Source organism: Rhodococcus olei, assembly GCF_039540555.1.
In the GTDB taxonomy this organism is placed as follows: domain Bacteria; phylum Actinomycetota; class Actinomycetes; order Mycobacteriales; family Mycobacteriaceae; genus Rhodococcus_G; species Rhodococcus_G olei.
The window spans coordinates 400,473-457,353 of sequence record NZ_BAABFB010000029.1 but is presented as its reverse complement, the minus strand read 5'-3'; the positions used below and the strand labels follow the sequence as shown (position 1 = coordinate 457,353).

Below are 56,881 nucleotides of genomic sequence, written 5' to 3'. Positions count from 1 at the left end.
CCGCTCCACCACTCCCGTTCGGGCGACCACGGCGCGGTCGGCAGCGGCACCGGGACGTCGAGGTCGATGTCCCGGACCGCCGCTTCCGTCTCCTCCGCGGCCCGTGCATAGTCCGCGAGCAGTGCCGCGAGCGTCTCGTCGGCGCCGACGGTCCAGGACGCCGTCCCGGCCGCCATGTCGAACTCCGCGTTCTCGTCGCGCTCCACCAGCGTGCGGACCCACCCCCGCTCGGTACCCGTGACGTGCTTGAGAAGCGCGATCAGCGTGAGCTCGCCGGCCGTCGATCGCGTCCGGGCGCCGACCTCGTCGAGGCCGCGGAAGGTGATCAGGAACGTGCGGCGCTGCTCGGCGAGCAGGTCGAGGACGTCGGACTTCGCGGTGTTCCGGGAATCGGTGGTCATGGCGATTGCTCTCCCCCAGGGTCGGTGCGGTCGTGTCGAACCGGACGCGTCCACGCTACGACCACGGTCCGACAGAAACACGCGCACTCGCCGTCCGAGGCGCGAATGTTCGCCACTTTACTCACGTTTCGGGAAGAGCCGTCGCGATCGCGACCGCCCCGCGGACTCAGCCGAACGCCTCCTGGGCCGCGGGCAGCGCCCGTTCACGGTCGCCCGGGACCAGGCCGATGCGGGTACGCCGGTCGAGGAGGTCGTCGGCGTCGAGGGCGCCCTCGTGGGTGACCGCGAACGCGAGTTCGGCTCGGGTGACGTCGATTCCGTCGGCCACCGGGTCGAGCGCACCGGCCAGCGCGACCGTCGCGGATTCGCCGCCGTACCGGGCGACCAGCGACGCCGGCAGCCCCGAAGGCGCCGGTCCGGCCCCGACCACCGACAGGTTCGTCGTGACACACGACCCGGCCCCGATCCCACCCGCGCGCACCGCGGCGTCGACCGCGTCCTGCGCCATCTTCCGGTAGGTGGTGAGCTTGCCGCCGACGACGCTGATCACACCGGTTCCCGACGTCAGGACCGCGTGGTTGCGGGACAGGTCCGCGGTGGCCCCGTCGCCGGTGTCGAGCAACGGTCGCAGTCCCGCGTAGGTCGCGAGCACGTCCGCCCGGGTCAGGTCCGCACCGAGCGCGGTGTTGACGGTCGACAACAGGAAGTCGATCTCGGAGTCGGTGGCGACCGGGACGTCGGGGATCTCGCCGGGCGCCGCCTCGTCGGTCAAGCCGAGATACACCCGGCCCAGCTGGGCGGGCAGGGCGAACACGAAGCGGTTCGTCTCGCCCGGGATCGGCACGGTCAGCGCGGCGGTCGGGTTGCCGAGGCGCTCCGCGGACAGCACCAGATGGGTGCCGCGGCTCGGCTTGAGCGCGATGTCGGGGTCGACCTGTCCGGCCCACACCCCGGCGGCGTTGACCACCGACCGGGCCCGGACGGTCAGTTCCTCGCCGGTGAGTTCGTCGCGCAGCCGGACCGAGTCGCCGGTGACGCCGTGGGCGGCGACCCGGGTCAGGATCTTCGCGCCGTGCCCGGCGGCGGTGCGCGCGATCGCGACCACGAGGCGGGCGTCGTCGATCAGCTGGCCGTCGTACGCGAGCAGTCCACCGCGCAGACCGTCGCGGCGCACCGCCGGTGCCAGGCCGATCGCCTCCGACGCCCCGATCCGCCGTGACCGCGGCAACACCGACGCGGGGGTCCGCGCGGTCGCGCGCAGGACGTCGCCGGCCAGGAAACCGGTGCGCACCAACGTCTTCTCGAATCGGCCGACCGACGGCAGCAGCGGCACCAGCTGGGGCAGCGCCCGGATCAGGTGCGGCGCGGTACGCGTCATCAGGATGCCGCGTTCGACCGCGCTCTCGCGGGCGATGCCGACGTTCCCGCTCGCCAGGTATCGCAGCCCGCCGTGGGCGAGCTTCGAACTCCACCGGCTGGTGCCGAACGCGAGGTCGCGGCGTTCGACGAGGACGGTGCGCAGTCCGCGGGAGGCGGCGTCGAGCGCGACCCCGACGCCGGTGATGCCGCCACCGATGACGAGGAGGTCGATCGGCGCGCCGTCGCCGAGCTCGGCCAGCTCGCGGCTGCGACGGTCGGCGTTGAGCGCGGTGGCGGTGGGCCCGATGGCAGAGGGCACGTGAATCTCCTAGCTCCGTGCGGTCAGGTAGGCGTCGACCGCGGTGGTCAGTTCGGTGACGAGGACGTCCGGCGGGACGAGTTCGGCGACCATGCCCGCGGACTGCACCGCGGACTGCGTCATCAGCAGCACCATCGTGGTGATCACCGTCGGGTCGCCGGCCCGGATCGACCCGTCCGCCTGCCCGGCCGCCACGACCGGGACGAGGTGCTCGATGATCGCGCGCTGGCTGGCGCCGAGGCGGTCGACGATGTAGGTGATGAGCAGTTCCGGATCGGATCGCAGGATCTTGACGAACAGCGGGTGGGTGCGCACCGTGTCGGCCATCTCCGCGACCGCGAGCACCAGTTGCGCGCGCATGTTTCCGGCCCCGGAGGGGGACGGCATCGCGAGCCCGATCTCCCGGGTCAGCAGGTCCGCGACGATCGCACTGGTGTCCGGCCAGCGCCGGTAGACGGTCGGTCGGCTGACGCCGGCCCGGCGGGCGATCTCGGCGAGGGTGGTGCGCCGCACCCCGAATTCGAGCACGCAGGTGCGCGCGGCGTCGAGGATCTGGTCGTCGACGCCGCGCGGCTCGCCGGTCACCGATTCTTCGTTACGGATAGACATCGTGTGTAACACTGTAACGCATGACCGACACGACAGCATCCGGATCGTTCGAACGTCCGGCGGCAGCGGCACCGACGATGGAGTGGGACGCCTGGGGACTCGGCGAGTTCCGCAAACAGCTCTCGCCGCAGGTCCTCTCCCTGCTCAGCGCCGCCCTCGGGGTCCACGCCGAGCAGTCCGCCCCACCCGCCGAATCGGACGTGGTCCTGCGGCCGAGCACCCTGACCGAACCCCAGCGCACCGCGCTCGGACACGTGCTCGGCGCCGCGAACGTCCACACCGACGACGCCACCCGGCTCCGCCACGCGGGCGGCAAGTCCACACCGGACCTGTTGCGCCGCAAGGACACCGGATCGCAGGATGCCCCCGACGCCGTGGTGCTGCCGGGCTCGCACGACGAGATCCTCGCGCTGCTGCAGTGGTGCTCCGACAACGCCGTCGCGGTGGTCCCGTTCGGCGGCGGTACGAGCGTCGTCGGCGGAGTCGACCCGGAGCGCGGCGGATTCGCCGCCGTCCTCGCGCTCGATCTTCGGCGCCTCGACGCGCTCGTCGACCTCGACCCGGTGTCCGGGACCGCGACGCTGCAGGCGGGTGTCACCGGGCCGCAGGCCGAGGAACTCCTCGGCAGGCACGGCTTCTCGCTCGGACACTTCCCGCAGAGCTTCCAGTTCGCGACGATCGGCGGGTTCGCCGCGACCCGCTCGTCGGGGCAGGCGTCCGCCGGCTACGGCCGCTTCGACGACATGGTCCAGCGCCTGCGCGTCGCCACCCCGACCGGCAGCCTCGACCTCGGTCGCGGCCCGGCGTCCGCCGCGGGCCCCGACCTGCGGGAACTGTTCGTCGGGTCGGAGGGCACGTTCGGCGTCATCACCGAGGTCACCCTCCGGGTGCACCCGATCCCCGAGACCACCGCCTACCGGGCCTGGTCCTTCCCCGACTTCGCGACCGGGGCGACCGCACTGCGCACGGTGATCCAGACCGGCGCCGCCCCGACCGTGATGCGCCTGTCCGACGAGGCCGAGACCGGTGTCAACCTGGCGCTGGCCGGGGACATCGGTGGCGACGCGCCGACCGCCGGATGCCTGGCGATCACCACCGTCGAGGGCACCGACGCCCACGTGCGGGCCCGCTCCGAGGAGGTCGCCGCGCTGCTGGCCGCGGCGGGCGGCACCGACCTGGGCGAGCAGCCGGCGCGGTCCTGGGAGCACGGCCGCTTCGACGCGCCCTACCAGCGCGACGCGCTGCTGAACGCGGGCGCGATCGTCGAGACCCTCGAAACCGCGACGACGTGGTCCAACCTCGTGGCGCTGCGCACCGCGGTCACGGCCGCCCTCACCGAATCCCTTGCCGCGCAGGGCACCCCGCCGCTGGTGATGTGCCACATCTCGCACACCTACGCGACCGGTGCGTCGTTGTACTTCACCGTGGTGTGCGGCCAGACCGAGGACCCGCTGACGCAGTGGGCCGCGGCCAAGCAGGCGGCCGGTGACGCGATCGTCGCCACCGGGGGCACGATCACCCACCACCACGCCGTCGGACGCGACCACCGCCCGTGGATGACCGCCGAGGTCGGCGACCTCGGCGCGACCGTGCTGCGCGCGGTGAAGGCGGCGATCGACCCCGCCGGAATCCTCAACCCTGGCAAGCTCATCCCATGAGATCCGTCACGGTCCTGACCAACCCGGCCGCCGGGAACGGCCACGCCCCGGAGGCCGCCGCGGCGGCGATCGCCCGGCTCCGCGCGGTCGGCGTCGAGGTCACCGAGATCGAGGGGGCGTCCGCCGCGGAGGCGCTCGCGTTGGCCCGGGACGCGGTCGCCGCGGGCACCGACGCCCTCGTCGCGGCCGGTGGCGACGGTCTGATCAGCATCGCGTGGCAGGCGCTCGCGCAGAGCGGCACGCCGCTGGGGATCATCCCGGGCGGCACCGGCAACGATCACGCCCGGCTGTTCCAGATTCCGGTCGACGACCCGGTCGCGGCCGCCGACGTCATCGCCCGGGGCCACACCCAGACGATCGACCTCGCGCGGGTCGGCGACCGCTGGTTCGGCACCGTGCTCTCGAGCGGCTTCGACTCGCTCGTCACCGACCGCGCCAACCGGCTGCGGTGGCCCCGCGGTCCGATGCGGTACAACGTCGCGATGGTGGTGGAACTGGCGCAGTTGCGGCCGATCCCCTACCGGATCGTGCTCGACGACCGGACGATCGAGCTCGACGCGGCGATGGTCACCGTCGGCAACGGCACCTCGTACGGCGGCGGGATGCTCGTCACCCCGAACGCCAGCGTGACCGACGGCCTGCTCGATCTCACGGTGGTGGCGGCGGGCAGCCGGCTGCGGCTGGTGCGCCTGTTCCCGACCGTCTACAAGGGCACGCACGTCGAGCTGCCGGACGTGCAGACCTTCCGGTCGCGGCGGGTCCGGCTGGAGGCCCCCGGCATCACCGCCTACGCCGACGGCGAACCCGTGGCCCCGCTGCCGATCGACATCCAGGCCGTGCCCGGGGCGGGTCGTGTCCTCGTCGGCGAACCGGCCCGCTGACCCACTCCCCTGTCGTTGAACGGGGGTTCACGGCTCGATTCCGACACCGGAATCGGCCGTGAACCCCGTTCAACGCTTCCGCGGGACGGGTCAGAACGTGTACAGCTCGAAGCCGACCGCCCGCTCCGCCGCGAACCCCTCCTTCGGGCCGGTGGCCATCGCGATCTGGGCGGCGGCCTGCTCGGCGACGGACGTGCCGGACAGCTCCGCGAGGTAGCGGGAGTGCTGGGACAGCGACGCGACGGCGGCGTCGACGGTCTCGGTCACGTCGACGGCGTGGGTGACGCCGACCATCACGTTCACCGCGACCCACCGCACACCCGACCAGCGCGGCTCACTCAGTTCGGGGAAGATCCACTCGTTGGCGGCGTCGGAGACCGCGTCGAGCGCGGCCTGCCCGACGGCCCGGTGATCGGCGCTGTTGCGCATGCCCGGCGCCCAGGTCTCGCGGTGGTTCATCGTGATCACGAACTCGGGACGGTGCCGGCGGATCGCCGCCGCGAGCGAACGGCGCAACCCGAGCCCGTACTCGACCCGTCCGTCCGGGTGGCCCAGGAATTCCACCTCGCTCACCCCGACGACCGCGGCCGAGCGGCGTTCCTCCTCCTCGCGGATCGGTCCGCACTCGGCCGGCGCCAGCCCCTCGATCCCGGCCTCCCCGCTGGTGGCCAGCACGTACCGGACGTCCTTGCCCTGCGTGGTCCACCGCGCGACCGCGGCCGCGCACCCGTACTCGATGTCGTCGGGGTGCGCGACGATCACCACGCCGCGCTGCCAGTCCTCGGGAATTGTGTCGACGGTAGCCGGTTCCATGGGCCTCAGCATGCCCTCCGGGTCGCCGATGTGCGCGCCGCCACGCGCAGGCCCGCGGACCCGCACGGCGGCGCCTACCGGATCCGGGTCGCGTCGCCCGAGTCGCTCCCCGAGAACGCCTTCACCAGCAGGTACACCCCGAACACGACGGCGCTGACCGCGAGGATCCAGAACAGGCCCTTCACGAGCACCCCGACCAGGGCCAGCGCGATCCAGATCAGTGCGACGACACCGACAATCTTCAAGAACACGGCGGCTCTCCGTTCTTCCCTCCGAACCACCACCTGTTGGTGGCCCGTCGACGTCCAGCCTGTCACGGCACGGACCACAAATCACCAGCTCAGCGGCAAGATCAGGGAAAGATCAGGGACATCCCCGATGCCGTCGATCCGGGCCCGGACGGGGTGGAGCCGACCGGACTGTGACGTGTCTGGCATAAGCTCGACCGGTCCCCACCGCAAGGAGCTCTGCACCACCGTGTCCACCCGCACCACCGGCGCCTCGACCTTCACCGCCCGCGACCTCGCCCAGGTCGCGGTGTTCGCCGCCCTGATCATCGCCCTCGGCCTGCCCGGCACCATCACGATCGGCGGCTCCGGTGTGCCGATCACGCTGCAGAGTCTGGGTGTGATGGTCGCGGGTGCCCTGCTCGGGCCGCGCAAGGGTGTGCTCGCGGTCCTGACCGTGATCGTCCTCGGTCTGGCGCTGCCGGTCCTCGCGGGTGGACGCACCTCGTTGACGTCCCTCTCCGGCCCGACGGCCGGCTTCCTGATCGGCTGGATCCCGGCCGTCGCCGTGATCGGCTGGCTGACGGTCAAGGCGCTGCCGCGCTACAACGTGATCGTCGGCACCCTGATCAACGTCCTCGGCGGAATCGTCGTGCTGTACGCGTTCGGCATCGCCGGGATGGTGCTGCGCACCGACCTCACGGTGTGGGCCGCCCTGTCCGCGAACGCGACGTTCCTGCCCGGTGACACCCTCAAGGCGGTCGTCGCGGCCGTCGTGGCCGCGCAGGTGCACCGCGCGTACCCCGCGCTGCTCAGCGGCCGCCGGGTGCCCGCCACCCCGGCCGCCTGACCTTCTCCCCCCGATGAGCGAGATCCGTTTCCGCTCCGTCGCGCATCGCTACGGCGACCGCGACGTCCTCGGCGGCGTCGACGTGACCCTGACCGAACAGCGGATCGGGATCGTCGGCGCCAACGGCAGCGGCAAGTCCACCCTCGCGCGGATGATCAACGGGCTGGTGGTCCCCACCGCCGGGACGGTCACCGTCGACGGCCTCGACACCGCACGTGACGGCCGCAAGGTGCGACGCAAGGTCGGGTTCGTGTTCACCGACCCCGATCACCAGATCATCATGCCGACGGTCGCCGAGGACATCGCGTTCTCCCTCAAGCGGTCCGGCCTGTCCGCCGCGGACCGGGACGCCCGCGTCACCGACGTCCTGCGCCGATTCGGCCTCGCCGGGCACGCCGACCACCCCACCCACCTGCTGTCGGGTGGACAGAAGCAGCTGCTCGCGCTGGCCGCGATCATGGTGACCGACCCCGAGGTGATCGTCGCCGACGAACCCACCACGCTGCTCGACCTGCGCAACTCCCGCCTCGTCGCGGAGACGTTCGCGGCGCTGCCGCAGCAGCTGGTCGCGGTGACCCACCACCTCGACCTGCTCACCGGGTTCGACCGGGTGCTCGTCGTCGACTCGGGCGGGATCGTCGCGGACGGCACCCCGGCCGAGTCGATCGGTTTCTACCGGCGGCTCGTCGGATGACCATGCTCGGCCTGTACCACCCCGGCCGCTCGGTGCTGCACCGGCTGCCGGCCGGGGCCAAGCTGGCCGGACTGGTTCTCGCGCTGATCGCGCTCGCCGCCGTCGTGCGGACACCGTGGCAGCTCGTCCCCGCCGCCGCAGTCGTGACCGCCGGTTTCGCGGCCGCCCGGATCCCGCTGCGCGTCGCGGTGGCCCAGCTCCGGCCGGTGATCTGGATGCTCGCGTTCATCGCCGTGTTCCAGGTCGTGTTCACCGGATGGCGACGCGCCGCGGTGGTGTGCGGTGTTCTGCTGCTGTCCGTCGCCCTCGCGGCGCTGGTGTCGCTGACGACCCGGGTCCTCGACATGCTCGACGCCCTGCACCGGGTGCTCGGTCCGCTCCGTCGGTTCGGCGTCGACCCGGACCGGGTCGGCCTGGTGCTCGCGATGACGATCCGCTGCATTCCCCTGCTCGCCGGTCTCGTCGGCGAGGTGACCGAGGCCCGCAAGGCGCGTGGTCTCGGTTTCTCCCTCCGCGCGCTCGCGGTCCCGGTCGTGATCGGCGCGCTCCGCACCGCGGACGCGATGGGCGAGGCACTGGCCGCCCGCGGCGTCGACGACTGACCTCGCGCGGGACCGGCATCGGGGTGTCGGCGCGTCACGCTCGGCGAAGTCCGGGGCGGTCTGCCACCGCCGGCACCTGCGACCCCGGGAACGCGCGAGGGCCCGGTAGGACGGTCGTCCCACCGGGCCCTCGCGTGGGTCGGCTGCTACTGCGCGGCCGGGCCGGCCGCGTCCGGCTTCGGCGCCGCCACCGGGGCGGCGGGAGTCGCGGGGGCGGCGGCCGGGGTCGCGCCGCCACCGGCGGGCAGCGCGTCGCCCTTCATCGACGCGCGGATCTGCTCGAGGCGGCTGTGCCCGGCCATCTGGACGCTGGCCTGCTGAACCTCCATCATGCGACCCTGCACCGAGTTCTGGGCCAGCTCCGCGGAGCCGAGAGCGTTCGCGTAGCGCTGCTCGATCTTCTCCCGGACCGCGTCGAGGCTCGGGGTGTTGCCGGGCGCCGCGAGGGTCTGGTCCATCGACCGCAGCGAATCCGACACCCGCTCCTGCATCTTCGCCTGCTCGAGCTGGCTGAGCAGCTTCGTGCGCTCGGCGACCTTGGCCTGCAACGCCATCGCGTTCTGCTCGACCGCCTTCTTCGCCTGCGCGGCCGCCTGCAGCGACTGGTCGTGCAGCACCTTCAGGTCCTCGACGGACTGCTCCGCGGTGACGAGCTGCGCGGCGAACGCCTCGGCGGCGTTGGTGTACTGGGTGGCCTTCTCCATGTCACCGGCCGTGGCGGCCTGATCGGCGAGGGTGACGGCCTGGCGGGCGTTGGCGTTGAGCTTCTCGACCTCGTCGAGCTGACGGCTGAGCTTCATCTCCAGCTGGCGCTGGTTGCCGATGACCGATGCGGCCTGCTGCGACAGCGCCTGGTGCTGACGCTGCGCGTCCTCGATTGCCTGCTGAATCTGAACCTTGGGGTCCGCCTTCTCGTCGATCTTCGAGTTGAAGAGCGCCATCAGGTACTTCCAGCCCTTGACGAACGGGTTAGCCATTGGTCTGATCCTGCCTCCATCTGCTGCCGCGTCATCCGCGACCCGGTGCGCGACCCTCGCGCACCGTCTTGTGCACTGCCCTCACCTGCTGCCCGGACCCACCGCACGCGAAACCGATGGTCCGAAATCGAATCTACCGCGTGGTCGGCCGGTCGTACCGTATCCGCACCGACACCCGGATCGGTGCGAGGCAGGTCACGCCGCCGCCAGCGTCGCGGTCGGCGGCGCCGGGATCACGACCCGGGTGTCCCCGTCGATCCGGGGCGCCGCCGCGTGCACCGAGGCCTGCGCGGGCGCGGCCTCCACCGGCGCCGCCGCGCGCTGAACCTCGTTGTCCGACAGCGTCTCGCTCACGTCGTGGAGCACGTCGGACAGCGGCACGTCCAGCGCGTCGCAGATCGCGGCGAGGAGCTCGCTCGACGCCTCCTTGCGGCCCCGCTCGACCTCGGAGAGGTAGCCGAGACTGACCCGAGCCGAACTCGACACCTCGCGCAGGGTTCTGCTCTGGGCAACCCTCGTGCGCCGCAGACTGTCACCGATCGCTTCTCGCAACAACACGGTCATCTGGCACCTCCTCCATCTGCACCCGACTGTTCGTTCAACGAGCCGTGGTGACGAATTGGTTCCCGACCCTATCCCGAGGCGCTCGCGCGCACGTGACCGAGGAGGTCCGACACGGCCGCGATCACCGCGCCACGCCGGATCTCCCAGCGACCGCCCGGCAACGCGAGCTCCCGCACCCGCACCCCGGCCGGCCCCGCGACGCCGAGGAACACGGTCCCCACCGGTGTCCCGTCCTGCGGGTCCGGGCCCGCGACGCCCGTCAATCCGACACCCCAGTCGGCGCCGCACCGGCGGGCGGCCCCGGACGCCAGTTCGGCCGCGGTGCTCGCCGCGACCGGTCCGTCCACGGCGAGCGTGGCCGGTGCGACGCCGGCGAGTTCGGACTTGAGTTCGGTGGCGTAGACGATCAGACCCCCGCGCAGCACGACGCTGGCACCGGGCACCCCGGCGATCGTCGCGGCCAGCAGCCCGGCGGTCAGCGATTCCGCGGTCGCGACGGTCTGCCCGCGGGCGGTCAGTTCCGCGACGAGTTCGGCGGCGCCGGTGCCCGCCGCGAGCGGGTCGACCGCGGTGACCGGGCCGGTCACCGCGCCGGGTGGTGTGCGTGCACCCCGGCGCGCAGGCGCACCGCCTGCACCACGTAGTCGAGTCCGGTGACGACGGTCAGGATCACCGCGGCGCCCATCACGACGGCCGCGACCGTCGCCCACGCACCGGACAGCGGGAGCAGATACAGCCCGATCGCCAGGGTCTGCACCAGGGTCTTGACCTTGCCGCCGCGGCTGGCCGGGATCACGCCGTGCCGCAGCACCGCGAACCGCAGCAGCGTGACGCCGATCTCGCGGGCCGCGATCACCGCGGTCACCCACCAGCTCAGGTCGCCCAGGATCGACAACCCGACCAGCGCGGCGCCGATCAGCGCCTTGTCCGCGATCGGGTCGGCGAGCTTGCCGAAATCGGTGACCAGGCCGTACTTGCGGGCGAGCTGCCCGTCGATGCGATCGGTGATCGCGGCGAGCGCGAACACGGCCGTCGCCGCGATCCGCCAGGCCGTGTCGTGCCCGCCGCCGGCGAACAGTGCCAGCAGGAACACCGGGACCAGCACGATCCGCAACACCGTCAGCACGTTCGCGATGTTCAGCAGCGGAACCCGGTGCCCGTGGGCCGTGCCGGTCACGTCAGCCGCGGGCATCACGTCGCCGTCCGGCGCCCACCGCTCGGCGGTCATCCGCGCACTCCCCGGGGCACGCTCCGACGGAGTGCGCCGGGACGAACGTCGAGGCGGGCGAGGACAGGTCGGGACGGCACACGGCCCAGAATATCGTTTGATGCGCCGACTACTGTGCACCCCATGACCTCAGGCCCTTCCGAGTCCGATCCCGCCGCACCCGTCGTGCGACGCGCACGCACCTCCGACGTCCCGGACATCAAGCGCCTGATCGACATCTACGCCGGCCGGATCCTGCTCGAGAAGAACCTGGTGACGTTGTACGAGGCGGTGCAGGAGTTCTGGGTCGTGGAGCTCGACGGCGAGGTCGTCGGCTGCGGCGCCCTGCACGTGCTGTGGGCCGACCTCGGCGAGATCCGCACCGTCGCCGTCGATCCGCGTGTCAAGGGCCACGGCGCCGGTCACCTGGTGGTCGGACGGCTGATCGAGGTCGCGCGGCAGCTCGAACTCGAACGGGTCTTCGTGCTGACCTTCGAGGTCGGCTTCTTCGGCAGGCACGGGTTCGAGGAGATCGAGGGCACGCCGGTCACCGCGGAGGTGTACGCCGAGATGTGCCGCTCGTACGACACCGGTGTCGCCGAGTTCCTCGACCTCAGCTACGTCAAACCGAACACCCTCGGCAACACCCGCATGCTGTTGACGCTGTGATCCCGCCCTTTGATCCCGACCGAAAGCGAGTTCCGATGACCGTCATCGCCGTCGAGTACACCTACAGCGACGCGACCGCCGCCGCCCGCGACGAGATCCGGCCCGACCACCGCGGGTGGCTCGCCGGCCTGATCGACGCCGGCACCGTGCTGAGCACCGGCCCGTTCGCCGACGGCAGTGGTGCGCTGATCCTCGTCTCCGCGGCGGACGCCGAGACGGCCCGCGAGCTGTTCCGGACCGATCCGTTCCAGCAGGCGGGCCTCGTCGACAGTGCCCGGTTCACCGAGTGGACGCCGGTGATGGGCGCGTTCACCGACCGCTGACCGCGACGCCGGACCCGGCCGCCCGGTTCGTGCGGCCGGGTCCGGCGACCGGGTCAGGCGGCGGTCTTCGCCGGCTTCTCGCCCCGGGTCTTGAGCAGGCTGGCGACGGTCGTGACGACCAGGACGCCGAGAATGACGAGCAGCGAGGCCCCGGTGGAGATCTCCGGGACCGCGACGTGCTCGCCACCGTTGACGAACGGCAGCGTGTTCTCGTGCAGTGCGTGCAGGACGAGCTTGACGCCGATGAACGCGAGGATGATCGCGAGCCCGTAGGACAGGTAGACGAGGCGTTCGAGCAGGCCGCCGATCAGGAAGTACAGCTGCCGCAGGCCCATCAGCGCGAACGCGTTGGCCGTGAAGACGATGTACGCCTCGTTGGTCAGGCCGTAGATCGCGGGGATCGAGTCGAGCGCGAACAGCACGTCCGTGAAGCCGATAGCGACGAGGGCGAGCAGCAGCGGGGTGACCATCCGCTTGCCGTCGATCCGGGTGACCAGCTTGTCGCCGTCGAACTCCTCGGTGGTCGGCAGCACCTTCTTGACGACCGCGATGATCCTGTTCTCGCGCTCCTGCTCGACCTCCGCCTCGTGGCCGGACTCCTTGACCAGCTTGATCGCGGTGTATACGAGGAAGATCCCGAACAGGTAGAACACCCAGCTGTAGGCGTTGATGGCGGCGGCACCGACCGCGATGAACGCGCCGCGCAGGACGAGCGCCATCACGATGCCGATCAGCAGCACCTTCTGCTGGTACTCCCGCGGAATCGCGAAAGACGACATGATCACGACGAACACGAACAGGTTGTCCACCGAGAGCGCCTTCTCGGTGACGTATCCGGCGAAGTACTCGCCGCCGTGGCCGGTTCCCCACTGCCACATCACGAACAGGCCGAACAGGACCGCGATCCCGATGTAGACGGCCGACCAGAACGCCGACTCGCGGAACGTGGGCGCGTGCGGGGTCCGCACGTGCGCGAAGAAGTCGAAGACGAACAGGCCCAGGATCACCACGCAGGTGAGGACCCAGATCAGGGGTGAGACGTGCACAGACGAACCTCCGGGGTCGTTGAAGACACCGGAGGTCTCTCCCGCCGACCGCATCGGGTGTTGCCACCGACTCGGACGACCGACAACCCCGGATCGGCGACGGCGCCGTTCGTGTTGACGAGGTTGCCACGGAACACGGGGATACTCCCCTCCACAAGCTCCTTCATTCAACCACAGCCCCGTACCCGCACCACGAAACGTGCAGGTCAGTCCTCGGAAGCGGCCGCTTCCTCCGGGTCCCCCCCGCGGATCGACCACAGCAGCCCGTCGAGCTCGTCGGGCTTGATCAGCACCTCGCGGGCCTTGGAGCCCTCACTGGGCCCGACGACGCCGCGGGTCTCCATCAGGTCCATCAAGCGGCCCGCCTTCGCGAATCCGACCCGCAGCTTGCGCTGCAGCATCGACGTGGAACCGAACTGGCTGGTCACCACCAGTTCGACGGCCTGGAGCAGCACGTCCAGGTCGTCCCCGATGTCGGGGTCGACGTCCTTCTTCTCCGCGGCCTTCGCGGTCGTGACGCCCTCGGTGTACTCCGGTTCGGCCTGGTTCTTCGTGAAGTCGACGACGGCCGCGATCTCCTCGTCGGTGATGAACGCACCCTGCATGCGGGTGGGCTTGCCCGCCCCCATCGGCAGGAACAGGCCGTCGCCCATGCCGATCAGCTTCTCGGCACCCGGCTGGTCGAGGATGACCCGCGAGTCCGTCAGCGAGCTCGTCGCGAACGCGAGCCGCGACGGCACGTTCGTCTTGATCAGACCGGTGACGACGTCGACCGACGGCCGCTGCGTGGCGAGCACCAGGTGAATGCCGGCCGCACGCGCCTTCTGCGTGATCCGGACGATCGCCTCCTCGACGTCGCGCGGTGCCGTCATCATCAGGTCCGCGAGCTCGTCGACGATCGCCAGGATGTACGGGTACGGCCGGTAGACCCGCTCGCTGCCGAGCGGTGCGGTGATCTCCCCGGACCGCACCTTCTTGTTGAAGTCGTCGATGTGCCGGACCTTGTTGGCCTGCATGTCCTGGTAGCGCTGCTCCATCTCCTCCACCAGCCAGGCCAGCGCCGCCGCGGCCTTCTTCGGCTGGGTGATGATCGGCGTGATCAGGTGCGGAATGCCCTCGTACGGCGTCAGTTCGACCATCTTCGGGTCGATCAGGATCATCCGCACCTCGTCGGGGGTGGCCCGCTGGAGCAGCGACACCAGCATCGAGTTCACGAAGCTCGACTTGCCGGAACCGGTGGAGCCGGCGACCAGCAGGTGCGGCATCTTCGCGAGGTTGGCGCTGACGAAGTCGCCCTCGATGTCCTTGCCGAGCCCGATGACCAGCGGGTGCTGGTCCTTGCGGGTGGTCGGCGCGGCGAGCACGTCGGCCAGGCGCACCATCTCCCGGTCGGTGTTGGGCACCTCGATGCCGACCGCGGACTTGCCGGGGATCGGCGCGAGCAGGCGCACGTTGTCGGTGGCGACCGCGTACGCGATGTTGCGGGCGAGCGCGGTGATCTTCTCGACCTTCACGCCGGGGCCGAGCTCGACCTCGTAGCGGGTGACGGTCGGACCCCGGGTGTACCCGGTCACGGCGGCGTCGATCTTGAACTGTTCGAGGACCTCGGAGATCGCGTCGATCATCGTCTGGTTCGCGGAGCTGCCGGTCTTCGGCGGATCACCCTCGATCAGCAGGGACGCGGGCGGCAGCGTGTAGTCGCCTTCGACGACCCGCTCCGGGATCAGCATCTCCGGCTCGTCGTCCGGTTCGGGTGCCGGCGGCGCGACCTTCGCCTGCGGCTTCGGCTTCGGCTTCGGCGCGGCCGGGACGGGCGCCGGTTCGGGCTCCGGGGTGAGGACCTCGGTCGGCGCGTACGCGGTCTCGTCGAGGGGGTAGTTCGACTCCGGATCGCCGTCGTCGGCGGCCCGCCCGTCGTCGACCGGGTAGCCGTCGGCGTCGAACAGGGCGGGGTCGTAGTCGGCCTCGTTGCGGCGGCGCGGCCGCAGGTTGCGCAGGCCCTTGAGGTAGTCCGGCTCGTGGTCGCCGTAGTCGGACTCCGCGTCCGGCTCGTCATCGTCGTCGTAGTGGTCGTACGGCTCGTAGTCGTCCTCGTGCCGCGACGTCCCGAACAGGGACCGCAGCCGTCCCGGCACCTCCCGCACCGTGGTCCCGGTCAGCAGCAGCACCCCGAAGCCCATCGCGAGCAGCAGCAGCGGGACCGACAGCCAGAACGTCACACCGTCGGTGAGGGGACCACCGGCGACGTACCCGACGATGCCTGCGCCGTGCGCGCGCCCGGCCGCATCGCGGGGTTCGCCGCTGATCACGTGGAACACGCCGAGCGCCGGCACCGCGATCAGCAGCGACCCGAGCACGAGGCGGGGACGAATGTCCGGGTTGGGTTCGGACCGCATCAACACGACCGCGATCACGACCCCGAGCACCGGCAGCAGCGCCGCGGCGCCGCCGAACAGTGCCCGGACGCCGGTCTCGATCCAGCCGCCGACGGGTCCCCCGGCCGCGAACCACATCGCGGCGGCGATGACGACGCTGACCGCGATCAGTCCGAGGGCGATGCCGTCGCGGCGGTGCCCGTGTTCGATGTCGGCGGCGCGCCCGACCGTGCGGGTGGTGGCCCCGACGCCGCGTGCCATCAGCGTCCAGCCTCGTCCGAGGCCGGCACCGACGGCGTGCAGCGCCCCGCCGGACTTCTTCGCGGCCTGGCGCCGGTTCGCCGGGCGCGGCGCGGTCGTCTTGCGCGGGGTGCTGACCGTCTTCGTGGTGCGACTGCGTGGCTTCGCCCCCCCGGCGGCCGATCCGCCCGACGAACCGCCGCGCGCGGACGCCCGCGGTGCGCTCGTCGTGGATCGGGTTCCGGACTTACCAGCCATGACGGTCAGGCTAGTCGCTCCGGCCCCATCGGGACCATCCGCAACACTCGCATCAGCACTCTCACACGCCCCGCTGCAGGGCTCGCACCGCCGCGACCGCGTCCTCGGGGCCGTCGAACTCGACCCGGACCGCGTCGCGGCCGAACGCGTGCAGCGCCAGCTCGGCGGGCGCGCCGGACAGCACCACCTGGTCGCCGCTGCCGCCGTGGACGGCGGCACGACGTCCCGGACCACCGTCGAGCACCACCGCGCACGGCGCCTTCCGGTACGCCATGCGGCCCATCCGCGTGGCCAGCGTCCACAACGCCGCCTCCCATCGGGCGCCGAGTTCCCGCGGCTCCCAGCCCGCGCCGGCCCGGCGGACGTCCTCGTGGTGGACGAACATCTCCCCGAGGTTGGCCTGCGTGTCGAGCAGCCACAGCGGAGACCACACCGGGGGCCCGGTCCGGACGAGTTCGAGCAGGTCCGGGTACGGCCGGGCCGCGATCTCCGCCTGCACCTTCGCGGTGTACCCGGCGAGCGGCCGGATCAGGATTCCGGCGGACGCGTCGAGACGGCGTTCCCGCAGCACCAGGTGCGCGGCGAGATCGCGGGTGGTCCAGTCCCCGCACAGCGTCGGCGCATCGGGCCCGGCCGCCTCCATCGTCTCGACCAGGGCGTGGCGTTCGTCACGTGCGAGGCTCATGCCGCGCACGCTACCGCTCCCCCGCCCATCGCACCGCCGACGAGGACGCCGGACCGCACCGCCGACGAGGACGCCGGACCGCACCGCCGACGAGGTCGCCGGACCGCACCGCGGACGAGGTCGATGGACCGCACCGCGGTCGGGGTCGCTAGCGTGCCGAGGGTGTCCGTCCCCGAGATGATCGTGATCGCGCTCGCCGGTTTCTGCGCCGGCGGCATCAACGCGGTCGTCGGTTCCGGCACGCTGGTGACGTTCCCGACCCTCGTCGCGTTCGGCTATCCGCCGGTGGTCGCGACGATGTCGAACGCGGTCGGCCTGGTCGCCGGTGGCGTGTCCGGGACCTGGGGTTACCGCCGGGAGCTGCGGGGCCAGTGGGATCGGCTGCGGTGGCAGATCCCGGCGTCACTGACCGGCGCCGCGCTCGGGTCGTACCTGCTGCTGCACCTGCCGGACCAGGCGTTCGTGACGATCGTGCCGGTGCTGCTGGTCGGCGCACTGACCCTGGTGGTCGCGGGACCGCGGATCCAGGCGTGGGCCCGCAGTCGCGCGGAGGCCGCGGGCCGGACCGCCGACGACGTCGGCCCGGGGCGGATGGCCGCGCTGACCGTCGCCACGTTCGCGGTCGGCGTCTACGGCGGCTACTTCACCGCCGCGCAGGGCATTCTGCTGATCGCGGTGATGGGTGCCCTGCTGCCCGAGTCGATGCAGCGGATGAACGCGGCGAAGAACCTGCTGTCGCTGCTGGTCAACGTCGTCGCCGCGACGGCCTACACGCTCGTCGCGTTCGACCGGATCAGCTGGGCCGCCGCCGGACTCATCGCGGTCGGCTCCCTGATCGGCGGGTCCGTCGGCGCCCGCTACGGCCGGCGCCTGTCCCCCACCGCGCTGCGCGCGGCGATCGTCGTGCTCGGCGTCGTCGGACTCTGGCGTCTGCTCGCCTGATCGGTGTCCGGCCCCGAACGCTCGGGGCCGGACCCGTTCCCTACACGCCGATGACGGTCGGGACGATCATCGGGCGGCGACGGTACTTGTCGGCGACCCAGCGACCGACGACGCGGCGCACGGCCTGGGCGATCCGGTGGATGTCGGTGACACCCTCGCCGGCGAGCCGGGCCAGTTCGGACTCGACGAGGACCGCGGCCTCCTTGAGGGCGGCGGGGTCGTCGGAGAAGCCGCGCCCGGACAGCTGGGGCGTGCTCACGGCCTTGCCGGTGTGCTCGTCGACGGCGAGGGAGATCGAGATGAAGCCACCCTCACCGAGGATCAGCCGGTCCGACAGCGTCGAGTCGCCGACGTCGCCGACGGAGTTGCCGTCGACGTACACGTGCCCGACCGGGACGCGGCCGACGATCTCGGCGAGCCCGTCGACCATGTCGACCACGACGCCGTCCTCGGCGAGCACGATCCGCTCCTCGGGCACACCGGTCGCGGCAGCCAGCGCCGCGTTGGCGCGCAGGTGCCGCCACTCGCCGTGCACCGGCATCGCGTTGGTCGGCCGGACCGCGTTGTACAGGTACAGCAGCTCGCCTGCGGAGGCGTGCCCGGAGACGTGCACCTTCGCGCTCTGCTGCGTGACCACGGTCGCGCCGCGCTTGGCGAGACCGTTGACGACCGCGAACACCGAGTTCTCGTTGCCGGGGATCAGCGACGACGCCAGCACGACGAGGTCGTTGGCGCGGATGTTGATCTGGCGGTGCTCACCGCGCGCCATCCGGGACAGCGCCGACAGCGGCTCGCCCTGCGAGCCGGTGGAGATCAGCACCAGGCGGTCGTCGGGCAGGTTCGCGGCGGTGTCGATGTCGACGACCACCCCGTCCGGCACGGTCAGGTAACCGAGGTCCTGGGCGATCTGCATGTTGCGGACCATCGAGCGGCCGACGAACGCGATCTTGCGGTTGTAGCGGACCGCGACGTCGACGACCTGCTGGATGCGGTGCACGTGGCTGGCGAACGACGCGACGATCACCCGCTGCTTCGCCTTGCCGATGACGCCGTCGAGGACGCCGCCGATCTCACGTTCGGGGGTGACGAAGCCGGGGACCTCGGCGTTGGTGGAGTCGACCAGGAACAGGTCGACACCCTCGTCGCCGAGTCGGGAGAACCCGGCCAGGTCGGTGAGCCGGCCGTCGAGCGGCAGCTGGTCGAGCTTGATGTCACCGGTGTGCAGCGCGACACCGGCGGCGGTCTTGATCGCCACCGCGATCGCGTCCGGGATCGAGTGGTTGACCGCGAAGTACTCGCACTCGAACGGCCCGTGCTCGGTGATCTGCCCCTCGGCCACCTCGATCAGAGTCGGGCGCTGCCGGTGCTCCCGGCACTTCGCGGCCACCAGCGCGAGGGTGAACTTCGAGCCGATCACCGGCAGGTCCGGCCGCAGCCGCAGCAGGAACGGGACGGCCCCGATGTGGTCCTCGTGACCATGGGTGAGGACGACGGCCTCGACGTCGCCCATCCGGTCCTCGATGTGGGCGAAGTCCGGGAGGATCAGGTCGACGCCGGGCTGCTGGTCCTCGGGGAACAGGACGCCGCAGTCGACGATCAGCAGCCGGCCCTGGTGCTCGAAAACGGTCATGTTGCGGCCGATTTCGCCGATGCCGCCGAGTGCGACGACGCGCAGACCGTTGTGGGGCGCCTTCGGCGGCAGCCCCAGGCGTTCGGTCGGGTCGACGCCGGCGATCCCGTCGGGTCGCGTCGCGGTCTCGCGCTGCGGCCGGCCACCGCCGGAGCGACGCCGCCGGGGCGCCTTCTCCTTCGTGGCCGGTTCCTTCTTCGCGGCCGGTTCCTTCGCGGCCGCCGCGGGCTTCTCCTTCGCGGCCGTCGCGGGCTTCTCCTTCGCGGCCGTCGCGGGCTTCTCCTTCGCAGCCGGTTCCGGTGCGGCCGGTTCGGTCACGGCCGGGGTCTCGGCGACCGGGGTGGTCGCGGTGCTCGGCGGTCCGGCCTGACGCCGTGCGGCGCGCCGGCGCGGCGGCCGGGTCACGACAGCGCCCCTGCCGCGCGCAGGTCCGCGGCCAGCACGGCCACCTGCTCCGGGGTCGGTGGCACCTGTGGCAGGCGCGGGTCCCCGACCTCGATGCCCTGCAGACGCAGACCCGCCTTCGACGCGCTGACACCGCCGAGCCGGCCCACCGCGCGGATCACCGGGAGCAGCCCGGCGTTGATCTCGCGGGCGCGCGCGACGTCGCCGACCCGGTACGCGTCGAGCAGGTCCCGCAGTCCGCCGGGCACCAGATGCCCGATGACGCTGACGAATCCGACCGCGCCGACCGACAGCCACGGCAGGTTGAGCGGATCGTCGCCGGAGAAGAACTGCAGGTCGGTGTTCGCGATCAACTCGGCGCCTGCGGCCAGGTCACCCTTGGCGTCCTTGACGGCCTTGATCCGCGGGTGCTCGGCGAGCCGGTAGATCGTCTCGGTCTCGATCGGGACCACCGAGCGCGGCGGAATGTCGTAGAGCATCACCGGCAGGTCGGTCGCGTCGGCGACGGCGGTGAAGTGCGCGAGCAGACCGGACTGCGGCGGCTTCGAGTAGTACGGGGTGACGACCAGCAGACCGTCGGCGCCCGCCCGCGCGGCGTCCCGGGCGAGTTCGACGCTGTGCGCGGTGTCGTTGCTGCCCGCCCCGGCGACGATCTTCGCGCGGTCGCCGACGGCCGCAACCACCGCGCGCATCAGTTCGAGCTTCTCCGACTCGGTGGTGGTCGGCGACTCGCCGGTGGTGCCGGCGAGCACCAGGCCGTCGCATCCGCCGTCGACAAGGTGGGTGGCCAGGCGGACACCCGCATCCACGTCCAGCTTTCCGTCGGCGGTGAACGGGGTCACCATCGCGGTCAGGATGGTGCCGAACGGGCGCTCGACTGGTGCGGATTCAGCGTTGGTCATGGTTGTCAAGGTTACCCGGTGACCGGACCACCTCCGCACACCGTGCGGACCGGACCCACGGTGGGCCGTCAGGCGCCGGTGTCGTACTCGCTCACCGCCACCTCGGTGCCGTCGGCGAGCCGGGTGATCTCGAAGTCCCCGAAGACGTTCGGCGCCGCGGCGGACAGCTGCCGGAGGCACTCCACGGCCACCCGCCGGATCTCGACATCGGCATGCTCGGTGGCCCGCATCGCGACGAAGTGACGCCACGCCCGGTAGTTGCCGGTCACGACGAGACGGGTCTCGGTGGCGTTCGGCAGCACCGAGCGCGCGGCCTGCCGGGCCTGCCGGCCCCGCAGCGATCCGTTGGGGACGTGCGCGAGCTTGGTGTCGAGCGCCTCGAGCAGCTGCGAGTAGGCGGCGCGACTGGCGTCGGTGGCCGCGGCGAACAGTTCCTCGAGTTCGGGGTCGCCGGCGATCGCCGGTGGCACCACGACCTTCGCGTCCCGTTCGGGAACCGATCGCTGCGACAGCTGCGAGTAGGAGAAGTGCCGGTGCCGGATCAGCTCGTGGGTGCACGAACGGGAGATCCCGGTGATGTAGAAGCTGACGCTGCCGTGTTCGAGAACCGACTCGTGCCCGACCTCGAGGAGGTGCCGGAGGTATCCGGCGTTGGTCGCGGTACGCGGGTTGGGCTTGTTCCAGCTCTGGTAGCAGGCCCGGCCGGCGAACTCGACCAGTGCTTCACCGCCGTCGGCGTCGGTGTTCCACGGCACGTCGTCGGGGGCGAAGAACTCCGTCTTCGCGATCAGCTGCACCTGGAGGGACACCGCTTGCCGCACCGCTCATCCTTCCGCCGGATCGGTTCCGAACCGCACCCTATCCAACGTCCCCCACCCTGCGAGTGAACGGAAGCGGTCATTCGAGTGGATCGACCGCGTGTGCCGTTCATGCACTCGAAATCCACGCGGTCCGTGCCGCGGATCGGCCCGCGGGTGGTAGACATCCAGACGAGCGTCCAACCGATCTCGCCCCCGAGGGAGCCCCGCGTGACCACCACCCGACTGCTTCGCGTCACCGCCGCCATGGCCGCCGCCACCGCCGTCTTCGTCGGCGGCGCGTCCGGTGTCGCGGTGGCCTCCGCGCCCGCCTCGACCGCAGGCGACGTCACCTTCGACCGCTCGCTGCACCTGGACGGCGCGAAGAACGCACGCGACGTCGGCGGCTACGCGACCACCGACGGTCACACGGTCCGGACCGGGCTGGTCTACCGCACCGATGCGTTGAACAACCTCAGTGCGGCGGATCTGACGAAGCTGCAGTCGCTGGACGTCAAGGCGGTCGACGACCTCCGCACCGTCTACGAGCGCACCGTCCAACCGGACCGGGTCCCCGCGGGCGCGACGGCGCACTGGTACGACGTGCTGGGCGGATCGTCGCCGACGACGCTGGTGGACATGAACTCGGCGTACGTCGCGTTCATCGACGGCCCGGGAGCGAGCGCGGCGTTCGCGTCGGTGCTCCGCGACATCCGCGACACCGACGGCGCCGTGCTCTACCACTGCAGCGCGGGCAAGGACCGGACCGGATGGACGACCGCGGTGCTGCTGACCGTTCTCGGCGTGGACCGGGCGACGGTCGACACGGACTACATGCTCTCGAACGTGTACCGCGACTCGGACGGCACGGGCAGCACCGGCTTCCTCAACGGCGTCCAGCAGAGCTGGCTGGACAGCTCGTTCGCGACCGCGGAGCAGCGGTACGGCAGCTTCGACAACTACGTGCACCAGGGCCTCGGACTGACCGACGCCGACATCGCTACGCTGAAGGCCAAGTTGCTCGTGTGAGCCGGGCGGGGCGGGGCGGCACGGACCGTAACTGACTCGCCGGTAAGATCACTTCGTCTGGTAGTCATCTACCTGACCGAGCAGGTCTCACAGCAAGCGCAAAGGGGCAATTCAATGGCGGTGTCCGGATCCAAGGAATTCGACGTCAAGGCCGATCCGGCGACGGTGATGGCCGCACTGGTCGCGGTCGAGCGGCTGCCCGAGTGGTCGTCGGCACACAAGTCGGTCACCGTCGAGAGCACCCACCCGGACGGCCGCCCGCTCCGCGTCCGGATGACCGTCTCGGTCGTCGGCATCACCGACGAGCAGGTCGTCGACTACTCCTTCGAGGGCGACGAGAAGCTGTCGTGGACGCTGGTCTCCGGCACCCAGCAGAAGCAGCAGGACGGTAGCTACGTGCTGACCGCCAACGGCGACGGCAGCACTCACGTCGCGTTCGAGCTGACCATCGACCCCAAGATCCCGATCCCCGGCTTCCTGGTGAAGAAGGCCCAGAAGATGGCGCTGGACACCGCGTCGAAGGGCCTGACCAAGTTCGTCGAGGGCTGACGCGCCGGCCGGCGTGACCCCACCAGTCCATCCCACCGGGCCCGACACCCGTCGGGCCCGGTGGTCGTGGCGCGACACCGCGGTCGTCGTCGGCATCGTCGCGGCCGGCATCGGTGCCGCGTGGGCACTCCCCCACGGCACCCCGGCGGACGAAACCGCTTCCACGACACCCGGTTACGTCACCGAACCGGTCACGTATCCGGTGGAGATCCCGGGCTGCGACGAGGTCGGGCCGCCGCCGAAGCGGGACACCGGGTTCGGTTGGACCGCCTACGGCGCGTCGTCCGGCTACAGCGATCCCGACTTTCCGTGGCTGACCGCAACCAAGGCGACGGCGATGACGGACGCACTGCGCGGCGCCCTCCCTCCCGACGTCGAGGTCCGCTTCGACGCACCGTCCCGAATGCTGGTGTTCCAGCCCATCTTTCGAATCAATCCGGACACCATCCCGGACGGGGCGGACGTCGGGGGCAGCAGTGAGGCACGTGGCACGCTCCTGCGGGCCGGCTCGGCAGGCAGGCTCGACGCGTCGGTCCGCGAGTGGAACCGACCCGTACCGGCATGCGTGGCGGGCGAACTGGACGAACGGCGCACGCTCCCCGACGGAACCGTGGTCGACGTCCTGGACACCTGGTCCGAACTGCGGGGCACGCGCACGCTCGCCCGGGCCGCGACCGCGTATCCACCCGACGGTTCCCGTGTGATCGCGTCGCTGACCGACCAGGCTGGATCGTCCGGGGACGGCGGCGCCGCCCACAGCGGGGCGCTTCCCCTCACGGTGGACGAGTTGGCTGCGATCGCCGCCGACCCCGGGCTGCGCACCACGACCGCGGTTCCCGCCGGGACAGCGCCGGCCCGGATGGACTGCGGCGGCGGTGTCGAACCGATGGGTGACCCTCTCGACCGCGGCGACGTCGACCGTCTCGCCGCGGCGCTGACCATGGCGTGGGCCGCTCTCGGCCCGCTCGCCGCGACCCCGGATCGTCCGGTCGGGTCCGTCGAGGTCGCGGGCTCGGCCCGCGACGCGGCGTGTCTGGAGCTCGCACTGAGCGGCCCGGCCGGTGCCGGCCGTCTGGGTGTCACGATCGCGGTGAACACGTCGGCCCCCGAGGAGTTCACCGCGGCCGATGCACTCCCGGACGGCACCCGCGTGCGCACCACGACAGACGAGGGCACGACCTGGGTGACCGCGGTGCGGCCGTCGGGAACCGCGGTCACCGTCACCCTCAGCGGCGCGGGTCCGACCCCGGAGCAACTGGTGGCGCTGGCGACCGCGCCCGGTCTCGACCTGTGACCGCCGGGCAGAATCGTCGGTGCCCGCCCGGCGGGCATCGAACGTCGCCCACTGATCCCGGAGGTACCCCGAATGAGCGAGCACGACATCCCCGACACCGGTTACGACGCGGGGCTCGCCGTTCGTCGTGAGGTGATGAGCGACGAGTTCGTCGACCGGGCGCTCGACCGGACGCGCGGCACCGATTCGGAGGCGCTGCAGCACCACGTCACCGCGACGGTGTGGGGCGGCGTGTGGACCCGCCCGGGACTCGAGCGCCGCGACCGCAGCCTGCTCAACATCGGGATGCTGATCGCGTTGCGGGCGCACGAGGAACTCGAGGGGCACGTGCGCGGCGCGCTGGCCAACGGGCTCACCCGCACCGAGATCACCGAGGCCGTGATCCACTCGTCGGGCTACTGCGGCGCCCCGGCGGCGCTGTCGGCGATGAAGGTGGTGCAGCGAGTCCTCGACGCGGAGCTGGGTCCGCTCTGACGTCCCGGGCGCACCGCGCCCATGCTCACACCCGGGCGGCGAGATCGGCCGCCAGGTCGCCCCGGTCCCCGACGGCGACGTCCGACAACCCGAGCCAGTTCGCCATCGCACGCAACTCTGCGGCGAGGGCGTCGGCGACCTCGCCCGGGTGGTGTCCGTCCTCGACGAACGCGCCCGGCACTCGGAGGACGTCGGCGGGCCGGTCGGCCTTGAGGTCGACCCGGGCGACCAGCTCGCCGTCGAGCAGGAACGGGAAGACGTAGTAGCCGTGCACCCGCTTGTGGGCGGGCGTGTAGATCTCCAGGCGGTACCGGAACCCGAAGATCCGTTCGGTGCGGGGCCGGCAGAACACCAGCGGGTCGAACGGGCTCAGCAGGGCGGTGCCGCCGGCGCGGCGTGGGATCCGGGCGTCGACGTGCAGGTAGGCCGGCTCGTCCCAGCCGCGCACCGTCGCCGGCACCAGCGCCGCGTCGTCGACGAGCTCGGCGACCGCGGTACGACCCTGGGCCGCCGAGAGCCGGTAGTAGTCCCGCAGGTCGGCCTCGGTCGCGACCCCGAGCGCCCGCGCCGCGCGGCGCACGAGCTCCCGGACAGCGTCGGGTTCGTCGAGCCGGGTGGCGAGCACGTCCGGCGGCAGCACCCGCTCGGCGAGGTCGTAGTGCCGGGTGAACGCGACCCGCCGGTCCACCGACAGCGCCCCGGCCGAGAAGAGCTGCTCACACACCACTTTCGTGTCGCTGCGGCCCCACCACGTGCCGCGCGGCTCACGGGGTGCGATCCGCAGGTGCCGCTCCACCTCGCCCGCGGTCGCCGCGCCGACCTCGGTGATCACGTCGAGCACGTCCCGGCCGAGTGTCGGGTTCCGATCGAGGACGCGGCGCTCGCCCGACCAGCGGCCGTCGGCGTAGTCCCGCATCCGCCACCGCAGCAGCGGCCAGTCCGCGACCGGGATCAGCGCCGCCTCGTGGGCCCAGTACTCCACCAGTGCACGGGGTTTCGCGCTCGTGTGCCGCCATGCGGCGGCGTCGAGCAGATCGCGGTCGTATCCGCCGACGCGGCTGAACACCGGCATGTAGTGCGCCCGCACGGCCACCGACACGCTGTCGAGTTGCAGCAGGCCGGTCCGGTTCACCGCCTTCAGCACGGTCCGGCGCGACGGTGTGCCTGCGGGCCGGCGCTCGGCGAATCCCTGTGCGGCCAGCGCGGTGCGCCGGGCGGCGGCTGCCGTCATCGTCAGCATGACCCCACCCTGCCATCCACCCCCGACACGGGCCGGTGTGTCACTCCGGGGCGATCGTCACCGCGACGGTGGCACCCAGTTCGTAGCAGCGTTCGCGGGCGGCGGCGTCGACGCCGCCGGTGATCTCCACGACCCCGGCGGCCTGCGTCAGGGCCAGCCCGGTGACGATCTTCTGCACGGCGGTCACGGCGCCCGCGGTGTCGTTGTTGCCGTGCACCCACAGGCCGTAGGGCCGTCCGGCGACGGCGTCCAGGCACGGGTAGTACACGGTGTCGAAGAAGTGTTTGAGCGCGCCGGACATGTAGCCGAAGTTGGCAGTGGTGCCGAAGAGGTATCCGTCCGCGGCCAGCACGTCGGGGATCGTCGCGCCCAGCGCCGGCACCGACCGCACGGTGACGCCCGCGATCTCCGGGTCGTTCGCCCCGGCCAGCACCGCTTCGAGCAGTTCCCGGGTCGGCGGCGACGGCGTGTGGTGCACGACGAGCAGGGTCGGCGTGGAATCTGCGGTCACACCTGCAGACTACGTGTCCCCGGACGACCGGACGGCCGCCGACCGGCGCCGCGCGGAATCGCCCGGCGCCGCTTCGGAAGTCGAGGTTCGCGCCGTCAGTTGCCTTCGCGCTCGGCGGCTTCGAGCGCGACCGCGCGGCGCATCGTCTCGCGGGCCCGGCCGCGGTCGCCGGCGTAGTCGTACGCGCGGGCCAACCGGTAGGAGTTGCGCCAGTTGTCGGGGTCGGCCTCCCACTCGGCCTTCACCTGTGCGAACAGCGCGTCGGCGGCGTCCCGCTGCACCCGCCCGGACGGCATCTTCGGCAGGTCGGAGACGTCCAGTTCGAGGCCCTCCTCGTGCATCCGGGCCGCCAGGTGCTGGTGCTGGAAGCCGGAGCGGACGGTGGACCAGATCATCCAGATGCCGAGCAGGGGCAGCACCAGCACCGCGACACCGAGCACGACCGGGACCGCGCCACCGTCCTGGATCAGCACGATTCCGCGCTGCCCGAGCAGCACGAAGTAGACGCTGAGCGCGACGATGATGCCCGCGATCGTCGCGACGACCCTGGTCGACGAGCCCTTCACAGGTCCAGGAGGGGGTCGATGCCGACGGTCAGGCCCGGGCGTGTGCCGATCTCGCGGACACCGAGCAGGACGCCGGGGGCGAACGAGTTCCGGTCGATCGAGTCGTGCCGGATGGTCAGCGTCTCGCCCTGGGTGCCGAGCAGCACCTCCTGGTGCGCGACGAGGCCGGCGAGGCGGACCGAGTGCACGCGCACACCGTCGACGTCCGCACCGCGCGCGCCGTCGAGTTCGGTGGCGGTCGCGTCCGGGCTCGGGCCGCGGCCGGCCTTGGCGCGGGCCGCGGCGATCAGCGCCGCGGTGCGGTACGCCGTTCCGGACGGGGCGTCGAGCTTGTTCGGGTGGTGCAGTTCGATGACCTCGACCGAGTCGAAGAACCGGGCGGCCTGCTCGGCGAACCGCATCGAGAGCACCGCGCCGATCGCGAAGTTCGGGGCGATCAGCACGCCGACTCCCGGCTGTTCGGTGACCCACCGCTGCACCTGCGCCAGCCGGGTGTCGTCGAAGCCGGTGGTGCCGACGACGGCGTGGATGCGGTTGGCGACCAGGAATTCGAGGTTGCCCATCACCACGTCGGGGTTGGTGAAGTCGACGACCACCTGGGTGCGGGTGTCGACGAACGTCTCGATCGGATCGCCGGCGTCGACCTGCGCGACGAGCTCGAGATCGGGCGCCGCCTCGACGGCCTCGCAGATCGCGCGGCCCACCTTGCCCTTGGCACCCAGGACACCGACCCGAATCACCGTCACCTGACCCACACTCCGTCCACTCGTCTTGCTCGTCCGGGCAAGCCTACGCAATCGGCCCGCCGCCGCGACGGGCGGTGATCAGCTGGCTCGTCCCCATCGGATTGCCCGCCGACCCGTCGCCTCCGGCCGCGTCGTCGAGAGTGCGCCCGTAGCGCCGTGCGACGTCCGCCGACCGCTCGACGTCGACCGTCCACCCGTGCCGGGTGAGCCAGTCGGCGGGGCGGTAGTCGTCCTCGTCGGGCCACAGCGCCGCCATGTCGATGCCGACGCGGTCCCGCACCTCGTCGAACCGCGCGGTGCGGACCACCGCCGCGACGTCGTCGACGTGTTCGGCGGCGAGCCGGCTGGCGGGTGCGGACAGCTCGTGCACCCGGGTGAAGACGGCGTCCTTGGCGTTGTTCGGCAGAAGCGGCAGCAGCCCCTCCGCCAGCCACACGGTCGGCCGGGCGACGTCGAATCCGCGCTCCCGCAACGCCTCCGGCCAGTCCTCCCGCAGGTCGGCATCGACGGCGAGCCGCTCGGTGGTCGGCACCGCGTCGGCGAAGGCGAGCACCTCGTCCTTGAACGAGAGCACCTTCGGCGCATCGAGTTCGTAGACGACGGTGCCGGGCGGCCACCGCAGCCGGTACGCCCGGGTGTCGAGGCCGGCCGCCAACAGCACCACCTGGGGGAGGCCGGCGGCCGTCGCAGCACCGAGGTACTCGTCGAAGAACCGGGAGCGCACTCCCATGTAGGTGGCCATCGCGTCCCAGACCGGCCGCAGGTCCGGGTCGGCCGCGTCGAGCGACGTCGGCAACGGGACCGGGGACGCCGCCGCGGCCACGAACGTGGCGGCGTACGGATCGGTGACGAGGCCGCCGCGGCCCGACTCGACGGCGCGCCCCGCCGCGACCGCGAGGGCGGTGATGCCCACTCCGGTGACGATGTCCCAGTCCGCGTGGCTGATGGCGGTCCACCCTCCCGATCGGGTGTCTCCTCGGATGGTGTCCACGCTACGCGCCGCCGGCAGCCCCGACCGTTCGGTGCGACCACGCATTCCGGCGGTGCCCGCCCGGGGACAATGGAGGCAGACTGCCGCGTCAACCACCTGACGGCGGAACGGAGGGACCGGGTCATGACCGAGCCGAGAACCGAAGCAGACGGCCGAACGCGACTGTCGTACATCCTCGGTGTGCCGCTCGCCCCGGACGTGCAGCGGCAGTGGCCCCAGATGGGCGAGGTCGTGCACACCAGCGAGCTCGTCGCCGACATCGAGGCAGGCTTCCCCGACCTGAGGCTCGAGGTGGGCAGGCGGCTGCGTCTCGACGACGACGTCATCGTCGTCGAGTGGACCTGCGACTACGGCGACGGCCGCCTCTACCGGAACGTCACGATCGCCGAGATCAGCGACGGTCTGGCCGTCCTCGTCACCGACTACTGGGGAGAGCCGACCGCGACACCCGGGTGGCGCCGCGGTCGCACCGCCCGACTCGACATGCCCGGCGACGGCATCTGGAAGGACGGCGCCCACCTGAGCCGCCACTGAGACGGACGTGGCCTCCCGGTCACCGGACCGGGTGCTTGCCCGCACCGGCACCCGCGAGTGTGCTCGGATGCGAGTGGTCGACCGCGCCCTCGACCGGGCGGGAGGCGACCCTGGACGGAGGGAGGACGATGACGTCCACAGCACACCCGGAAGCCGGCGCTCCCGCCTCCTCGCTGGATCGGCTGTCGCTGGTCCTGAACTGTTTTCGCAGCGCGCCGGCCCTGAGCCTGACCGATCTGTCCCGGCAGACGGGTATTCCCCGGACCAGCACCCTCCGGATGCTCGAGCGGCTGGTGCGCATGGGCTGGCTCCGCCGCCGGGGCACCGACTACGAACTCGGCGACGCGCTGGCCGAGTTCGGGGCGCTGTCGGTGTATCACCGCTATCTCGACCGCGTCGTGTCGCCGCTGCTCCACGAGCTGCACGACGTCACCGGTCACGTCGTGCACCTGGGTGTCCTCGACGGCGCCGACGTGCTGTACCTGCGGAAGGTCGGTGGCCTGTCGGCGCCCGAGACGGGTACCCGGGCCGGGTCGCGGATCCCGGCACGGTCGTCGACGATCGGCAAGGCGTTGCTCGCCGCCCCGCCACGGACCGCGGGGACGTCCGGCGACACCCGTCGCCACGTCGATCCCGCCCCGCGGATCCCGGTCGCATTCGGCACGTGCCCGAGCGGGCTCGGCTGTATCGGCGTCCGCATCGGCACCCTCGGCGGAGTGCAGGCCGGGCTGTCGATCAGCGGACCCGTCGACCACGTGCGATTCGACCACCGCGACGCCGCGCCCGTGCGGATGGCGGCGGCCGCGATCGCACAGCATCTCGGCTTCGCGGAGGCGGCGCGGGCCCGGTCGGCCTGAGCTGCCGCGGCCCCTCACCTGGGCGTCGTCCGCTCACCGGAAGCGAGAATTGTCGCCGCGACCACGGATTGACACGGTGTCCCCATGACCTACGAACTCACGCTCACGGCCGCCGAACAGCTGGTGGCGATCGAGGAGATCAAACGCACGTTCGCGGCGCGGCTGCGGTGCATGGACACCAAGCAGTGGGACGTCTACCCGACGCTGCACACCGCGGACGTCGTCTCCGAGACGTGGGCCGGGCTGCCCGACGACAAGCAGCCCCGCACCGGCGACACCTCGAACCGTGTCGTGGGCAACGAGAACCTGGCGCGCGCGATCCGGACCATGCTCGGTGGACCCACCGAGGTGACCACCGTGCACCACGGGCACGCGCCGGAGATCGAGCTCACCTCGGACACCACCGCGCGAGGGATCTGGGCGATGGAGGACAAGCTGTGGTGGACCAACGGTGACCACGAGGAGCACCTCCACGGCTACGGTCACTACCACGAGGAGTACCGGAGGACGAACGGCCGGTGGCTGATCAGCTACCGCCGGCTCAGCCGGCTGCGCGAGGACGCGACCGCCGGATTCTTCGACTTCCTGACCCCGCTGTGACCACCCTGTTCAGCCCGCTGCGGATCCGCTCACTGACGCTGCCCAATCGAATCGTCATGTCCCCGATGACTCGGGAGCACTCGCCCGGCGGGGTGCCCGGCCCCGATGTGGCCGCGTACTACCGGCGGCGCGCCGAGGGCGGCACCGGCCTGGTGGTCACCGAGGGTGTGGCGATCGACCACCCGACCGCCGTGGACAGCCCGCGGGTGCCCCGACTGCACGGTGACCAGGCGCTGGCCGGATGGCGCCGCGTGGTCGACGAGGTGCACGACGCGGGCGGCCGGATCGTCCCGCAGCTCTGGCACGTCGGGCCGCTCTGGGGCGCGATGGCGCCGGTCGACCCGGCCGTGACGCCGATGCGGCCGTCGGGACTGTGGGGCCGCGCGGGACGCACTGTGTACCCCGAGGCATACGTCACCCACGCGAGCGTCCCGACCGCGGCGATGACCGAGCAGGACATCGAGGACGTCATCGCGGCGTACGTGCGCTCGGCCCGCAACGCGGTCGACGTCGGATTCGACGGGGTGGCGATCCACGCCGGCCACGGCTACCTGCTCGACGCGTTCCTCTGGGAGGAGACCAACCGCCGCGACGACGACTGGGGTGGGGACCTGCGGCGACGCACCCGCTTCCCGGTCGAGGTGGTCCGCGCGATCCGCCGCGAGATCGGCTCCGACCTGCCGATCTTCTACCGCTTCTCGCAGCACAAGCAGCAGGACTACGGTGCCCGCATCGCGAACTCCCCCGACGAACTCGCGGTCGTCCTGGGCGCCCTCGTCGACGCCGGGGTGGACGTCCTCGACGCCAGCATCCGCCGGTTCGACCAGCCCGCGTTCGAGGGAAGCGAGCTGACGTTGGCGGGCTGGGCGAAGAAGCTGACCGGCGCCGTGAGCATGGCGGTCGGCAGTGTCGGCCTGGACAAGCCGCTGCGCGACGGCGGGACCGCGGCACCGGCCGACCTGGCGGGCCTGCATCGCCGGCTCGACGCCGGCGAGTTCGATCTGGTCGCACTCGGCCGCCTCCACCTGGCCGATCCGGCGCTGGCCGAGACCCTCCGCCGCGGCGGGCCGCTGCCGGAGTTCGACCGCGACCGGCACGAGGGCCGGCTGGACTGAGCTCGGCGCCGGATCACCCGGCCACGCGGCCGTGACCGGCGGACAATGAGGGGCGGGGACGCTGTGAGGAAGTGATCGACGATGCCTCCCGACATGATGACCTGGGGCCATCAGTTCATGATGTGGCTGCATCAGATGGGGATACCGATGATGCCGATGACGCCCATGCCGATGATGCCGAAACCAGGGATGTGAGTTCCCGTGCCGCGCCCCCGCACCCGGGTGCGGGCGCGGGGCGGGGCCGGGGGTGTCCACGATCCCGTCGACGGTGACGGCCGCGACCACGGGATCCGGGTGCCGCCGTGTCCGGAGCCCCGCCACGGCCCCCGGATCCTCGGCGGTCAGTCGAAGACGATCACCTGACGAAGTGCACGGCCGTCCGCGAGTTCGTCCATGCCGCGGTTGATCTCGTCGAGGGTGATCCGGGACGAGATCAGCTTCTCCACCGGCAGCCGGCCCTCCCGCCACATCTGCGCGTACCGGGGGATGTCGCGGGACGGGACCGCCGAGCCGAGGTAGCTGCCGACGATCGTGCGCGCCTCCGCGACCAGCGTCAGCGGCGAGATCTCCGAACGTGCGGCCGGATTCGGCAACCCGACGGTGACGGTGGTGCCGCCGGGCGCGGTCGCGGCGACGGCGGTCTCGAAGGCGCGGGCACTGCCTGCCGCCTCGACGACCAGCGTCGCCCGGATACCGCGGTCCGCGAGCTCCGCCGGGGTGTACCCGGCCGCCGCGCCGAGTTCGGTTGCCGTGGAAAGCTTCTCCGGTACCGCATCGACGCCGATCACCTCGCGCTCGCCGAGGGCGACGGCCGCGAGCACCGCCGCCATCCCGACGCCGCCGAGCCCGACGACCATGATCGAGTCCCCCGGCGCGGTGTGGGCCGCGTTGAGCACCGCTCCCCCGCCGGTGAGCACCGCACAGCCGAGCACGGCCGCCACGTCCGGCGGCACGTCCTCTCCGACCGGCACGACGGACCGGCGGTCCACCACCGCGTGCGTCGCGAACCCGGACACCCCGAGATGGTGGTGCACGGCGTCGCCGTCGCGGTGCAGTCGGCGTCCACCGCTCAACAGCACCCCGTCGTTGTTGGCGACGCTGCCGGCGCTGCACGGCATCCGGCCGTCGGTGCCGCAGCCGGCGCACTCGCCGCATCGCGGCAGGAACGTCATCACCACGCGGTCGCCGACCGCGACGTCGGACACCCCGTCACCGAGCGCCTCGACCCGTCCGGCCGCCTCGTGACCGAGCAGCATCGGCACCGGTCGCACGCGGTTGCCGTCGACCACCGACAGATCCGAGTGACACAGCCCGGCCGCCTCGATGCGCACCAGCAGTTCTCCGGGGCCGGGACCGTCGAGGTCGAGGTCGCAGATCGTGATCGGCCGCGACTCCGCGAACGGGCGCGCCCGTCCGATCTCCTCGAGCACCGCACCGCGAATCCGCATCACGAACCTCCCTGCTCAGCCGCCGGACGATGCCTTCCGTCCGCGCCCAGCCTGCCACGCCCACACGATGCCCAGCCCGAGGGCCACGCCGACCACGTCCGCCAGCCAGTCCCACACCGAACCGGTGCGCTGGATCGGCAGGACCGCCTGGAGCACCTCCGACGCCGCGGCGTACACCGCGCCGCCGACCAGCACCCACACCGCCCGGAATCCGGCGTACCGCGCGGCGATCGCCAACGCCAGGAACATCACCAGGTGGGTGACCTTGTCGCTGCCCGGCGGTCCGCCGGGGACGGTCGACCCCGGGGAGAACAGCATCACCAGGGTGATCACGAGCACGACGTGGAACGGAATCGCGCGTCGCGACGTCAGCAGCGTCCGCATCGGTGCCCTCCCCTCGCTGCGGTGCTCAGACGATGCCGCGGACGACGGCGGGCAGGTCCCGCGGCCGTCGGTACGGCCCGACCACCGAGGCGGCGAACGGCCGGGTCAGCAGCATCGCCGCGACCTCGCGAACCTCCTCGGTGGTGACGGCGTCGATCCGCCGCAGTGTCTCGCTGATCGTGCGGTGGCTGCCGTAGTTCAGTTCCTGGCGTCCGATCCGATTCATCCGCGAGCTCGAATCCTCCAGCCCCAGAACCATTCCGCCGCGGATCGAGCCCTTCGCGCGAGCGCACTCGGCGTCGGTGATGCCGTTCGAGGCGACCTGCGCGAGCACCTCGCGGACCAGGGTGGTCACGTCGGCGAGGTTCTCCGGCTGGCATCCGGCGTACACCGAGAACGCCCCGGTGTCGGCGAACGTGTCGACGCTCGAGTACACCGAGTACGCCAGGCCGCGTTCCTCCCGGATCTCCTGGAACAGCCGGGAGGAGAGCCCGCCCCCGACCGCGGTGTTGAGCACCGACAACGCCCAGCGGTGGCCCTCGTGGCGGCCGAGACCGCGGACCCCGACACACAGGTGCGCCTGTTCGCTGTCGCGTTCGAGGACCGTCAGGGCCGGTGCGGTCCGGGCCCGCAGCCGGCCCTCGCGGCGCGGAGCCGGTTCGTGGCCGTCCACCAGGTGACCGTCGAACGCGCGGCGGACCAGTTCGACGGTGTCGTCGTGGTCGACGTTCCCGGCGACCGCGACCACCATCCGGTGCGGGGTGTAGCGGCGGACGTGGAACGAGTGCAGCTGGGTGCGGGTCATCGCCTCGATCGACTCGGTGGACCCGATCACCGGGCGGCCCACCGGGTGGTCGCCGAACAGGGCGGTGAGGAACTCGTCGCCGAGCAGGTCCTCGGGGTCGTCGTCCCGCATCGCGATCTCCTCGAGCACCACCTGCCGCTCGATGTCGACGTCCCCGGACCGGCACCGTCCCCGCAGCACGACGTCGCTGACGATGTCGATGGCCAGCGGCAGGTCCTCGTCGAGGACGTGCGCGTAGAAGCAGGTGTGCTCGCGGGAGGTGAAGGCGTTCAGCTCGCCGCCGATCCCGTCGACGACCTGCGCGATGTCGAGCGCGGTGCGCGTCGGGGTGGACTTGAACAGCAGGTGCTCGAGGAAGTGCGCGGCGCCGGCGACGGAGGCCTGCTCGTCGCGGGAACCGACACCGACCCAGATCCCCACGGACGCGGACCGCACTCCGGGCATGTGTTCGGTGACGACCCGCAGACCACCCGGCAGGACGGTGCGGCGCACGGTCGACTTCGGCGTGCGGGCGCGCTTGCGCGGCGTCGAGGTGGTGGCGGTGCGGCGGCGATCGGTGGTGGCCATGTAGTGGTTCAGCGGTCCTCGTCGAAAGTCCGGACGTAGAGGACCAAACAGTACAGGCTGCGTCACCCGCGACCCGACGGCGGCACCGTCACCAGCCCTTCCGGTGGGGCTGGGAGCCGACCAGTTCGCCGCGGCCCGCCGCTTCGCGGCTCCGGTACACGATGTACGGCCGGAACAGGTACCCGAACGGGGCACTGAACGCGTGCACCAGCCGCGTGAACGGCCACAGCGCGAACAGCACCAGCGCGATCGTCACGTGGACGTGGAAGGAGAGCGGCGCCTGCGCCATCAGGTCGCCCCGCGGCTGCAGGATCCAGATCGACCGGAACCACGGGGAGACCGTCTCGCGGTAGTTGTGCGCCTGGTTCCCCTCGACGGCGCCGATCAGGGTCGTCGCCAGCCCGGCGGCGAGCGCGGCCACCAGCACCACGTACATGACCTTGTCGTTCCGTGTGGTGGCGGTGAACACCGGCCCGGTCGATCGGCGCCGGTAGATCAGCAGCCCGACACCGACGAGCGTCGCGATGCCCGCGAGCACGCCGGGGACCGCCGCGATCCAGTGGTAGGCGTGTTCATCGACACCGATCGCCTCGGTCCACGACTCCGGGATGACGAGGCCTAGTACGTGACCGAGGATCACCACCAGGATCCCGAAGTGGAACAGCGGGCTCGCGACCCGCAGCAGCCGGTTCTCGTAGAGCTGTGAGGATCGGGTGGTCCAGCCGAACTTGTCGTAGCTGTACCGCCACCAGGTGCCGACGACCAGGACCGCGAGCGTGACGTACGGGACGACGTTCCAGTAGATTTCCCCGGCCGACATGTCAGTGCGCTCCTTCGTGTCGTCGTCCTGGCGGCGGTCCGCCCGAGGACGTCCTCGGCGGCACGGTCAGCGTGAACGGCTGCAGACCGACGGCCTCGGCGGGCGGGCCGGAGCGGGCGCGCTCGCGGTCGAGGGCACCGGCGGGTGGCAGTGTCGCGGCGACGGCGCCGAGCACCGCGGCGTACGGCGAACCGGACTCCTCGAGCCGTTCGCGGAGCACGTCGATCGCGGCCCGGTTGGCGGCCAGCAGCCGCGCCCCGACCTCGGGGTCGACGGTGGCGGCGAACTCGAGTACGACGGCGAGGTGGTCCGCCGACTCCGCCGCCGGCGGCTCGGCGCCCGCCTCCCGGTACGCGCGCGCGAAGTCGAGGATCGCCGCTCCGCGGTTGCGGGTGTCGCCGTCGGTCCAGTAGGTCAGCAGCAGCGTCGTGCGGCGGCGCAGGTCGAACGTGTCGACGTAGCCGGCCGCGGACTCCAGCACGGGACGCCGGCTCAGGTCCCGCACCACCGCGGCGAGCGGGTCCGCGAGCTCGCCCGGCAGATGCGCGAGCAGCCCGGTCACCGTGGTGAGCCGGGCGCCCTGGCCGTCGTCCGGGTAGGCCAGCAGCAGCGACGCGGACTGCCACACGATCCGGCGCTGCCGCTGGTCCACCCGCGCCCCGCCTGCGGCTGCCGGCCGCCGCGACCACCTCATCGCGGTCCCCCGCCGGGAAACATGCCGTCCGGCACACCCTTTCCGTCCCAGTTCAGCAGGTTCACCCGCGACGGGTTGCTCGCGTTGGCCCCCATCGCCTCACTGGTCTGCCGCTGCCGCAACGCGTGGAACGTCTCCACCGCCACCGGTACCGGTCCCCCGCTGGCCTCGCCGAACGGCCCCGACGCCTGGTCGTACAGGCCCGGACCGCCGTCGAAGTCGAGCGCGCATTCGGTGACGGCCTCCTCGAGGCCGTGTGCCTGCGCGGCGTAAGCGGACGGAATCACATAGCGCTCCTCGTATTTCGCCAGCGCCAGCAGCCGGTACATCGCGTACACGTCTTCCTCGCTCATTCCGACCGCGGCCGGAATGTGCTCCTGCGGCGGCCGTCCGAGGTTGATGTCACGCATGTACGAGCGCATCGCCGCGAGTCGCCGCAGCACCCCCGACACCACCGCGGTGTCGCCGGCGGTGAACAGTTCCGCCAGGTACTCGATCGGAATCCGCAGCGATTCGAGTGCGCCGAACAGGTTTCCGAGGTCCTCACCGTCGTGGCCGTCGCGGCTGACGGCGTCGACGACCGGAGACAACGGCGGGATGTACCAGACCATCGGCATGGTCCGGAACTCCGGGTGCAGCGGCAACGCCACCCGGAAGTCCTTGATCAGCGCGTGGATCGGGGACCGCTGGGCCGCCTCGATCCACGTGTCGGGGATGCCGGTGGCGTGTGCGGCGGCGACAACGTGCGGGTCGTGCGGGTCGAGCAGGGTGTCGAGCTGCGCCTGGTAGAGGTCCCGGTCGTCCGCGACCGACGCCGCGGCGGTCACCTTGTCGACGTCGTAGAAGACCAGCCCGATGTACCTGAGCCGCCCGACGCAGGTTTCCGCGCAGACGGTCGGCAGGCCCACCTCGACGCGGGGGTAGCAGAACGTGCACTTCTCGGCCTTGCCGGTCTTGTGGTTGAAGTACACCTTCTTGTACGGGCACCCGGACACGCACATCCGCCAGCCCCGGCAGCGGTCCTGGTCGACGAGCACGATGCCGTCCTCGGTGCGCTTGTACATCGCGCCGGACGGACAGGACGCCACGCAGGCCGGATTCAGGCAGTGCTCACAGATCCGCGGCAGGTAGAACATGAACGTCTGCTCGAACTCGAGCGTGACCCGATCGGCGACCTTCTTCAGCACCGGATCGTCGGCCAGGATCTCCGGTGAGCCACCGAGATTGTCGTCCCAGTTGGCCGACCACTCGACCTTCATCGGCTGACCGGTGATCAGGCTGCGCGGCGGCGCCACCGGCATCCGGTCACCGAGCGGGGCGTTGGTCAGGTTCTCGTAGTCGTAGGTCCACGGTTCGTAGTAGTCCTCGATGGTCGGCAGTTTCGGGTTCGAGAAGATCCGGGACAGTTTCGTCAGCCGGCCGCCGTCCCGCAGCCGCAGCCGCCCCTTCGAGTCCCGGACCCAGCCGCCGCGCCAGCGCTCCTGGTCCTCGTAGGTACGTGGATATCCTTGTCCCGGTCGGGTTTCGACGTTGTTGAACCAGACGTACTCGGTGCCGGACCGGTTCGTCCAGGCCTGCTTGCACGTCACCGAGCAGGTGTGGCAGCCGATGCACTTGTCGAGGTTCATCACCATCGCGAGCTGGGCCATGACCTTCATGTCAGTACGTCACCTCCTGGCTGCGGCGCCGGACCACCGTCACCTCGTCCCGCTGGTTGCCGGTCGGGCCGAGGTAGTTGAACGCCCAGGACATCTGGGCGTACCCGCCTGCCAGGTGCGTCGGTTTGATCAGCAGACGGGTCAGCGAGTTGTGGATGCCACCCCGGTTGCCGGTCGTCTCGGTCCGCGGCACGTCGATCGTGCGTTCCTGGGCGTGGTGGACGTACACCACGCCCTCGGGCATGCGGTGCGAGACGACGGCCCGGCACACCACCACACCGTTGCGGTTGACGGCCTCGACCCAGTCGTTGTCGCACACCGCGATCTTCGCCGCGTCGGCCGGGCTCATCCACATCGTCGGGCCACCCCGCGACAGCGAGAGCATGAACAGGTTGTCCTGGTACTCGGAGTGGATCGACCACTTGCTGTGCGGCGTCAGGTAGCGCACCGTCAGCCCGATCCCGTCGCGGACCTCCCCCACGTGCGGTTCCTCGAACAGCCGGGCCATGTCCAGCGGTGGGCGGTAGATCGGCAGCTGCTCCCCGAGCTCCTCCATCCAGTCGTGGTCGAGGAAGAAGTGCATCCGGCCGGTCAGGGTGTGGAACGGCGTCAGCTCCTCGATGTTCACGGTGAACGGCGCGTACCGCCGGCCCCCGGTCTCGCTGCCCGACCATTCCGGGCTGGTGATCACCGGCACCGGCCGGGCCTGGGTGTCGGCGAACGTGATCCGCCGCTCCTCACTCCCCTCGGCGAGGTGCACCAGCCGTCGTCCGGTGCGCCGTTCCAATTGCCGGAACCCCTCGACCGCGAGCCTGCCGTTGGAGGTGCCGGACAGCCGCAGCACCGCCTCGCACATCTTCTCCGCACTGTCCAGCGCCGGGCGCCCCGCCGCCGCACCGGAACTCATCACCCCGTGCTGCTCGGCGAGCTCGGCGACCTCCAGGTCGGGACGGTAGGTGACGCCCTTGGTGACCAGGCCGGCCTGCTCGACGAGCGGCCCGAGCGCCGACCACTTCTCGGCGATCGCGGTGTAGTCCCGCTCCACGACGGTCAGGGGGCCCATCGTCCGGCCCGGCACCGGAACCTCACCGGTGGTGCGCCAGTCCGATTCGGTGCCACCGGGATACGCCATCGCGCCCGGGGTGTCGTGCTGCAGGGTTCCCAGCACGACGTCGGTGCGGGTGCCCAGGTGCGTCCGGGCCAGCACCGAGAATGACCGAGCGATCGCCGCGAACGCGTCGTAGTCCGACTTCGTCTCCCACGGCGGGTCGATCGCCGCGGTGAACGCGTGCAGGTACGGGTGCATGTCGGTGCTCGACAGGTCCGGCTTCTCGTACCACGTGGCGGCGGGCAGCACCACGTCCGACAGCAGCGTCGTCGACGTCATCCGGAAGTCGATCGACATCACCAGGTCCAGCTTGCCCTCGGGCAGGTCCTCCCCGTCGCGCCAGTCGACGTCGGTGGGCCGCAGGCTCTCTCGGGTGGGCTCCGCCTGCAGGTTCGAGGTGGTGCCCAGCAGGTGCTTCAGGAAGTACTCGTTGCCCTTGCTGGACGATCCGAGCAGATTGGCGCGCCAGATGCTCAGCACCCGAGGCCAGTTGCGCGGGTTGTCGGGGTCGGTGACGGCGAGTGTCAGTTCACCGGCCGCCAACTGCTCGGTGACGTGCGCCGCGACGTCCGTGCCTGCGGCGGCAGCCTCGTCCGCCAGGTCGAGACTGGACCGGTCGAACTGCGGATAGAAGGGGGTCCAGCCCATCGCGACCGCGGATGCCATCACGTCCATCGTGTGCCGCCCCGCGAACCGGCCGCGGCCGGTGGGGCCGGCCAGCGCGTCGGCGCGGTAGCCGTCGTAGCGCCACTGGTCGGTGTGCGCGTACCAGTAGGAGGTGCCCGCCATCTGCCGGGGCGGCCTGCTCCAGTCGGTGCCCATCGCGACCGTGGCCCACCCGGTGACCGGCCGGCACTTCTCCTGGCCGACGTAGTGCGCCCAGCCGCCGCCGTTACGGCCCATCGACCCGGTCAGCAGCAGCAGGCTCAGGATGGCGCGGTAGGTGGCGTCGCCGTGGAACCACTGGCAGATGCCGGCGCCCATGATGATCATCGACCGGCCCCCGGACTCGATCGCGTTGGTCGCGAACTCGCGCGCGATCCGGATCACCTGTGCCGCGGACACTCCCGTGATGGGCTCCTGCCACGCCGGTGTGTAGGGCGACGTGTGGTCGTCGTAGCCGGTTGGCCACTGTCCGGGCAGACCGGGTCGCGCCACACCGTACTGGGCGAGCATCAGGTCGAACACGGTGCACACCCGGTGCCCGGCCACGCTGCGGACCGGCACGCCGCGTTCGATCGTCTCGCCGCGCCCGTCGACGGTGTCGAACCGCGGGAACGTCACCGTCGCGACGTCACCCCGGTCCGGGTGGGCGACCGTCAGCGCCGGCACCAGGTCGCCGAGGTCGAGGTTCCACTTGCCGACACCCTCCTCCCCGAACCGGAACCCGAGGGACCCGTGCGGCACGGCGGGCGTGTCGGTGGCCCCGTCGACGATCACCGGTTTGAAGGCGGCGTTCTCGACGCGCTCCCCCAGATCTGCCGCGGTGAGCGTCTTTCCGGGAACGAGCCGGCCGTCGCGTTCCTCGAGCTTGATCAGGAACGGCAGGTCCGTGTAGCGGCGCACGTAGTCGACGAAGAACGGCTCACGCGCCTTGACGAAGTACTCGGACAGGATCACGTGTCCCATCGCCATCGCCATCGCACCGTCCGTACCCGCCGCGCACGCCATCCACTCGTCGGCGAACTTGGTGTTGTCGGCGTAGTCGGGGCTGACGGTGACGACCTTGGTGCCGCGGTACCGGACTTCGGCCATCCAGTGCGCATCCGGGGTCCGGGTGACGGGGACGTTCGAGCCCCACATCAGCAGGTAGCTCGCGTCCCACCAGTCCCCCGACTCGGGGACGTCGGTCTGGTCGCCGAACACCTGCGGCGACGCCACCGGCAGGTCGGCGTACCAGTCGTAGAACGACGTCATCACCCCGCCCAGCAGTTCGACGAACCGGGATCCGGCGGCGAACGACACCATCGACATCGCGGGGATCGGCGAGAACCCGGCCACCCGGTCCGGCCCGTACTCCTTGATCGTGTGCACGTGCGCGGCGGCGATCATCTCGGTGGCCTCGTCCCAGTTCACCCGGACCAGGCCGCCCTTGCCGCGGGCCCGCTGGTACCGCCGTCGTCGCTCCGGATCGTGCTGGATGTCCGCCCATGCCAGTACGGGATCCTTCAGGCGGGCCTTCGCCTCCCGGTACATCTCGACCAGCAGCCCGCGCGCGTACGGATACCGTACGCGGGTCGGCGAATACGTGTACCAGGAGAACGCCGCGCCGCGCGGGCAGCCGCGGGGCTCGTACTCCGGACGATCCGGCCCGACGGACGGGTAGTCGGTTTCCTGAGTCTCCCAGGTGATGATGCCGTCCTTGACGTAGATCTTCCACGAGCACGAACCGGTGCAGTTCACGCCGTGCGTGGAGCGGACCACCTTGTCGTGGCTCCACCGGTCGCGGTAGAAGGCGTCACCCTCTCGACCACCCTCACGGGTGATCGTCCGTCGATCGGCCGAGACCCGCCCGGGGGTGAAGAACCGTCCGCTGCGCAACAGCAGGTCCTCGATCTCACTTCCGGTGCCGTTGCTGACGGACAACGTTCGACTCCCCTTCTCTCGTGGCGCGCGACCGGGCGGGACCCGTCACGACCTCTGCTGCGCCGCAGTCTGTTCGGGTTCGCGGGCGGCGAGCCTGACGGCGGTGAAGATCAGCGCGACGGTGGCGGTCAGCGCCAGCAACAGCAACCCGACGGTGTAGTTGTTGTCGGCCTCGTCGTAGGTGGCGCCCATGATCAGCGGTGGGAAGTACCCGCCGAGACCGCCTGCGGCGGCGACGATTCCGGTGACGCTGCCGACGCTCCTGGCGGGCGAGCGCCGTGAGACCCACGCGAACACGCCGCCGGTTCCGACCCCGAGGAAGAGCGCCATCAGGATGAACGTGACCGCCGACCAGAAGTCCGGCGGCGGCTGGAAGCCGGCGACGACGGCCATCACCGCGGTGCCCGCGAGGGAGACGAGCACCACGACCTTCGGCGGGATCCGGTCGGCGAGCGTGCCGCCGACCGGCCGTGCCAGAACCGCCGCCAGCGCGAACGCCGCGGTCCGGGTGCCCGCGTCGACCGCGGAGAAGTGGTAGATGGTCTTGACGTACGTCGGCAGGTAGGTGCTGAACGCGACGAAGCCACCGAACACCACGGCGTACAGGAACGACATCTCCCACGTCACCCGCAGTCGCGCCGCGGCCCGCAGCTTCGGCGGCACCGGGTCGGTGTTCGGCGCGAACGTCGGCGAGTTGTGCATCACCGCCACACAGACCACCGCGGTGAGCGCCAGCACGACCGCGACGACGATGTGCGTCTGCATCAGTCCGAACCACCGCACGAAACGCGGGGTGAAGAACGCCGACAGCGCGGTGCCGACCATGCCCATGCCGAACACGCCGGTCGCGAACCCACGTCGGGACGCCTCGTACCAGGTGTTCGCGAACGGGATCCCGACCGCGAAGATCGTGCCGGCGATGCCGAGGAAGAACCCGAACAGCAGCAACAGCGGGTACGACTCGATCTCGGCGGCGAACCCCACCGCGAGGACCGGCAGGATCGACGCGAGCGAGATCGCGATGAACATCACCCGGCCGCCGTACCGGTCGGTGAGCGCACCGACCACGATCCGGCCCAGCGAGCCCACCAGGATGGGCGTCGCAACCACCAGAGACGCCTGGGTCGCGGTGAGTGGGAACGTGTCCGCGTACGTGGTCGACAGAGGGCCGATCATGTTCCACGCCCAGAAGTTGATCGCGGACACCCAGGTCGCCAGAACCAGGTTCACGGTCCGCGTCGCGTTGTTCGCCACAGCTGTCCCTGTGTCCACGGGTTCAGCAAACCACCGGGCCCGGCACTCCGCAGCGCGAAACCGACATGTCGCCTGCAACTTTCCGATCACGACCGGGCATCCGCAGACGGTGCCCGGTGCCTGCGAGGCGGAACGCGGCCGCGTCCGGACCGGCGACCGGCGGGTACTGTCGACACCGACGGCGCGTCGGTGAAGCGCAGGTGACCCCATGGTCGAGGGCGACGGTTTCAGAACCCAGCGCGATGTGGGATCCACCCTGATCGCGGAACTGGCCGCGGCCGGATTCGAGGACGCCGACGAGATCGGCCGGGGAGGATTCGGTGTCGTCCACCGCTGCACCCAGGTGGGGCTGGACCGCATCGTGGCGGTGAAGGTGTTCGCGGCGGAGCCGGACCCGGACAACCGGGCGCGATTCGTCCGGGAGCAACGCGCGATGGGCCGGCTGACCGGCCATCCGAACATCGTCGGAGTGCTCGAGGTCGGCGAGACCGAATCCGGGCAGCCGTACCTGGTGATGCAGTACCACCCGCAGGGATCCCTGGACCGGCGGATCCGCGAGCACGGCCCGCTCCCGGTGGCGGAGGCGCTGCAGCTCGGGTCGAAGATCGCCGGCGCCCTCGACACCGCACACCGGCTCGGCATCCTGCACCGCGACGTCACGCCCGCGAACATCCTGTTCACCGACTACGGCGAGCCGGCACTGGCCGACTTCGGCATCGCCCACATCCCGGGCGGCTTCCGCACCACGACCGGAACGGTCACCGGGTCGCCCGCGTTCACGGCTCCCGAGATCCTCCGTGGCGACCCACCCACACCGGCCTCGGATGTGTACGGGCTCGCCGCGACTCTGTTCTGCGCGCTCACCGGGCACGCCGCCTTCGAACGCCGCCGCGGCGAGCGGGTCGTCGCGCAGTTCCTGCGCATCACCACGCAGCCCGTCCCGGATCTGCGGGAGAGCGGGTTCCCGGACGACGTCGGCGCGGTCGTCGGGGCGGCGATGTCGCACGACCCGGCGCGCCGTCCGTCCGCGGCCGCGCTGGGCGACGACCTCCGGCGGATCGGGCGCGGCCACGACCCGGCGGGCGAGGACACGCCCGTGCCGTCCGCCGCGGCGCGGAGCGGTGCCGCCGCGGACGACCCGGCGACGGCACCGACGGGTGCCGGAAACCTCCCGACGGAACTGACGAGCTTCGTCGGACGCCGGACCGAACTGGCCGAGGTGCGCACCGCCCTGTCGGCGTCGCGGCTGGTGACGTTGGCCGGCATCGGCGGGGTCGGCAAGACCCGGCTCGCGTTGCGCACCGCCGCGTCGGTCCGGCGCGGCTTTCCGGACGGGGTGTGGCTGGTCGAGCTCGGTGAGGTGCGGGATCCGGCGTTGGTGACCGGCCTGGTCGCCACCACCCTCGGGGTGCACGACCTGTCCACCCGACCCCTGGGCGACGTCCTCGTGGACGTCCTGTCGACGCGCACGATGCTGCTGGTCCTCGACAACTGCGAGCAGGTGATCGATGCCGTCGCCGAACTGGCCTGGCAGCTGCTGGCGCGGTGCCCGACGCTGCACGTCCTCGCCACGAGCCGGGAACCGCTCGGGGTCCGCGGCGAGACGGTGACCCGGGTGCTGCCGCTGACGACGCCCGAACCGGACCGCGTGCCGTCGCTGCGGGGGGCGGCCCGCTACGACGCGGTGAGGCTGTTTGCCGAGCGGGCCGCCGCCGCGCTGCCGGGTTTCGCACTCACCGACGACAACACCCGGGTCGTGGCCCGCATCTGTGCCCGCCTGGACGGCCTGCCGCTGGCGATCGAACTGGCCGCCGCCCGCCTGGCCGCGCTCTCGGCCGACCAGATCCTGCAGCGGCTCACCGACCGGTTCGCCCTCCTGACCCGGGGTGCCCGGGGAGCGCCGACCCGCCAGCAGACCCTGCGGTGGTGCGTCGGCTGGAGTCACGACCTGTGCACACCGGCCGAACAGCAGCTGTGGAGCAGGCTGTCCGTGTTCCCGGGCAGCATCGAGCTGGACGCCGCGGAGGGCGTGTGCCGGGGCGACGACGAGTCCGTGGACCTGCTCGACACGGTGTCCGCCCTCGTCGACAAGTCCGTCCTGATCCGTGAGGAGAACGGCGGCTCGGTCCGTTTCCGCATGCTCGACACCGTGCGGGACTACGGCCGCGAACAGATCGAGCACTCCGGTGACCTCCCGGATCTGCGGCGGCGGCTCCGGGACTGGTACCTGCGGCTGACACTCGACGCCGACGACGCCTGGGTCGGCCCGGACCAGCTCGACTGGTCCGCGCGTTTGGCCCGGGAACTGCCGAACCTGCGTGCGGCGCTCGAGGTCGCCCTTTCCGAGGCGGACGGCACCGCACTCCGGATCGCCGGTGCGCTGAACAAGTTCTGGCGTTCGCGAGGCCTGCTCAGCGAGGCGCGACGGTGGCTCGACCGCGCCCTGGCCGAGCCCGGGCACCGGCCACCGGTGGTGCGGGCCAAGGCGCTCCACGCGGCGTGCGAGTTCGCGCTGAGTCAGGGTGACCTGGTGGCGGCGACCGCCCTCGTCGAGGAGGCACGCGCCCTCGACACGGACCCCGCCGACGCGACGACCGCGGCCTTCGTCGGCGCCGCCGACGGGTACCTCGCACTGTGCACCGGCGACCTCGACCGCGCGCAGTCGCTCCTGCAGGACGTCGTCGACGCGGCCGAGGCACCGGACCCACTCACGCTGCGGGTCGACGCGCTGCTGCTGCTCGGCTGGGCGTACCAGCTGCGCGGTGACCTGGACCGGGCCCTGATCCACCTCGAGCACGCCCGGACCATCGCGCAGGAGCACGGCGAGTCGGTCTACCGGTCCTACGCGTTGTGGGCGATCGGGATCGCCGTGTGGCGGCGGGGCGACGGCGAACGCGCGGCCGGGCTCCTCGAGGAGGCGCTGCGGTTGACCAGGCTGGCCGACAATCCGATCACGGCCTCGTCCTGCCTGCAGGCGCTGGCCTGGATCAGCGGCGAACGCCACGATGCGCGGCGCGCCGCCGTCCTGGCGGGGGCCGCCGACGCGCTGGTCCGGCTGGTGGATCGAACCACGGTGCTGCTGCCCGATCTGCTCGTCCACCAGCAGCGGTTCGAGCGGCGTGCCCGCCGGGATCTCGGTTCACGGGCGTACGACGCCGCCGTCCGGGAGGGCGGCACACTGGACCTGGCGGCCGCGATCGCGTTCGCCCTGGGCGAGTCCTCCGGCGGTGAGCACACCGACGGCGGGCGCGTCCCCACCGGGTCCGCCCGGGCGGTCCTGACCAGACGCGAACGGCAGGTCGCGGGACTGGTCGCCGACGGCCTGACCAATCGGGCCATCGCCTCGCGGCTCGTGCTGTCCCGCCGAACGGTGGAGGGGCACGTCGAGCACGTCCTGGCGAAGCTCGGATTCACGTCGCGAGCGCAGATCGCCGCCTGGTTCGTCGACGAGGGCCGCGCCGACACCGACTGACCGGGACCGACCGACGTCGCGTGTTCGACTCCGCCACAACGGTTGTCGCCACGACCGGCGTGACCCTGCGACAAAGCCGGGTGCCCCCGACCGGTGACGGTCGGGGGCACCCGGATTGCGGTGGCGGCTGGGCCGCCCTGCCGTGCTACGCCTCGGAGTCGGTCTCGCCGGCGTCCGACGCCGGCGCGTCCTCCTCGACCGGGACGAGCGAGATCTTGCCGCGGTTGTCGATGTCCGCGATCTCGACCCGGATCTTGGAGCCGACGTTGACGACGTCCTCGACCTTCGCGATGCGCTTGCCGTTGCCCAGCTTGGAGATGTGCACCAGCCCGTCGCGGCCCGGGAGCAGCGAGACGAACGCACCGAAGGCGGTGGTCTTGACGACCGTGCCGAGGAAACGCTCGCCCACCTTGGGCAGCTGCGGGTTGGCGATGGCGTTGATCATGTCGATCGCGGCCTGCGCAGACGGGCCATCGGTGGCGCCGACGAACACGGTGCCGTCGTCCTCGATGGAGATGTTCGCACCGGTCTGCTCGGTGATCGAGTTGATCATCTTGCCCTTGGGGCCGATGACCTCGCCGATCTTGTCCACGGGCACCTTGATGGTGGTGATCCGCGGCGCGAACGGGCTCATCTCGTCCGGGGTGTCGATCGCCTCGGCCATGACCTCGAGGATCGTGGTGCGGGCGTCGTGTGCCTGCGACAGCGCGCCGGCGAGGACCTTCGACGGGATGCCGTCCAGCTTGGTGTCGAGCTGCAGGGCGGTGACGAAGTCCTTGGTGCCTGCGACCTTGAAGTCCATGTCGCCGAACGCGTCCTCGGCTCCGAGGATGTCGGTCAGGGCCACGTAGCGGGCCTCGCCGTCGACCTCGTCGGAGACCAGACCCATCGCGATGCCCGCGACCGGCGCCTTGATCGGCACGCCGGCGTTGAGCAGCGACAGGGTCGAGGCACACACCGAACCCATCGAGGTGGAACCGTTGGAGCCCAACGCCTCCGAGACCTGACGGATCGCGTACGGGAACTCCTCGACGCTCGGGAGCACCGGCACCAGGGCGCGCTCGGCGAGGGCGCCGTGGCCGATCTCGCGACGCTTCGGGGAGCCGACCCGGCCGGTCTCACCGGTCGAGTACGGCGGGAAGTTGTAGTGGTGCATGTAGCGCTTGCTGGTCTCGGGCCCGAGGGAGTCGACCTGCTGTGCCATCTTGATCATGTCGAGGGTGGTCACACCCATGATCTGGGTCTCGCCACGCTCGAACAGCGCCGAGCCGTGCGCCCGCGGGATCACCGCAACCTCGGCCGACAGCGACCGGATGTCGGTGATGCCACGACCGTCGATCCGGAAGTGGTCCTTGAGGATCCGCTGCCGGACCAGCTTCTTGGTCAGCGACCGGAACGCGGCGCCGATCTCCTTCTCGCGGCCCTCGAAGCTCGGGGCGACCTGCTCGAGCACCTCGAGCTTGACCTCGTCGGTCTTGTCGTCGCGCTCCTGCTTGCCGGCGATCGTCAGCGCCGCCGAGAGCTTCTCGGTGGCGGCGGCCTCGACGGCCGCGTACACGTCGGGCTGGTACGCCGGGAACAGCGGGTACTCGCCGGTCGGCTTCGCGGCCGCCGCGGCGAGCGCTTGCTGCGCCTCGCACAGGCGGGCGATGAACGGCTTGGCGGCCTCGAGGCCCTCGGCGACGATCGACTCGGTCGGCGCCTGCGCGCCGCCGTCGATCAGCTCGATGACGTTCTCTGTGGCCTCGGCCTCGACCATCATGATCGCGACGTCGGCGCTGTCCCCGGAGCCGGAGACGATGCGACCGGCGACGACCATGTCGAAGACGGCGTTCTCGAGCTGCTCGACGGTCGGGAACGCGACCCACTGTCCGGCCTTGTTCTCGTCCGAGGTGATCAGCGCGACGCGCACGCCGCCGACCGGTCCGGAGAACGGCAGGCCCGCGATCTGGGTGGACGCGGACGCGGCGTTGATCGCGACGACGTCGTAGAGGTCCTTCGGGTCCAGGCTCAGGACCGTGACGACGACCTGGATCTCGTTGCGCAGGCCGTCGACGAACGACGGGCGCAGCGGCCGGTCGATCAGGCGGCAGGTCAGGATCGCGTCGGTGGACGGGCGTCCCTCACGACGGAAGAACGAACCGGGGATGCGGCCCGCGGCGTACATGCGCTCCTCGACGTCCACCGTCAGCGGGAAGAAGTCGAAGTGCTCCTTGGGCTGCTTGCTGGCCGTGGTGGCCGACAGCAGCATGGTCTCGTCGTCCAGGTAGGCGACGACGGAACCGGCGGCCTGCTGTGCGAGGCGGCCGGTCTCGAAACGAATGGTGCGGGTGCCGTAGGCACCGTTGTCGATGACGGCGGCGGATTCGAACACGCCCTCGTCGACCTCGACTGCGGAATTCACTGTCATCTCTTCTCTTCTCTCCCTCTCGTCTTCGCCGAACCCGCTCGGCCGTCGCCCTCGTGGCGACGACGACGCACCCGTCGGGTGCGTTCCCTCTGACGCGGAGGCGGCCGTCGATCGAAGCCAATCGCAGATCCGCGACCATGGGGTCGCGATCGTCCGAGTGGCCACTACCGAAGACCGACAGCCACGACTGCGGGGTCCGGCTGGATCCGTGTGGATCCGGGTGGGGCTCGTGTCCGCCGGGCCGCGAAACCCGACAAACGCCGGTAGCCAACGAGGCCAGTCTATGCACTCGCCTCGTTGGCTACCGGGATGTTCACGTCCGAGCGGACCCGCCGTGTCGCGGGGTCCGCCGGTACGGCGAATCTCTTATCGACGCAGACCCAGACGCTCGATGAGCGAACGGTAACGCGCGATGTCGACCTTCTGGACGTACTTGAGCAGACGACGACGGCGTCCGACCAGCAGCAGCAGGCCGCGGCGGGAGTGGTGGTCGTGCTTGTGCATCTTCAGGTGCTCGGTGAGGTCGACGATCCGCTTGGTCAGCAGCGCAACCTGCGCCTCCGGCGATCCGGTGTCGGTCTCGTGCAGTCCGTACTCGGAGAGGACGGCCTTCTTCTCTTCGGTGGTCAGCGCCACTGTCACTCCTGTTACTGACGTCTGCGCGATGGTGAAGCCCGGGCGAGCCCGAGCCGGTGCAGCCGCCGCAGACCGCAGCACACACCGAGGGACGATGCTACCAGCCGGTCGGGGCGACCCGGCCGGGCGTCATCCCCGGACGTTCGCGCGCGCGAGCAGGGTGCGGGTGTCGTCGACGTCCCGGCCCATCTGCGCGATCAGCGCGTCGATCGAGTCGAACCGCTCCATGCCGCGCAGCCGCCGGACGAAATCCACGGCAACGTGCTGGCCGTACAGGTCGGGTGACGCGTCGAGCACGTACGCCTCGACCGTCCGGGTGCGGCCCGAGAACGTCGGGTTGGTCCCGACCGACACCGCCGCCATGTACGCGACCCCGGGCGGCAGCGAGCCGTCGACGGGATCCTGCGCGAGCACCGTGAACCACGCCGCGTACACGCCGTCGGCCGGGATCGCCGCGTGCTCGGGCGGCGCGATGTTCGCGGTCGGGAACCCGAGGTCCCGGCCGCGCCGCTCACCGTGGACGACGACGCCCTCCACCCGGTGCGGCCGGCCCAGCGCCTCCGCGGCGGCGACGACGTCACCGGCGTCGACACACGACCGGATGTAGGTGGACGAGAACGTCACCGCGTGCTCGGCGAGCAGGTTCACCCCGTCGACCGCGAACCCGAACCGCGACCCCATCCGGCGCAGCAGGTCCACGTTGCCTGCGGCCTTGCGCCCGAACGTGAAGTTCTCACCGACCACGACCTCCGCCACGTGCAGTCGCTCGACGAGGATCTCGTGCGCGTACTGCTCCGGGCTGAGTTTCATGAACTCCGTGGTGAACGGGATGACGCAGAACACGTCGATACCCAACGACTCGGCCAGCTCCGCCCGCCGCGACAGGGTGGTCAGCTGTGCCGGGTGACTGCCCGGGCGCACGACCTCCATCGGGTGCGGGTCGAAAGTCATGAGCACACTCGGGATTCCGCGTTCGCTCGCCGCCTTGACCGCGCGACTGATCAGCTGGGCGTGCCCACGATGCACACCGTCGAAAACACCGATCGTGAGTACGCAACGGCCCCAGTCGGCAGGAACGTCGTCGAGCCCTCGCCATCTCTGCACGCCTGGAAGCCTACGACCCGCCGCGACGACCGTCACGTTCGGCATCACCTCGCGAGTGTCGGGGTGCCACACCAGCTGTGCATTGCCTAAGCTCGGTGCCGTGCGTGAGCGTAGAAGTGGTTCGGACGGGGCGAGCGGTGGAGTCGGCCTGACGACGGTCGCGCAGGACTACCTGAAGGTGATCTGGACGGCCGGCGAGTGGTCCGGCGAGCAGGTGTCGACGAAGATGCTCGCGGAGAAGATCGGGGTCTCGGCGTCCACGGTGTCCGAGGCGATCCGCAAGCTCTCCGACCAGGGCATGGTCGACCACGCCCGCTACGGGTCGATCTCGCTGACCGACCGCGGACGCGCGGCGGCGGTCGCGATGGTGCGGCGGCACCGGCTGATCGAGACGTACCTCGTCGGCGAACTCGGGTACGGCTGGGACGAGGTGCACGACGAGGCGGAGGTGCTCGAGCACGCGGTCTCGGACCTGATGATCGAGCGGATCGACGCCAAGCTCGGCCATCCCGAACGCGATCCCCACGGCGACCCGATTCCGGCGGCGGACGGCACCATCCCGACCCCGCCGGCGCGCCAGCTCAGCGACTTCGCCGACGGCGAGTCCGGCACCGTCGCGCGGATCTCCGACTCCGATCCGGCGATGCTGCGCTACTTCGACACGGTCGGCATCCGGCTCGACCTGACGATCACGGTGCTCGAGCGCCGCGACTTCGCAGGCACCATCTCGGTCCGTCTCGGCGACCGCGACACGGTGGAGTTGGGAAACCCTGCCGCGCAGGCGATCTGGCTCGTCGAGGCCTGATCGGCCCCTACAGCCCGCGCAGTGTCGCCGGGCGTACCACCATCACGGAACTGGCGCGGCGGCCGCGTTCCTGCAGCAGCGCGATGGTGTGTCCGTCCGGGTCGATCGCGGCGTAGGTACCGGGGATGCCGATCGGGTCGAGCCAGCGCCCCTGACTGAGCGAGTCCGCCTCCTCGGCGCTGATCGGCCGATGAGCGAACGCGGTCCGGCACGCCTGGTCGATGTCGAGGCTGACCGCGGGGTCGTCGGCGAGCTGCTCGAGGGTGCGGGCGTGGTCGAGCCCGAACGGCCCGACCCGGGTGCGCCGCAGCGCCGTCAGGTGCCCGCCGACGCCGAGCGCGGCGCCGAGGTCGCGGGCCAGGGCCCGCACATAGGTGCCGGAGGAACACTCGACGTCGACGTCGAGGTCCACGAACGTGCCGTCCCGGCGGGTGGCGGTGACGTCGAACCGACCCACCGTCACCGGGCGGGCGGCGAGCTCGAAGTCGGCGCCCTCCCGGACCAGCTTGTGGGCCCGCTGACCGTCCACCTTGATCGCACTGACCCGGGTGGGGACCTGGAGGATGTCGCCGGTCAGGGTCGCGATCACGCCGGCGATCCCGTCGTCGGTGACCGCGGCGGCGTCGGCCTCCGAGAGCACCTCGCCCTCGGCGTCGTCGGTGGTCGTGGCCTGTCCCAGCCGGATCGTCGCCGAGTACGCCTTGGTGGTCAGCGACAGCAGGCCGAGCAGTTTCGTGGCGCGCTCGACACCGAGGACGAGCACCCCGGTGGCCATCGGGTCGAGGGTGCCCGCGTGCCCCACCTTGCGGGTGCCGAGGATCTTCCGGCACCGGGCGACGACGTCGTGACTGGTCATCCCGGCGTCCTTGTCGACGATCAGCAGCCCGGCGCCGTGCAGGCCGGAGGACGGGGGGCGGTGAGCGGACACGGCTTTCGACACTACTGGACGGTGATCGCGGCGATCACCAGGCCGCCGTCGACCAGCCAGCGCCCGTCGAACGACGACAGCGGCGGACCGTCGTTCGTCTCCCCCGAGATCAACAGGTCGGAGTGGAAGGTCCCGGTGGTGCCGTCCTCGCCGGACCGTTCCAGCGCGAACGTGATGTGCGCGTCCTCGAAGCCCAGCCACCGGTGCGTGAGCGGGAACCAGGCCTTGTAGGTGGCCTCCTTCGCGCAGAACAGCAGCCGGTCCCAGTGGATGCCCTCCCCGGCACCCGCCAGCCACTCCCGTTCGGCGGGGAGGCTGACCGCGTCCAGCACCCCGTCCGGCAGCGGCCCGTGCGGCTCGGCGTCGATGCCGACGGACCGCACGGCCATCGAGTACCCGAGCACCGCGCCGCGGTAGCCGTCGCAGTGCGTCAGACTCCCGACCACCCCGCGCGGGAACAGCGGAACGCCCCTCTCCCCCTTCAGGATCGGCGCGGGTTCGACCCCGAGCTTGCCCATCGCCTCGCGGGCACAGTGCCGGACGGTGACGAATTCGCGCCTGCGCTTGTCGACGGCCCGCGCGATCAGCGCGGCCTCGCTCGGGTGCGGCGTCAGCTCCGGCGGGTCGGAGAACAGTTCGGCGTACTCGACTCCGGCGGGAAGAATCTTCTCGATCACGCGCGCGCCGCCCTCATTCGTTCCATCTCGGCCTCCTGCTCGGGAGTGACCTTGAAATGACCACCCCACTTGTTGAGCGTGCCCGGTGCGTACTCCGGGACCGGGAGGATCTGACGCAGCAGCCGGTCGGGCAGGCCGCGGCGCTGCCACTCGCGGGGGTAGCCGAGCGAGACCTCCTCGAACCGGACCCCGTCGTACCAGGTGGTCCGCGGAATGTGGAGGTGCCCGTAGACGCTGCAGATCGCGTTGTAGCGGGTGTGCCAGTCGGCGGTCTGCTCGGTGCCGCACCACAGCGAGAACTCGGGGTGGAACAGCACCCGCGTGGGTTCACGGACGAGCGGGAAGTGGTTGATCAGGACCGTCGGGATCGACAGGTCCAACTCGTCGAGCCGGGCGCGGGTCAGGTCGAGGCGCGCCTGGCACCAGGCGTCGCGGGTCGCGTACGGCTCGGAGGAGAGCAGGAACTCGTCGGTCGCGACGACGTTCTTGTCGCGCGCGTACTCGAGCGCCTCCTCCTTCGTCGCGGTCCCGTCCGGCCGGAACGTGTAGTCGTAGAGCAGGAACATCGGCACCAGCGTCGCCGGACCGCCCGCGCCCTCCCACACCGGGTACGGATCCTCCGGGGTGAGCACGCCGAGCTCCCGGCACATCGCGACCAGGTAGTCGTACCGGGCCACACCGTGGATCTGCACCGCATCCTTCGCGGTCGTCCACAACTCGTGGTTGCCGGGCACCCAGATGACCTTCTCGAAGCGGTCGCGCAGCAGCTTCAGCGCCCACGCGAGGTCGTCGGTCTTCTCCGAGACGTCGCCGGCGAGGATCAGCCAGTCCTGCGGCGACTCCGGATACAGCTCCTCGGTGATCGGGCGGTTGCCCTTGTGTCCGACATGGGTGTCGCTCACCGCCCACAACTTCCGTGTCACGCCCACTACCTTCCCACCTGAATGTCGGCACCGCCGACGGCCCATCGACCCGAACCCGCACGCCACACGACGGCGAGCATCCGTAGCACCATGAACGCAGTCAGACCCGACCAGATTCCGGCCAGCCCCCAGTCGTACACCAACGCGAGCCAGATCGGCGGCAGAAACCCGACCAGCGCGCAGGCCAGGGTCGCGGTCCGCAGGTAGGCCGCGTCACCGGCACCGAGCAGCACACCGTCGAGTGCGAACACCACCCCTGCGAACGGGATGATCGCGACGAAGAACCACCAGATCACCTGTACCTCGCCGAGGACCTCGGCATCGTCGGTGAACAGCGTCGGGATCACGGTGTGTCCGAGCGCGAACACCGCGGCCAGCGCGACCGCGAACACGGTCGACCATCCGGTCAGCCGGCGTGCCAGCCCCTTCGCCGAGGCCGTGTGACCGGCGCCGAGCGCGGCCCCGACCAGGGTCTGCGCGGCGATCGCCAGCGAGTCGAGGGTCAGTGCCACGAAGTTCCACAGTTGCAGCACCACCTGGTGCGCGGCGACGGCCGCCGCCCCGAACCGCGACGCGACCGCGGCGGCGGACAGGAAGCAGGCCTGGAACGCGAGGCTGCGCAGGATCAGGTCCCGCCCGAGCACGACCTGTGCCCGCATCACCGACGCACGCGGGCGCAACGGCACCCGCGACCGCGCCAGCGCCGCCACGAAGCACACGGCGGTCACCGACTGCCCGGCCACGTTCGCGACCGCCGATCCGGCCAGTTCCAGCCGCGGCGCCCCCAGCAGGCCGTGCACCAGGACCGGGCACGCGGCCGCGGACACCGCGAGACCCGCGAGCACGAACCGCAACGGTCGCAGCGTGTTCTGGACGCCGCGCATCCAGCCGTTGCCTGCCATCGCGATCAGGATCAGCGGCGCCCCGATCACCGCGATCCGCAGCCAGCGCTCCGCCTCGGTCGCGATGTCGGAGCCACCGGCGATCGCAGCGGTCACCGGCCCGGCCAGGACCTGCACCGCGAGGACGATCGCGACGCCGATCCCGGCGGCGAGGTGGGTCGCCTGCACGCCCTCCCCGACCGCGCCGCGTTCGTCCCCCGCACCGTGCAGCCGGGACGCGCGGGCGGTGGTGCCGTAGGACAGGAAGGTCAGCTGGGTGCTGACCTGCGCGAGGACCAGCCCGCCGACGGCCAGACCGGCCAACGCGAGCGCGCCGAGACGACCGACGACGGCGAGGTCGAACAGCAGGTACAGCGGTTCGGCGGCCAGGACACCGAGCGCAGGCACCGCGAGGCCGAGGATCCGGCGGGCCGGCGGCCCCGGGTCGACCCCCGCGGTCGGCCGCGCCGCCGATTCCGGGGACGTGTCGACGTCAGCCAACGGCGGCGATGAGGTCGGCGACCACGGAGTCGGCGTCACCCTCTGCGGTGTACCCCGACGCGAACCGGTGCCCGCCACCGCCGAGCGCCGCGGCGACGGCGGACACGTCGACCGCCGACTTCGACCGCAGCGACACCGACCAGAGGCCCGGTTCGTTCTCCTTGAACACCGACGCCACCTCCGCCTCCGCGGTCGTGCGGACGATGTCGATCACGGACTCGATCTCCTCGGCGCCCATCCCGACCGTGTCCTGGTGCCGGACCAGCGCGTACACCAGGCCGTGTCCGCCGGCCGCGCCGGGCACCAGCTGCGCCGACCCGAGGACCGACGACAGCATCGGCAACCAGCCGAACGGATGGGTGTCGAGCAGGCGGCGGGTGATCGCCGCCGAGTCGATGCCGGTGTCGATCAGCCGCTCGGCCAGCGAGTGCGTGCCCGGCTGCACCCACCGGAACGACCCGGTGTCGGTGGCCAGACCCGCGAACAGGCAGTGGGCGATGTCCCGGTCGATCTCCACACCCCAGAGGTCGAACAGCGGGGCGAGGACCGCCGCGGTCGCCTCGGCCGAGTCGTCGATCAGGTTGTACCGGCCGTAGCGGGTGTTCGACCGGTGGTGGTCGATGACCAGGCTGGTCCGCGCGGTGTCGAGACGGTCCCCCAGACGCCCGAGCCGACCCCGGCTACCGCAGTCGACCGTGACCACCAGGTCCACCTCCGCCGCCACCCGATCCGGCGGGACCAGCAGGTGCACGCCGGGCAGGGTTCGCATCGACTCCGGCAGCACGTCCGGCTGCGCGAACGACACCTGGACCGGGGTACCGCGCCGATCCAGCGCGAGCGCCAGCGCCAACCCGCTCCCGATGGTGTCCGCGTCGGGTTGGACGTGGCAGAGCACCGTCACCGAGGTGGCCTCGGACAGCAGCGCGACGGCCGCCGCGAGATCGGCGTCCTCGGCGGGCTCCGGTGTGGCGGCGGTGTGGGCGGTCACGGTCATCGCCGGGCCCTAGTCGGCGTCGCTCGGGAAGTCGTCGTCCTCGGTGGCCGCGCGCGGCTCCTTGTACGGGTCGGCCTCACCGGCGTGGGTCGCTCCCTCACGGGACTTCGCGACCTCGTCGTCGGCCGCCCGCGCGCGGGCGAGCAACTCCTCCATGTGCCGTGCCGCGTCCGGGACGGTGTCCGCGACGAACGTCAATGTCGGTGTGAATCGGACCCCCGTGCCCGCACCCACCTTGGAGCGCAGCACACCGGTCGCCTTCGCGAGCCCCGCCGCCGCACCCTCGA

Annotated in this window: 55 protein-coding genes (2 of these 55 only partly in view); 18 read left to right on the top strand and 37 right to left on the bottom strand. The window is 71.4% G+C overall.

All coding sequences use genetic code 11. From position 1 onward, the window contains the following. The 3 genes from ABD951_RS08660 to ABD951_RS08650 form a co-directional block, all read right to left on the bottom strand. Positions 1 to 401, bottom strand: partial view of a DinB family protein gene (locus ABD951_RS08660; protein ID WP_345343613.1) — the 5' portion only. It extends 130 nt beyond the left edge of the window; the window shows 401 of its 531 coding nt (coding positions 1–401); it begins with the start codon at positions 399 to 401; its stop codon lies beyond the left edge, outside the window. A gap of 166 nt (positions 402 to 567) precedes the next feature. After that, the gene (locus tag ABD951_RS08655) at positions 568 to 2,079 is read right to left on the bottom strand and encodes a glycerol-3-phosphate dehydrogenase/oxidase (protein WP_345343611.1); all 1,512 of its coding nucleotides are present in this window, start codon (positions 2,077 to 2,079) and stop codon (positions 568 to 570) included. A 9-nt stretch (positions 2,080 to 2,088) separates the two neighbouring features. Further along, a complete protein-coding gene (locus tag ABD951_RS08650; RefSeq protein WP_345343609.1) occupies positions 2,089 to 2,688 on the bottom strand; it encodes a TetR/AcrR family transcriptional regulator in 600 nt (199 codons plus the stop codon). Between the two features lie 77 nt (positions 2,689 to 2,765). Between ABD951_RS08650 and ABD951_RS08645 the strand changes: the two genes are divergently transcribed. Further along, entirely contained in the window at positions 2,766 to 4,346 is a 1,581-nt protein-coding gene (locus ABD951_RS08645; protein ID WP_345343952.1) for an FAD-binding oxidoreductase, read from the top strand. After that, positions 4,343 to 5,227 carry a diacylglycerol kinase gene (locus ABD951_RS08640; protein ID WP_345343607.1) on the top strand — a complete coding sequence of 295 codons (885 nt, stop codon included), beginning with the start codon at positions 4,343 to 4,345 and terminating at the stop codon, positions 5,225 to 5,227. Before ABD951_RS08645 ends, ABD951_RS08640 begins: the two co-directional genes overlap by 4 nt. A 90-nt stretch (positions 5,228 to 5,317) precedes the next feature. Here the strand turns inward: ABD951_RS08640 and ABD951_RS08635 are convergent, their stop codons facing one another. Both ABD951_RS08635 and ABD951_RS08630 read right to left on the bottom strand, forming a co-directional pair. Further along, positions 5,318 to 6,040 carry a PIG-L deacetylase family protein gene (locus ABD951_RS08635; protein ID WP_345343605.1) on the bottom strand — a complete coding sequence of 241 codons (723 nt, stop codon included), beginning with the start codon at positions 6,038 to 6,040 and terminating at the stop codon, positions 5,318 to 5,320. A 74-nt stretch (positions 6,041 to 6,114) separates the two neighbouring features. Further along, positions 6,115 to 6,291: a hypothetical protein gene (locus ABD951_RS08630; protein WP_345343603.1), complete on the bottom strand. Its 177-nt coding sequence runs from the start codon at positions 6,289 to 6,291 to the stop codon at positions 6,115 to 6,117. Between the two features lie 226 nt (positions 6,292 to 6,517). On the opposite strand from ABD951_RS08630, the gene ABD951_RS08625 reads away from it, so the two are divergent. The 3 genes from ABD951_RS08625 to ABD951_RS08615 are packed head-to-tail and all read left to right on the top strand — an operon-like array spanning position 6,518 to position 8,413. After that, entirely contained in the window at positions 6,518 to 7,117 is a 600-nt protein-coding gene (locus ABD951_RS08625) for a biotin transporter BioY (RefSeq protein WP_345343601.1), read from the top strand. Positions 7,118 to 7,130: 13 nt separating this feature from the next. Then, entirely contained in the window at positions 7,131 to 7,811 is a 681-nt protein-coding gene (locus ABD951_RS08620; protein WP_345343599.1) for an energy-coupling factor ABC transporter ATP-binding protein, read from the top strand. Between the two features lie 2 nt (positions 7,812 to 7,813). Beyond that, the gene (locus ABD951_RS08615; protein ID WP_345343950.1) at positions 7,814 to 8,413 is read left to right on the top strand and encodes an energy-coupling factor transporter transmembrane component T family protein; all 600 of its coding nucleotides are present in this window, start codon (positions 7,814 to 7,816) and stop codon (positions 8,411 to 8,413) included. Positions 8,414 to 8,559: 146 nt separating this feature from the next. Here ABD951_RS08615 and ABD951_RS08610 read toward each other — a convergent pair whose 3' ends face one another. The 4 genes from ABD951_RS08610 to pgsA all read right to left on the bottom strand — a co-directional run bounded on the left by ABD951_RS08610 (position 8,560) and on the right by pgsA (position 11,146). After that, positions 8,560 to 9,390 carry a PspA/IM30 family protein gene (locus ABD951_RS08610; RefSeq protein ID WP_345343597.1) on the bottom strand — a complete coding sequence of 277 codons (831 nt, stop codon included), beginning with the start codon at positions 9,388 to 9,390 and terminating at the stop codon, positions 8,560 to 8,562. A gap of 195 nt (positions 9,391 to 9,585) precedes the next feature. Continuing rightward, a complete protein-coding gene (locus ABD951_RS08605; RefSeq protein WP_345343595.1) occupies positions 9,586 to 9,954 on the bottom strand; it encodes a helix-turn-helix domain-containing protein in 369 nt (122 codons plus the stop codon). A gap of 68 nt (positions 9,955 to 10,022) precedes the next feature. Further along, a complete protein-coding gene (locus ABD951_RS08600) occupies positions 10,023 to 10,541 on the bottom strand; it encodes a CinA family protein (protein ID WP_345343593.1) in 519 nt (172 codons plus the stop codon). Beyond that, complete coding sequence (gene pgsA / locus ABD951_RS08595) at positions 10,538 to 11,146, bottom strand: CDP-diacylglycerol--glycerol-3-phosphate 3-phosphatidyltransferase (RefSeq protein WP_345343947.1); 609 nt, start codon at positions 11,144 to 11,146, stop codon at positions 10,538 to 10,540. The genes ABD951_RS08600 and pgsA overlap by 4 nt, the downstream gene beginning before the upstream one ends. Before the next feature lie 159 nt (positions 11,147 to 11,305). On the opposite strand from pgsA, the gene ABD951_RS08590 reads away from it, so the two are divergent. Both ABD951_RS08590 and ABD951_RS08585 read left to right on the top strand, forming a co-directional pair. Continuing rightward, the gene (locus ABD951_RS08590) at positions 11,306 to 11,830 is read left to right on the top strand and encodes an amino-acid N-acetyltransferase (protein WP_345343591.1); all 525 of its coding nucleotides are present in this window, start codon (positions 11,306 to 11,308) and stop codon (positions 11,828 to 11,830) included. 35 nt (positions 11,831 to 11,865) lie between these two features. After that, entirely contained in the window at positions 11,866 to 12,153 is a 288-nt protein-coding gene (locus tag ABD951_RS08585) for a YciI family protein (RefSeq protein ID WP_345343589.1), read from the top strand. Positions 12,154 to 12,206: 53 nt separating this feature from the next. Here the strand turns inward: ABD951_RS08585 and ABD951_RS08580 are convergent, their stop codons facing one another. The 3 genes from ABD951_RS08580 to ABD951_RS08570 form a co-directional block, all read right to left on the bottom strand. Continuing rightward, the gene (locus tag ABD951_RS08580) at positions 12,207 to 13,199 is read right to left on the bottom strand and encodes a TerC family protein (RefSeq protein ID WP_345343587.1); all 993 of its coding nucleotides are present in this window, start codon (positions 13,197 to 13,199) and stop codon (positions 12,207 to 12,209) included. A gap of 206 nt (positions 13,200 to 13,405) precedes the next feature. Continuing rightward, a complete protein-coding gene (locus ABD951_RS08575; protein ID WP_345343585.1) occupies positions 13,406 to 16,072 on the bottom strand; it encodes an FtsK/SpoIIIE family DNA translocase in 2,667 nt (888 codons plus the stop codon). Between the two features lie 61 nt (positions 16,073 to 16,133). Continuing rightward, positions 16,134 to 16,757 (bottom strand): TIGR03085 family metal-binding protein, encoded by a 624-nt coding sequence (locus ABD951_RS08570; protein ID WP_345343583.1) that lies wholly within the window; start codon positions 16,755 to 16,757, stop codon positions 16,134 to 16,136. Positions 16,758 to 16,934: 177 nt separating this feature from the next. Here ABD951_RS08570 and ABD951_RS08565 point away from each other — a divergent pair, with 177 nt between their 5' ends. Further along, positions 16,935 to 17,699 carry a sulfite exporter TauE/SafE family protein gene (locus ABD951_RS08565; RefSeq protein WP_425569812.1) on the top strand — a complete coding sequence of 255 codons (765 nt, stop codon included), beginning with the start codon at positions 16,935 to 16,937 and terminating at the stop codon, positions 17,697 to 17,699. Between the two features lie 40 nt (positions 17,700 to 17,739). Here ABD951_RS08565 and ABD951_RS08560 read toward each other — a convergent pair whose 3' ends face one another. The 3 genes from ABD951_RS08560 to thyX form a co-directional block, all read right to left on the bottom strand. After that, positions 17,740 to 19,734 (bottom strand): ribonuclease J, encoded by a 1,995-nt coding sequence (locus tag ABD951_RS08560; RefSeq protein ID WP_345343579.1) that lies wholly within the window; start codon positions 19,732 to 19,734, stop codon positions 17,740 to 17,742. Then, a complete protein-coding gene (gene dapA, locus ABD951_RS08555; protein WP_345343577.1) occupies positions 19,731 to 20,636 on the bottom strand; it encodes a 4-hydroxy-tetrahydrodipicolinate synthase in 906 nt (301 codons plus the stop codon). The genes ABD951_RS08560 and dapA overlap by 4 nt, the downstream gene beginning before the upstream one ends. 68 nt (positions 20,637 to 20,704) lie before the next feature. Continuing rightward, the gene (gene thyX, locus ABD951_RS08550; RefSeq protein WP_345343575.1) at positions 20,705 to 21,457 is read right to left on the bottom strand and encodes an FAD-dependent thymidylate synthase; all 753 of its coding nucleotides are present in this window, start codon (positions 21,455 to 21,457) and stop codon (positions 20,705 to 20,707) included. A 207-nt stretch (positions 21,458 to 21,664) separates the two neighbouring features. Between thyX and ABD951_RS08545 the strand changes: the two genes are divergently transcribed. The 4 genes from ABD951_RS08545 (at position 21,665) to ABD951_RS08530 (ending at position 24,779) form a co-directional block, all read left to right on the top strand. Beyond that, positions 21,665 to 22,462 carry a tyrosine-protein phosphatase gene (locus ABD951_RS08545; protein ID WP_345343573.1) on the top strand — a complete coding sequence of 266 codons (798 nt, stop codon included), beginning with the start codon at positions 21,665 to 21,667 and terminating at the stop codon, positions 22,460 to 22,462. 114 nt (positions 22,463 to 22,576) lie between these two features. Next, positions 22,577 to 23,011 (top strand): SRPBCC family protein, encoded by a 435-nt coding sequence (locus ABD951_RS08540; RefSeq protein WP_345343571.1) that lies wholly within the window; start codon positions 22,577 to 22,579, stop codon positions 23,009 to 23,011. Between the two features lie 13 nt (positions 23,012 to 23,024). Then, a complete protein-coding gene (locus ABD951_RS08535; RefSeq protein ID WP_345343569.1) occupies positions 23,025 to 24,305 on the top strand; it encodes a hypothetical protein in 1,281 nt (426 codons plus the stop codon). Positions 24,306 to 24,377: 72 nt separating this feature from the next. After that, the gene (locus tag ABD951_RS08530) at positions 24,378 to 24,779 is read left to right on the top strand and encodes a carboxymuconolactone decarboxylase family protein (protein WP_345343567.1); all 402 of its coding nucleotides are present in this window, start codon (positions 24,378 to 24,380) and stop codon (positions 24,777 to 24,779) included. Positions 24,780 to 24,804: 25 nt separating this feature from the next. Here the strand turns inward: ABD951_RS08530 and ABD951_RS08525 are convergent, their stop codons facing one another. From ABD951_RS08525 to ABD951_RS08505, 5 genes are all read right to left on the bottom strand, one after another. Further along, the gene (locus ABD951_RS08525; protein ID WP_345343565.1) at positions 24,805 to 26,019 is read right to left on the bottom strand and encodes a winged helix-turn-helix domain-containing protein; all 1,215 of its coding nucleotides are present in this window, start codon (positions 26,017 to 26,019) and stop codon (positions 24,805 to 24,807) included. Positions 26,020 to 26,059: 40 nt separating this feature from the next. Further along, positions 26,060 to 26,530 (bottom strand): flavodoxin family protein, encoded by a 471-nt coding sequence (locus ABD951_RS08520; RefSeq protein ID WP_345343563.1) that lies wholly within the window; start codon positions 26,528 to 26,530, stop codon positions 26,060 to 26,062. Positions 26,531 to 26,625: 95 nt separating this feature from the next. Beyond that, entirely contained in the window at positions 26,626 to 27,096 is a 471-nt protein-coding gene (locus tag ABD951_RS08515) for a hypothetical protein (protein WP_345343561.1), read from the bottom strand. Beyond that, on the bottom strand, positions 27,093 to 27,836 hold the full coding sequence (dapB, locus tag ABD951_RS08510; protein ID WP_345343945.1) for a 4-hydroxy-tetrahydrodipicolinate reductase: 744 nt from the start codon (positions 27,834 to 27,836) through the stop codon (positions 27,093 to 27,095). The genes ABD951_RS08515 and dapB overlap by 4 nt, the downstream gene beginning before the upstream one ends. Before the next feature lie 49 nt (positions 27,837 to 27,885). After that, a complete protein-coding gene (locus ABD951_RS08505; protein ID WP_345343559.1) occupies positions 27,886 to 28,833 on the bottom strand; it encodes an SAM-dependent methyltransferase in 948 nt (315 codons plus the stop codon). A 123-nt stretch (positions 28,834 to 28,956) separates the two neighbouring features. On the opposite strand from ABD951_RS08505, the gene ABD951_RS08500 reads away from it, so the two are divergent. From ABD951_RS08500 to ABD951_RS08485, 4 genes are all read left to right on the top strand, one after another. Further along, the gene (locus ABD951_RS08500; RefSeq protein WP_345343557.1) at positions 28,957 to 29,367 is read left to right on the top strand and encodes a nuclear transport factor 2-like protein; all 411 of its coding nucleotides are present in this window, start codon (positions 28,957 to 28,959) and stop codon (positions 29,365 to 29,367) included. Positions 29,368 to 29,495: 128 nt separating this feature from the next. Beyond that, the gene (locus tag ABD951_RS08495; protein ID WP_345343555.1) at positions 29,496 to 30,224 is read left to right on the top strand and encodes an IclR family transcriptional regulator; all 729 of its coding nucleotides are present in this window, start codon (positions 29,496 to 29,498) and stop codon (positions 30,222 to 30,224) included. A gap of 84 nt (positions 30,225 to 30,308) precedes the next feature. Continuing rightward, entirely contained in the window at positions 30,309 to 30,824 is a 516-nt protein-coding gene (locus ABD951_RS08490) for a nuclear transport factor 2 family protein (RefSeq protein WP_345343553.1), read from the top strand. Further along, a complete protein-coding gene (locus tag ABD951_RS08485) occupies positions 30,821 to 31,939 on the top strand; it encodes an NADH:flavin oxidoreductase (protein ID WP_345343551.1) in 1,119 nt (372 codons plus the stop codon). The genes ABD951_RS08490 and ABD951_RS08485 overlap by 4 nt, the downstream gene beginning before the upstream one ends. Positions 31,940 to 32,280: 341 nt before the next feature. Here the strand turns inward: ABD951_RS08485 and ABD951_RS08480 are convergent, their stop codons facing one another. The 8 genes from ABD951_RS08480 to ABD951_RS08445 all read right to left on the bottom strand — a co-directional run bounded on the left by ABD951_RS08480 (position 32,281) and on the right by ABD951_RS08445 (position 43,263). Further along, the gene (locus tag ABD951_RS08480; protein ID WP_345343549.1) at positions 32,281 to 33,387 is read right to left on the bottom strand and encodes an alcohol dehydrogenase catalytic domain-containing protein; all 1,107 of its coding nucleotides are present in this window, start codon (positions 33,385 to 33,387) and stop codon (positions 32,281 to 32,283) included. Between the two features lie 15 nt (positions 33,388 to 33,402). Continuing rightward, positions 33,403 to 33,771, bottom strand: a complete 369-nt coding sequence (locus tag ABD951_RS08475) for a VanZ family protein (RefSeq protein ID WP_345343547.1) — start codon at positions 33,769 to 33,771, stop codon at positions 33,403 to 33,405. 25 nt (positions 33,772 to 33,796) lie between these two features. After that, the gene (locus tag ABD951_RS08470; protein ID WP_345343545.1) at positions 33,797 to 35,143 is read right to left on the bottom strand and encodes a M16 family metallopeptidase; all 1,347 of its coding nucleotides are present in this window, start codon (positions 35,141 to 35,143) and stop codon (positions 33,797 to 33,799) included. 88 nt (positions 35,144 to 35,231) lie between these two features. Next, positions 35,232 to 35,963, bottom strand: a complete 732-nt coding sequence (narI, locus tag ABD951_RS08465; protein WP_345343543.1) for a respiratory nitrate reductase subunit gamma — start codon at positions 35,961 to 35,963, stop codon at positions 35,232 to 35,234. 1 nt (position 35,964) lies between these two features. Continuing rightward, a complete protein-coding gene (gene narJ / locus ABD951_RS08460; RefSeq protein ID WP_345343541.1) occupies positions 35,965 to 36,657 on the bottom strand; it encodes a nitrate reductase molybdenum cofactor assembly chaperone in 693 nt (230 codons plus the stop codon). Further along, positions 36,654 to 38,315, bottom strand: a complete 1,662-nt coding sequence (gene narH / locus ABD951_RS08455) for a nitrate reductase subunit beta (protein WP_345343539.1) — start codon at positions 38,313 to 38,315, stop codon at positions 36,654 to 36,656. Before narH ends, narJ begins: the two co-directional genes overlap by 4 nt. Before the next feature lies 1 nt (position 38,316). Beyond that, the gene (locus ABD951_RS08450; RefSeq protein WP_345343537.1) at positions 38,317 to 42,009 is read right to left on the bottom strand and encodes a nitrate reductase subunit alpha; all 3,693 of its coding nucleotides are present in this window, start codon (positions 42,007 to 42,009) and stop codon (positions 38,317 to 38,319) included. Between the two features lie 45 nt (positions 42,010 to 42,054). Further along, on the bottom strand, positions 42,055 to 43,263 hold the full coding sequence (locus tag ABD951_RS08445) for a nitrate/nitrite transporter (protein ID WP_345343535.1): 1,209 nt from the start codon (positions 43,261 to 43,263) through the stop codon (positions 42,055 to 42,057). Between the two features lie 208 nt (positions 43,264 to 43,471). On the opposite strand from ABD951_RS08445, the gene ABD951_RS08440 reads away from it, so the two are divergent. Beyond that, entirely contained in the window at positions 43,472 to 46,735 is a 3,264-nt protein-coding gene (locus ABD951_RS08440; RefSeq protein WP_345343533.1) for a protein kinase domain-containing protein, read from the top strand. A 145-nt stretch (positions 46,736 to 46,880) separates the two neighbouring features. Here ABD951_RS08440 and ABD951_RS08435 read toward each other — a convergent pair whose 3' ends face one another. The 3 genes from ABD951_RS08435 to ABD951_RS08425 all read right to left on the bottom strand — a co-directional run bounded on the left by ABD951_RS08435 (position 46,881) and on the right by ABD951_RS08425 (position 50,885). After that, on the bottom strand, positions 46,881 to 49,145 hold the full coding sequence (locus tag ABD951_RS08435; protein ID WP_345343531.1) for a polyribonucleotide nucleotidyltransferase: 2,265 nt from the start codon (positions 49,143 to 49,145) through the stop codon (positions 46,881 to 46,883). A gap of 366 nt (positions 49,146 to 49,511) precedes the next feature. Continuing rightward, the gene (gene rpsO / locus ABD951_RS08430) at positions 49,512 to 49,781 is read right to left on the bottom strand and encodes a 30S ribosomal protein S15 (RefSeq protein WP_345343529.1); all 270 of its coding nucleotides are present in this window, start codon (positions 49,779 to 49,781) and stop codon (positions 49,512 to 49,514) included. A 129-nt stretch (positions 49,782 to 49,910) separates the two neighbouring features. Then, a complete protein-coding gene (locus ABD951_RS08425) occupies positions 49,911 to 50,885 on the bottom strand; it encodes a bifunctional riboflavin kinase/FAD synthetase (protein WP_345343527.1) in 975 nt (324 codons plus the stop codon). A 100-nt stretch (positions 50,886 to 50,985) separates the two neighbouring features. Here ABD951_RS08425 and ABD951_RS08420 point away from each other — a divergent pair, with 100 nt between their 5' ends. Next, the gene (locus ABD951_RS08420; protein WP_345343525.1) at positions 50,986 to 51,690 is read left to right on the top strand and encodes a metal-dependent transcriptional regulator; all 705 of its coding nucleotides are present in this window, start codon (positions 50,986 to 50,988) and stop codon (positions 51,688 to 51,690) included. Positions 51,691 to 51,697: 7 nt separating this feature from the next. Here the strand turns inward: ABD951_RS08420 and truB are convergent, their stop codons facing one another. The 6 genes from truB to rbfA form a co-directional block, all read right to left on the bottom strand. Further along, on the bottom strand, positions 51,698 to 52,618 hold the full coding sequence (truB, locus tag ABD951_RS08415; protein ID WP_345343523.1) for a tRNA pseudouridine(55) synthase TruB: 921 nt from the start codon (positions 52,616 to 52,618) through the stop codon (positions 51,698 to 51,700). Positions 52,619 to 52,629: 11 nt separating this feature from the next. Further along, complete coding sequence (npt, locus tag ABD951_RS08410) at positions 52,630 to 53,295, bottom strand: 4'-phosphopantetheinyl transferase Npt (protein ID WP_345343521.1); 666 nt, start codon at positions 53,293 to 53,295, stop codon at positions 52,630 to 52,632. Then, positions 53,292 to 54,218 (bottom strand): metallophosphoesterase family protein, encoded by a 927-nt coding sequence (locus ABD951_RS08405; protein WP_345343519.1) that lies wholly within the window; start codon positions 54,216 to 54,218, stop codon positions 53,292 to 53,294. Before ABD951_RS08405 ends, npt begins: the two co-directional genes overlap by 4 nt. Before the next feature lie 5 nt (positions 54,219 to 54,223). Then, complete coding sequence (locus ABD951_RS08400; RefSeq protein ID WP_345343943.1) at positions 54,224 to 55,522, bottom strand: MATE family efflux transporter; 1,299 nt, start codon at positions 55,520 to 55,522, stop codon at positions 54,224 to 54,226. A 70-nt stretch (positions 55,523 to 55,592) separates the two neighbouring features. Next, a complete protein-coding gene (locus ABD951_RS08395; protein ID WP_345343517.1) occupies positions 55,593 to 56,594 on the bottom strand; it encodes a DHH family phosphoesterase in 1,002 nt (333 codons plus the stop codon). Positions 56,595 to 56,603: 9 nt separating this feature from the next. Then, positions 56,604 to 56,881, bottom strand: the 3' portion of a protein-coding gene (gene rbfA / locus ABD951_RS08390; RefSeq protein ID WP_345343515.1) for a 30S ribosome-binding factor RbfA. The gene runs 193 nt beyond the window's last position; only the last 278 of its 471 coding nucleotides appear in the window; its start codon lies beyond the right edge, outside the window; its stop codon occupies positions 56,604 to 56,606.

Excerpts from the sequence above, each read along its gene's own strand:
- ABD951_RS08440 (WP_345343533.1), top strand. The coding sequence starts at position 43,472 with ATGGTCGAGGGCGACGGTTTCAGAACCCAGCGCGATGTGGGATCCACC.
- narJ (WP_345343541.1), bottom strand. The coding sequence starts at position 36,657 with ATGAGGTGGTCGCGGCGGCCGGCAGCCGCAGGCGGGGCGCGGGTGGAC.
- ABD951_RS08480 (WP_345343549.1), bottom strand. The coding sequence starts at position 33,387 with ATGCGGATTCGCGGTGCGGTGCTCGAGGAGATCGGACGGGCGCGCCCG.
- pgsA (WP_345343947.1), bottom strand. The coding sequence starts at position 11,146 with ATGCCCGCGGCTGACGTGACCGGCACGGCCCACGGGCACCGGGTTCCG.
- narI (WP_345343543.1), bottom strand. The coding sequence starts at position 35,963 with ATGTCGGCCGGGGAAATCTACTGGAACGTCGTCCCGTACGTCACGCTC.
- ABD951_RS08565 (WP_425569812.1), top strand. The coding sequence starts at position 16,935 with ATGATCGTGATCGCGCTCGCCGGTTTCTGCGCCGGCGGCATCAACGCG.
- ABD951_RS08615 (WP_345343950.1), top strand. The coding sequence starts at position 7,814 with ATGCTCGGCCTGTACCACCCCGGCCGCTCGGTGCTGCACCGGCTGCCG.
- ABD951_RS08605 (WP_345343595.1), bottom strand. The coding sequence starts at position 9,954 with ATGACCGTGTTGTTGCGAGAAGCGATCGGTGACAGTCTGCGGCGCACG.
- ABD951_RS08540 (WP_345343571.1), top strand. The coding sequence starts at position 22,577 with ATGGCGGTGTCCGGATCCAAGGAATTCGACGTCAAGGCCGATCCGGCG.
- ABD951_RS08570 (WP_345343583.1), bottom strand. The coding sequence starts at position 16,757 with ATGAGCCTCGCACGTGACGAACGCCACGCCCTGGTCGAGACGATGGAG.
- ABD951_RS08500 (WP_345343557.1), top strand. The coding sequence starts at position 28,957 with ATGACCGAGCCGAGAACCGAAGCAGACGGCCGAACGCGACTGTCGTAC.
- ABD951_RS08525 (WP_345343565.1), bottom strand. The coding sequence starts at position 26,019 with ATGCTGACGATGACGGCAGCCGCCGCCCGGCGCACCGCGCTGGCCGCA.
- ABD951_RS08490 (WP_345343553.1), top strand. The coding sequence starts at position 30,309 with ATGACCTACGAACTCACGCTCACGGCCGCCGAACAGCTGGTGGCGATC.
- ABD951_RS08610 (WP_345343597.1), bottom strand. The coding sequence starts at position 9,390 with ATGGCTAACCCGTTCGTCAAGGGCTGGAAGTACCTGATGGCGCTCTTC.
- ABD951_RS08495 (WP_345343555.1), top strand. The coding sequence starts at position 29,496 with ATGACGTCCACAGCACACCCGGAAGCCGGCGCTCCCGCCTCCTCGCTG.
- ABD951_RS08650 (WP_345343609.1), bottom strand. The coding sequence starts at position 2,688 with ATGTCTATCCGTAACGAAGAATCGGTGACCGGCGAGCCGCGCGGCGTC.
- ABD951_RS08620 (WP_345343599.1), top strand. The coding sequence starts at position 7,131 with ATGAGCGAGATCCGTTTCCGCTCCGTCGCGCATCGCTACGGCGACCGC.
- ABD951_RS08530 (WP_345343567.1), top strand. The coding sequence starts at position 24,378 with ATGAGCGAGCACGACATCCCCGACACCGGTTACGACGCGGGGCTCGCC.
- narH (WP_345343539.1), bottom strand. The coding sequence starts at position 38,315 with ATGAAGGTCATGGCCCAGCTCGCGATGGTGATGAACCTCGACAAGTGC.
- ABD951_RS08635 (WP_345343605.1), bottom strand. The coding sequence starts at position 6,040 with ATGGAACCGGCTACCGTCGACACAATTCCCGAGGACTGGCAGCGCGGC.
- ABD951_RS08435 (WP_345343531.1), bottom strand. The coding sequence starts at position 49,145 with ATGACAGTGAATTCCGCAGTCGAGGTCGACGAGGGCGTGTTCGAATCC.
- dapA (WP_345343577.1), bottom strand. The coding sequence starts at position 20,636 with ATGACCAACGCTGAATCCGCACCAGTCGAGCGCCCGTTCGGCACCATC.
- ABD951_RS08475 (WP_345343547.1), bottom strand. The coding sequence starts at position 33,771 with ATGCGGACGCTGCTGACGTCGCGACGCGCGATTCCGTTCCACGTCGTG.
- ABD951_RS08395 (WP_345343517.1), bottom strand. The coding sequence starts at position 56,594 with ATGACCGTGACCGCCCACACCGCCGCCACACCGGAGCCCGCCGAGGAC.
- ABD951_RS08470 (WP_345343545.1), bottom strand. The coding sequence starts at position 35,143 with ATGGCCACCACCGATCGCCGCCGCACCGCCACCACCTCGACGCCGCGC.
- ABD951_RS08640 (WP_345343607.1), top strand. The coding sequence starts at position 4,343 with ATGAGATCCGTCACGGTCCTGACCAACCCGGCCGCCGGGAACGGCCAC.
- ABD951_RS08585 (WP_345343589.1), top strand. The coding sequence starts at position 11,866 with ATGACCGTCATCGCCGTCGAGTACACCTACAGCGACGCGACCGCCGCC.
- ABD951_RS08645 (WP_345343952.1), top strand. The coding sequence starts at position 2,766 with ATGGAGTGGGACGCCTGGGGACTCGGCGAGTTCCGCAAACAGCTCTCG.
- ABD951_RS08590 (WP_345343591.1), top strand. The coding sequence starts at position 11,306 with ATGACCTCAGGCCCTTCCGAGTCCGATCCCGCCGCACCCGTCGTGCGA.
- ABD951_RS08575 (WP_345343585.1), bottom strand. The coding sequence starts at position 16,072 with ATGGCTGGTAAGTCCGGAACCCGATCCACGACGAGCGCACCGCGGGCG.